General features: G+C 74.1%; 53 protein-coding genes (1 of these 53 running past the window's edge). 26 read left to right on the top strand and 27 right to left on the bottom strand.

Translation table 11 applies throughout. The features are described from left to right. The 3 genes from AB4039_RS01620 to AB4039_RS01610 all read left to right on the top strand — a co-directional run. Nucleotides 1-92 carry the 3' end of a DUF2306 domain-containing protein gene (locus AB4039_RS01620; protein WP_442269797.1) on the top strand. The gene continues 424 nt to the left of window position 1, outside the view, so 92 of the gene's 516 nt are visible here — the last part of the coding sequence; its start codon lies beyond the left edge, outside the window; the stop codon is at nt 90-92. Between the two features lie 110 nt (nt 93-202). Further along, complete coding sequence (locus AB4039_RS01615) at nt 203-514, top strand: MBL fold metallo-hydrolase (RefSeq protein WP_442269796.1); 312 nt, start codon at nt 203-205, stop codon at nt 512-514. Continuing rightward, on the top strand, nt 514-864 hold the full coding sequence (locus tag AB4039_RS01610; RefSeq protein WP_442269795.1) for a hypothetical protein: 351 nt from the start codon (nt 514-516) through the stop codon (nt 862-864). The genes AB4039_RS01615 and AB4039_RS01610 overlap by 1 nt, the downstream gene beginning before the upstream one ends. Before the next feature lie 304 nt (nt 865-1,168). Here AB4039_RS01610 and exaC read toward each other — a convergent pair whose 3' ends face one another. Both exaC and AB4039_RS01600 read right to left on the bottom strand, forming a co-directional pair. Further along, nucleotides 1,169-2,692 carry an acetaldehyde dehydrogenase ExaC gene (exaC, locus tag AB4039_RS01605; protein WP_266837287.1) on the bottom strand — a complete coding sequence of 508 codons (1,524 nt, stop codon included), beginning with the start codon at nt 2,690-2,692 and terminating at the stop codon, nt 1,169-1,171. Between the two features lie 56 nt (nt 2,693-2,748). Continuing rightward, complete coding sequence (locus AB4039_RS01600; RefSeq protein WP_266837285.1) at nt 2,749-4,059, bottom strand: GAF domain-containing protein; 1,311 nt, start codon at nt 4,057-4,059, stop codon at nt 2,749-2,751. Nucleotides 4,060-4,309: 250 nt separating this feature from the next. Between AB4039_RS01600 and AB4039_RS01595 the strand changes: the two genes are divergently transcribed. Further along, nucleotides 4,310-4,492, top strand: a complete 183-nt coding sequence (locus AB4039_RS01595; RefSeq protein ID WP_030232626.1) for a hypothetical protein — start codon at nt 4,310-4,312, stop codon at nt 4,490-4,492. 23 nt (nt 4,493-4,515) lie between these two features. Then, the gene (locus AB4039_RS01590; RefSeq protein ID WP_442269794.1) at nt 4,516-5,061 is read left to right on the top strand and encodes an MOSC domain-containing protein; all 546 of its coding nucleotides are present in this window, start codon (nt 4,516-4,518) and stop codon (nt 5,059-5,061) included. A gap of 151 nt (nt 5,062-5,212) precedes the next feature. Here the strand turns inward: AB4039_RS01590 and AB4039_RS01585 are convergent, their stop codons facing one another. After that, the gene (locus AB4039_RS01585) at nt 5,213-6,001 is read right to left on the bottom strand and encodes a hypothetical protein (protein ID WP_266837280.1); all 789 of its coding nucleotides are present in this window, start codon (nt 5,999-6,001) and stop codon (nt 5,213-5,215) included. Nucleotides 6,002-6,135: 134 nt separating this feature from the next. On the opposite strand from AB4039_RS01585, the gene AB4039_RS01580 reads away from it, so the two are divergent. Beyond that, entirely contained in the window at nt 6,136-7,050 is a 915-nt protein-coding gene (locus AB4039_RS01580) for an oxygenase MpaB family protein (RefSeq protein WP_442269793.1), read from the top strand. 54 nt (nt 7,051-7,104) lie between these two features. Here the strand turns inward: AB4039_RS01580 and AB4039_RS01575 are convergent, their stop codons facing one another. Further along, the gene (locus AB4039_RS01575) at nt 7,105-7,713 is read right to left on the bottom strand and encodes a class I SAM-dependent methyltransferase (protein WP_442269792.1); all 609 of its coding nucleotides are present in this window, start codon (nt 7,711-7,713) and stop codon (nt 7,105-7,107) included. A gap of 160 nt (nt 7,714-7,873) precedes the next feature. Here AB4039_RS01575 and AB4039_RS01570 point away from each other — a divergent pair, with 160 nt between their 5' ends. From AB4039_RS01570 to AB4039_RS01550, 5 genes are read left to right on the top strand one after another with little or no spacing between them, the layout of a single operon-like run. Then, nucleotides 7,874-8,695: an MHYT domain-containing protein gene (locus AB4039_RS01570; RefSeq protein ID WP_442269791.1), complete on the top strand. Its 822-nt coding sequence runs from the start codon at nt 7,874-7,876 to the stop codon at nt 8,693-8,695. 60 nt (nt 8,696-8,755) lie between these two features. Continuing rightward, nucleotides 8,756-11,419, top strand: a complete 2,664-nt coding sequence (locus AB4039_RS01565) for a sensor histidine kinase (RefSeq protein WP_442269790.1) — start codon at nt 8,756-8,758, stop codon at nt 11,417-11,419. Next, the gene (locus tag AB4039_RS01560; RefSeq protein WP_266837272.1) at nt 11,419-11,937 is read left to right on the top strand and encodes a roadblock/LC7 domain-containing protein; all 519 of its coding nucleotides are present in this window, start codon (nt 11,419-11,421) and stop codon (nt 11,935-11,937) included. Before AB4039_RS01565 ends, AB4039_RS01560 begins: the two co-directional genes overlap by 1 nt. 17 nt (nt 11,938-11,954) lie before the next feature. Continuing rightward, nucleotides 11,955-12,335: a DUF742 domain-containing protein gene (locus AB4039_RS01555; RefSeq protein ID WP_266837270.1), complete on the top strand. Its 381-nt coding sequence runs from the start codon at nt 11,955-11,957 to the stop codon at nt 12,333-12,335. After that, on the top strand, nt 12,335-12,979 hold the full coding sequence (locus AB4039_RS01550; RefSeq protein ID WP_371679955.1) for a GTP-binding protein: 645 nt from the start codon (nt 12,335-12,337) through the stop codon (nt 12,977-12,979). Before AB4039_RS01555 ends, AB4039_RS01550 begins: the two co-directional genes overlap by 1 nt. A gap of 2 nt (nt 12,980-12,981) precedes the next feature. On the opposite strand, the gene AB4039_RS01545 is transcribed toward AB4039_RS01550, so the two are convergent. Next, a complete protein-coding gene (locus tag AB4039_RS01545) occupies nt 12,982-13,410 on the bottom strand; it encodes a PPOX class F420-dependent oxidoreductase (protein WP_266837266.1) in 429 nt (142 codons plus the stop codon). 106 nt (nt 13,411-13,516) lie between these two features. Here AB4039_RS01545 and AB4039_RS01540 point away from each other — a divergent pair, with 106 nt between their 5' ends. Both AB4039_RS01540 and AB4039_RS01535 read left to right on the top strand, forming a co-directional pair. Continuing rightward, a complete protein-coding gene (locus tag AB4039_RS01540) occupies nt 13,517-13,915 on the top strand; it encodes a roadblock/LC7 domain-containing protein (protein WP_042809302.1) in 399 nt (132 codons plus the stop codon). 246 nt (nt 13,916-14,161) lie between these two features. Further along, nucleotides 14,162-15,172: a DUF6397 family protein gene (locus tag AB4039_RS01535; protein WP_442269789.1), complete on the top strand. Its 1,011-nt coding sequence runs from the start codon at nt 14,162-14,164 to the stop codon at nt 15,170-15,172. Here AB4039_RS01535 and AB4039_RS01530 read toward each other — a convergent pair. From AB4039_RS01530 to AB4039_RS01520, 3 genes are all read right to left on the bottom strand, one after another. After that, nucleotides 15,136-15,537: a YchJ family metal-binding protein gene (locus AB4039_RS01530; protein WP_266837261.1), complete on the bottom strand. Its 402-nt coding sequence runs from the start codon at nt 15,535-15,537 to the stop codon at nt 15,136-15,138. The genes AB4039_RS01535 and AB4039_RS01530 overlap by 37 nt on opposite strands. 94 nt (nt 15,538-15,631) lie before the next feature. Next, on the bottom strand, nt 15,632-16,534 hold the full coding sequence (locus tag AB4039_RS01525) for an acyl-CoA thioesterase (protein ID WP_266837259.1): 903 nt from the start codon (nt 16,532-16,534) through the stop codon (nt 15,632-15,634). 79 nt (nt 16,535-16,613) lie between these two features. Next, complete coding sequence (locus tag AB4039_RS01520) at nt 16,614-19,136, bottom strand: DEAD/DEAH box helicase (protein WP_442269788.1); 2,523 nt, start codon at nt 19,134-19,136, stop codon at nt 16,614-16,616. Nucleotides 19,137-19,281: 145 nt separating this feature from the next. Here AB4039_RS01520 and AB4039_RS01515 point away from each other — a divergent pair, with 145 nt between their 5' ends. Continuing rightward, a complete protein-coding gene (locus tag AB4039_RS01515) occupies nt 19,282-20,073 on the top strand; it encodes a metal-dependent hydrolase (RefSeq protein ID WP_442269787.1) in 792 nt (263 codons plus the stop codon). A gap of 182 nt (nt 20,074-20,255) precedes the next feature. Here AB4039_RS01515 and AB4039_RS01510 read toward each other — a convergent pair whose 3' ends face one another. From AB4039_RS01510 to AB4039_RS01495, 4 genes are all read right to left on the bottom strand, one after another. Beyond that, nucleotides 20,256-22,037: an ABC transporter ATP-binding protein gene (locus AB4039_RS01510; protein ID WP_442269786.1), complete on the bottom strand. Its 1,782-nt coding sequence runs from the start codon at nt 22,035-22,037 to the stop codon at nt 20,256-20,258. Continuing rightward, nucleotides 22,034-23,869: an ABC transporter transmembrane domain-containing protein gene (locus AB4039_RS01505; RefSeq protein ID WP_442269785.1), complete on the bottom strand. Its 1,836-nt coding sequence runs from the start codon at nt 23,867-23,869 to the stop codon at nt 22,034-22,036. Before AB4039_RS01505 ends, AB4039_RS01510 begins: the two co-directional genes overlap by 4 nt. A gap of 162 nt (nt 23,870-24,031) precedes the next feature. Continuing rightward, nucleotides 24,032-26,968 (bottom strand): FAD-binding and (Fe-S)-binding domain-containing protein, encoded by a 2,937-nt coding sequence (locus AB4039_RS01500; RefSeq protein WP_266837249.1) that lies wholly within the window; start codon nt 26,966-26,968, stop codon nt 24,032-24,034. Nucleotides 26,969-27,024: 56 nt separating this feature from the next. Further along, a complete protein-coding gene (locus tag AB4039_RS01495) occupies nt 27,025-27,531 on the bottom strand; it encodes a MarR family transcriptional regulator (protein WP_266837247.1) in 507 nt (168 codons plus the stop codon). 86 nt (nt 27,532-27,617) lie between these two features. Between AB4039_RS01495 and AB4039_RS01490 the strand changes: the two genes are divergently transcribed. Further along, on the top strand, nt 27,618-29,600 hold the full coding sequence (locus tag AB4039_RS01490) for an ABC transporter ATP-binding protein (RefSeq protein WP_266837245.1): 1,983 nt from the start codon (nt 27,618-27,620) through the stop codon (nt 29,598-29,600). A 63-nt stretch (nt 29,601-29,663) separates the two neighbouring features. After that, a complete protein-coding gene (mltG, locus tag AB4039_RS01485; RefSeq protein WP_266837243.1) occupies nt 29,664-30,515 on the top strand; it encodes an endolytic transglycosylase MltG in 852 nt (283 codons plus the stop codon). 70 nt (nt 30,516-30,585) lie between these two features. Here the strand turns inward: mltG and AB4039_RS01480 are convergent, their stop codons facing one another. The 9 genes from AB4039_RS01480 to AB4039_RS01440 all read right to left on the bottom strand — a co-directional run bounded on the left by AB4039_RS01480 (nt 30,586) and on the right by AB4039_RS01440 (nt 38,201). Next, nucleotides 30,586-31,689 (bottom strand): FAD-dependent oxidoreductase, encoded by a 1,104-nt coding sequence (locus AB4039_RS01480; RefSeq protein ID WP_266837241.1) that lies wholly within the window; start codon nt 31,687-31,689, stop codon nt 30,586-30,588. A gap of 235 nt (nt 31,690-31,924) precedes the next feature. Next, nucleotides 31,925-32,401, bottom strand: coding sequence for a hypothetical protein (locus AB4039_RS01475; RefSeq protein WP_266837239.1), 477 nt, complete (start codon nt 32,399-32,401; stop codon nt 31,925-31,927). A 17-nt stretch (nt 32,402-32,418) separates the two neighbouring features. Then, nucleotides 32,419-32,664 carry a hypothetical protein gene (locus tag AB4039_RS01470; RefSeq protein ID WP_266837237.1) on the bottom strand — a complete coding sequence of 82 codons (246 nt, stop codon included), beginning with the start codon at nt 32,662-32,664 and terminating at the stop codon, nt 32,419-32,421. 149 nt (nt 32,665-32,813) lie between these two features. Then, nucleotides 32,814-33,491: an HAD family hydrolase gene (locus AB4039_RS01465; protein ID WP_442269784.1), complete on the bottom strand. Its 678-nt coding sequence runs from the start codon at nt 33,489-33,491 to the stop codon at nt 32,814-32,816. 46 nt (nt 33,492-33,537) lie between these two features. Continuing rightward, nucleotides 33,538-34,032, bottom strand: coding sequence for an Lrp/AsnC family transcriptional regulator (locus AB4039_RS01460; RefSeq protein ID WP_442269783.1), 495 nt, complete (start codon nt 34,030-34,032; stop codon nt 33,538-33,540). 26 nt (nt 34,033-34,058) lie between these two features. Then, complete coding sequence (locus AB4039_RS01455; protein WP_266841459.1) at nt 34,059-34,883, bottom strand: DUF1295 domain-containing protein; 825 nt, start codon at nt 34,881-34,883, stop codon at nt 34,059-34,061. Nucleotides 34,884-34,939: 56 nt separating this feature from the next. Continuing rightward, a complete protein-coding gene (locus tag AB4039_RS01450; RefSeq protein ID WP_442269782.1) occupies nt 34,940-36,157 on the bottom strand; it encodes a class I SAM-dependent methyltransferase in 1,218 nt (405 codons plus the stop codon). Then, nucleotides 36,154-36,915, bottom strand: a complete 762-nt coding sequence (locus AB4039_RS01445) for a DUF1365 domain-containing protein (protein WP_266837231.1) — start codon at nt 36,913-36,915, stop codon at nt 36,154-36,156. Before AB4039_RS01445 ends, AB4039_RS01450 begins: the two co-directional genes overlap by 4 nt. Continuing rightward, on the bottom strand, nt 36,912-38,201 hold the full coding sequence (locus AB4039_RS01440) for an FAD-dependent oxidoreductase (protein ID WP_266837229.1): 1,290 nt from the start codon (nt 38,199-38,201) through the stop codon (nt 36,912-36,914). The genes AB4039_RS01445 and AB4039_RS01440 overlap by 4 nt, the downstream gene beginning before the upstream one ends. A gap of 277 nt (nt 38,202-38,478) precedes the next feature. On the opposite strand from AB4039_RS01440, the gene AB4039_RS01435 reads away from it, so the two are divergent. From AB4039_RS01435 to AB4039_RS01425, 3 genes are read left to right on the top strand one after another with little or no spacing between them, the layout of a single operon-like run. Continuing rightward, the gene (locus AB4039_RS01435) at nt 38,479-40,131 is read left to right on the top strand and encodes an SDR family oxidoreductase (RefSeq protein WP_442269781.1); all 1,653 of its coding nucleotides are present in this window, start codon (nt 38,479-38,481) and stop codon (nt 40,129-40,131) included. Beyond that, nucleotides 40,128-41,513, top strand: a complete 1,386-nt coding sequence (locus AB4039_RS01430; RefSeq protein ID WP_266837225.1) for a cryptochrome/photolyase family protein — start codon at nt 40,128-40,130, stop codon at nt 41,511-41,513. Before AB4039_RS01435 ends, AB4039_RS01430 begins: the two co-directional genes overlap by 4 nt. 5 nt (nt 41,514-41,518) lie before the next feature. After that, nucleotides 41,519-42,556, top strand: a complete 1,038-nt coding sequence (locus AB4039_RS01425) for a MerR family transcriptional regulator (protein ID WP_266837223.1) — start codon at nt 41,519-41,521, stop codon at nt 42,554-42,556. On the opposite strand, the gene AB4039_RS01420 is transcribed toward AB4039_RS01425, so the two are convergent. Further along, complete coding sequence (locus AB4039_RS01420) at nt 42,456-43,091, bottom strand: RNA polymerase sigma factor (protein ID WP_442269780.1); 636 nt, start codon at nt 43,089-43,091, stop codon at nt 42,456-42,458. The two genes, AB4039_RS01425 and AB4039_RS01420, sit on opposite strands and share 101 nt — an antisense overlap. 167 nt (nt 43,092-43,258) lie before the next feature. Between AB4039_RS01420 and AB4039_RS01415 the strand changes: the two genes are divergently transcribed. The 4 genes from AB4039_RS01415 (at nt 43,259) to AB4039_RS01400 (ending at nt 47,310) form a co-directional block, all read left to right on the top strand. Continuing rightward, a complete protein-coding gene (locus tag AB4039_RS01415; RefSeq protein ID WP_266837219.1) occupies nt 43,259-43,852 on the top strand; it encodes a histidine phosphatase family protein in 594 nt (197 codons plus the stop codon). A gap of 73 nt (nt 43,853-43,925) precedes the next feature. Then, nucleotides 43,926-45,437 carry an APC family permease gene (locus AB4039_RS01410; protein WP_442269779.1) on the top strand — a complete coding sequence of 504 codons (1,512 nt, stop codon included), beginning with the start codon at nt 43,926-43,928 and terminating at the stop codon, nt 45,435-45,437. Between the two features lie 9 nt (nt 45,438-45,446). Then, a complete protein-coding gene (locus tag AB4039_RS01405; RefSeq protein WP_266837215.1) occupies nt 45,447-45,869 on the top strand; it encodes a universal stress protein in 423 nt (140 codons plus the stop codon). 16 nt (nt 45,870-45,885) lie between these two features. Beyond that, nucleotides 45,886-47,310 carry an MFS transporter gene (locus tag AB4039_RS01400; RefSeq protein WP_266837213.1) on the top strand — a complete coding sequence of 475 codons (1,425 nt, stop codon included), beginning with the start codon at nt 45,886-45,888 and terminating at the stop codon, nt 47,308-47,310. A gap of 45 nt (nt 47,311-47,355) precedes the next feature. Here the strand turns inward: AB4039_RS01400 and AB4039_RS01395 are convergent, their stop codons facing one another. Further along, nucleotides 47,356-48,981, bottom strand: a complete 1,626-nt coding sequence (locus tag AB4039_RS01395) for an FAD-dependent monooxygenase (RefSeq protein WP_442269778.1) — start codon at nt 48,979-48,981, stop codon at nt 47,356-47,358. Between the two features lie 265 nt (nt 48,982-49,246). Between AB4039_RS01395 and AB4039_RS01390 the strand changes: the two genes are divergently transcribed. Further along, entirely contained in the window at nt 49,247-49,735 is a 489-nt protein-coding gene (locus AB4039_RS01390; RefSeq protein ID WP_442269777.1) for a flavin reductase family protein, read from the top strand. A 44-nt stretch (nt 49,736-49,779) separates the two neighbouring features. Continuing rightward, a complete protein-coding gene (locus AB4039_RS01385) occupies nt 49,780-52,221 on the top strand; it encodes a SpoIIE family protein phosphatase (RefSeq protein WP_266837207.1) in 2,442 nt (813 codons plus the stop codon). Between the two features lie 13 nt (nt 52,222-52,234). Here AB4039_RS01385 and AB4039_RS01380 read toward each other — a convergent pair whose 3' ends face one another. The 4 genes from AB4039_RS01380 to AB4039_RS01365 all read right to left on the bottom strand — a co-directional run bounded on the left by AB4039_RS01380 (nt 52,235) and on the right by AB4039_RS01365 (nt 54,544). Further along, nucleotides 52,235-52,795, bottom strand: a complete 561-nt coding sequence (locus AB4039_RS01380) for a hypothetical protein (protein ID WP_442269776.1) — start codon at nt 52,793-52,795, stop codon at nt 52,235-52,237. A 1-nt stretch (nt 52,796) separates the two neighbouring features. Continuing rightward, the gene (locus tag AB4039_RS01375; protein WP_266837203.1) at nt 52,797-53,339 is read right to left on the bottom strand and encodes a hypothetical protein; all 543 of its coding nucleotides are present in this window, start codon (nt 53,337-53,339) and stop codon (nt 52,797-52,799) included. Between the two features lie 246 nt (nt 53,340-53,585). Next, on the bottom strand, nt 53,586-53,810 hold the full coding sequence (locus AB4039_RS01370) for a hypothetical protein (RefSeq protein WP_266837201.1): 225 nt from the start codon (nt 53,808-53,810) through the stop codon (nt 53,586-53,588). Between the two features lie 194 nt (nt 53,811-54,004). After that, the gene (locus AB4039_RS01365) at nt 54,005-54,544 is read right to left on the bottom strand and encodes a DUF5133 domain-containing protein (RefSeq protein ID WP_442269775.1); all 540 of its coding nucleotides are present in this window, start codon (nt 54,542-54,544) and stop codon (nt 54,005-54,007) included. A 303-nt stretch (nt 54,545-54,847) separates the two neighbouring features. Here AB4039_RS01365 and AB4039_RS01360 point away from each other — a divergent pair, with 303 nt between their 5' ends. Next, a complete protein-coding gene (locus AB4039_RS01360) occupies nt 54,848-55,573 on the top strand; it encodes a VOC family protein (protein ID WP_442269831.1) in 726 nt (241 codons plus the stop codon). Nucleotides 55,574-55,812: the final 239 nt, after the last annotated feature.

The following is a 55,812-nucleotide window of genomic DNA, read 5'->3' as shown; positions in this document are numbered from 1 at the left end:
CGCTGCCCTTCCTGTGCTGGCTGCCCAACCTCGTCATCGCCGAGTGGATGATCCGCCGCCGGGGCCTGCCGGCACCGCACCTCGCTGGGTGAACCCGCTGCACGACCGAACGGGCCGAGGGCGCGGCGCCGTACCGCGCCGGATTCCGACCCGGCCCCACCTGCCGCCGTACGCCGACCACGTCACCTCTCCGGGAGAAGCCATGACCGTCTACACCGTCAAGAACCTCGCCTCGTCCGCCTTCCTCGTCACCGCCGGGAGCAGGGCGATGATCGTGGACACCGGCGTTGCCGGACGGGCCCCCGCGATGCTCCGGCAGATCGCCGACGCGGGCCTGCGCCCCACCGACGTCAGTCTCATCCTGCTCACCCACCACCACGCCGACCACAGCGGCTCGGCACTGACCCTGCGCGAGGCCACCGGCGCGCCCATCGCCATCCACCGGGACGACGCCGACCAGCTCCGCCGCGGCGGTCGCGTCGACTGCAGCCCACCAGCCTGGTGCCGCGCCTGATGAAGGTCATGCTCGCCAAGGCCGAGATCCCCGCCATCGAGCCCGACATCATCCTCGGAGACGAGGAAGACCTGGCCCGCCACGGCGGAATCGGCCGGTCCCTCTCGACCCCCGGCCCCACCCCCGGATCCGTCTGCGTCCTGCTCCCCGACAACAGCATCGTGGCCGGCGACGCCCTCTCCGCCGGCGTCATGCGGGCCCGGACCGCCCGCAAGCCGATGTTCGCCACCGATCCCGACGCCGCCGCCCACAGCATGCGCGTCATCGCGAGCCACGCTCCGACCACGGTGTACGTCGGCCACGGCGGCCACCTCACGGCACCATCCGTCGCCGCACTCCAGGCCCGCTGACCCCCGCTGCCCCGCCCGTACCTGTGAACCGGGCGGGGCACGCCGTCACCGTCCTGTGGCCGGCTGTCCCCAGCGTCCCGCCGCCCGGCCTCCTCCACGACAGCGACCGAGCGGCCGAATCGACCGATGGACTCGCGGCCACGTGCCGCCTTGCCTGCCTTCTGCCTTGCTCGGGTCACCGGCCAGGGCATCGTCCACTACGCCTCGCAGTCTGTGCGAGGCGCGGATCCGTCGTACGGAAACGGGTCGAGCGGAGGGTGCTGGTCGGGGCGGGCTGTTCCGTCACGGCCATCGCTGCGATTGTTCAGAACAGACCGAGCTTCTTCGGCGAGTAGCTGACCAGCAGGTTCTTGGTCGACTGGTAGTGGTCCAGCATCATCTTGTGCGTCTCTCGGCCGATGCCCGACTGCTTCACTCCTCCGAAAGCGGCGTGGGCCGGGTAGGCGTGGTAGCAGTTCGTCCAGACGCGGCCCGCCTGGATCGCGCGGCCGGCGCGGTAGGCCGTGTTGATGTCGCGGGTCCAGACGCCGGCCCCCAGGCCGTAGGACGTGTCGTTGGCGATGCGCACGGCGTCGTCGAAGTCCTGGAAGGACGTCACCGACACCACCGGGCCGAAGATCTCCTCCTGGAAGATCCGCATCCGGTTGTCCCCCTCGAAGATGGTCGGCTGGACGTAGAAGCCGCCCGCCAGGTCACCGCCGTGGTCGATGCGCCCGCCGCCCGTGAGGACCTTCGCGCCCTCCCGCTGGCCGATCTCCACGTACGACAGGACCTTCCTCAGCTGTTCCGCCGAGGCCTGCGCACCGATCATCGTGTCCGTGTCCAGGGGATGACCCGGCACGATCAGCTCCGTACGGGCGACCGCCGCGTCCAGGAAATCTCCGTACCGGCCGCGCTCGATCAGGGCGCGCGACGGGCTGGTGCAGACCTCGCCCTGGTTCAGCGCGAACATCGTGAAGCCCTCCAGGGCCTTGTCGCGCAGGTCGTCGTCCGTCGTCCAGATGTCGTCGAAGAACAGGTTCGGACTCTTGCCGCCGAGCTCCAGGGTGACCGGCTTCAGGTGCTCGGCCGCGTACTGCATGATCAGACGCCCGGTCGAGGTCTCCCCGGTGAAGGCCACCTTCGCCACGCGCGGGCTCGACGCGAGCGGCTTGCCCGCCTCCTCGCCGAAGCCGTTGACGACGTTCACCACGCCCGGCGGCAGCAGGTCGGACACCAGGCTCAGCCAGTAGTGCACCGAAGCCGGCGTCTGCTCGGCCGGCTTGAGCACCACCGTGTTGCCGGCCGCGAGCGCCGGGGCGATTTTCCACACGGCCATCAGGACGGGGAAGTTCCACGGGATGATCTGGGCGACCACGCCCAGCGGCTCGTGGAAGTGATAGGCCACCGTGTCGTCGTCGAGCTGGCTCAGCGCCCCCTCCTGGGCGCGCAGCGCGCCCGCGAAGTAGCGGAACTGGTCGATCGCGAGGGGTATGTCCGCGGCGAGGGTCTCGCGGACCGGCTTGCCGTTCTCCCACGTCTCCGCGACCGCGAGGGCCTCCAGGTTCTGCTCCATGCGGTCCGCGATGCGCAGCAGGACCGTGGACCGGTCGGCGACCGAGGTGCGGCCCCAGGCGGGGGCGGCCGCGTGCGCCGCGTCCAGGGCCCGCTCCACGTCCTCCGCCGTGCCGCGCGCGATCTCGGTGAAGGGCCGGCCGTTCACGGGGGAGGGGTTCTCGAAGTACCGGCCCCGGGCCGGTTCGACGTACTCGCCGCCGATGAAGTGGTCGTAGCGGGACGCGTACGTCATCAGCGCGCCCTCGGTACCGGGCGCAGCGTAACGGGCCATGGTGTTCCTCCCCTTGCCGGGCGCCGGCCACCGTCGGACGGCGCTCGGGGAGGAGGCTAGGAGCGGGCGGGTTGCGGATACGTTGCGTACCGCCGGGGCATCCGCTGCGGGCCGCCGCCCAACTCCGCGTCCAGGGCCCGTACGCGGGCCAGCGCGGCCGGCCGGCCCTCCGGCGGCAGGGCCGCCGCCAGCGCCCGCCACACCTCCGGGTCCTCCGCTCCCCACGCACTGCACACCCAGTCGGTCAGCAGCCCCGTGTCCGCGCGGGCGATCACCGCCGCCCGCGCCTGGTCCTCGATGCGCCGCCGCAGCCGTACGATGCCCGGCGCGCCGGAGGCCGGCAGCAGGGGGCCCGCGTACCGGGACAGGCCGGCCGACACCGCGCCGGCGGCCAGGTGCCGGGTGACCGCGGTGAAGTCGGCCTCCACGGGGGCGGCGGTCCGGTAGGGGCGGGAGAGCAGGTTCCCGGCGCCCAGCAGCGTGCGCAGCCGGGACACTTCCGCGCGCAGGGTCACCGCCGAGACCGACTCGTTCTCGTACAGCGCGTGGGCGAGTTCCTCCCCCGACAGGCCCTCGGGGTGCTGTGCGAGCAGCGCTACGATCTCGCTGTGCCGCCGGCCCAGTACGATCCGCCGGCCGCCGAGCACCAGCAGGGCCTCGTCGCGGCCGAGCGCCGCGAGGCTGTCCCGGGCGGCGTCGGCCGGCTGCGGCGCGAGCAGCGCCAGCTGGGCCTCGGCGGCCCGGGCCACCGCCTGTACGAAGGCGAGCGAGTGGGGATGGGCCAGTCCGTCGCCACCGGTGATGTCGACCGCCCCCAGCACCCGTCCGGTGGAGGGATCGCGCACCGGAGCCGCCGCGCAGGTCCAGGGGTGCACGAGGCGGCTGAAGTGTTCGGCCCCGAAAACCTGGACGGGCTCCCCGAGCGCGACCGCCGTGCCGGGTGCGTTGGTTCCCATCGCGGTCTCCGCCCAGCGGGCCCCCGGTACGAAGCCCAGCCGCTCGGCCCGCCGCAGGGTCGCCGGTTCCCCCTCGACCCACAGCAGCGCGCCCCGCGCGTCGCACACCGCGAGCAGATGGGCCCCGTGCGCGGCGAACGCCCCGACGAGGTCCCGGAACAGGGGCATCACCCGGGCCAGGGGGTGTGCCGCGCGGTAGTCCCGCAGGTCCGCCCCGGCCAGCTCCAGCCGGGGCGCGCACTCCGGGCTGACCCGCGCCCGCGCGCACCGCCGCCAGGACTTCGCGATCACCGCCCGGACCGGCGGCTCGACGTGCCCGTCCCGGGTGAAGGCCTCGTGGGCCCGCCGCAGGACGCGCGTGCGCTCGACGGGATCGGCCCCGCCCGGCAGCGCCAACGACGGACCGCCCATGTCACCCTCCCGAGGGGCCGTGGCGCCGCGGGTGCGCGGAGCGCCCMCATCGTCGTGCGGCTCCCGGTCCCCGGCAAGCACTACGTCGGCCACACCACGCCGAAACCGGGTGGCGCGGGGGATTCGAGGGGGCCGGAGCGATGCCGCGACCCGGGTCGCTTCGAAGACCGCCCGGGTGGCCGGGAACGCAYGGCCCCCGTGGCGCGTTGTGACAGGTAGTGGTCGACGTGGAAGAAGGAGGTGTCCGCAGATGTCGAAGGGCGCGAAGATCGCCGTTGGCGCGGTCGTGGCAGCCATCGTGCTGTATTCCCTGCTCGGGTTCTGGGCAGGACTGGCGGTCCTGATCGGGGTCCCGGTGGTGGCGTATCTCCTGCTGGACTCCTCCCAGAAGCGTCGTCTGCGGGGCATGTCCAGGAAGCAACTCGGCCGCTGAAGGCCGCAGGGGGGGAGTTTTCGATGAGCAAGGCACGGATCAGGGCGGTCAGCAGCAACGCCGAGTACTCGTTCACCAAGCCCAACCGGGAGAGCATCACGCTGCTCGCGGGCCTGGGGGTGGAGGGCGACGTGCACGCGGGGGTCACGGTCAAACACCGTTCACGGGTGGCCGCCGACCCGACCCAGCCGAATCTGCGCCAGGTGCACCTGATCCACCGGGAGCTGTTCGACGAGGTGGCCGCGGCCGGATTCAGAGTCGGACCGGGCCAGCTCGGGGAGAACGTCACCACCGAGGGCATAGACCTGCACGCGCTGCCGACGGGCACCCTCCTGCGCCTCGGCGAGGAGGCGGTGGTCGAAGTGACCGGGCTGCGCAATCCCTGCCCGCAGATCAACGCCTTCCAGGACGGGTTGCTCAAGCAGGTCGTCGGCCGGGACGAGGAGGGCCGGGTGGTGCGCAAGGCCGGGATCATGGGCGTGGTCCACCGGGGAGGCACGATCCGCCCCGGCGACGCCATCACGGTGACCCTGCCGGAACTCCCGCACGTTCCGCTCGAACGCGTCTGAGGCCCGGTCGGCCGGCCGCGCCGACGCAGGGCATCGGCGGGCCGCCGGTCCGCCGGCGGGCGGCCTTCGCCGCACGCGCCGACTCGCGGCCGGGCTCCGGGGCGACTGGAGGGCGTGCGCCCGCGTGCGCCCGCGGGCGCACGGCGGGGCGTCAGGACGGCCGGGTGGCCACCCGCTCCAGGGCCGCCAGCAGCTCCGGGAGTTCGGGCAGTTCCGCGTCGCCCGCGCGCGGGACGGTCAGGACCTCGCCCGGCTCCTCGTCCAGCAGGACGAAGGCCGCGTCGTCGGTCCGGGCCACCAGGGACCATCCGGGTCCGTCCGCCCGGATGGTCCGCACGCCCTCACCGGCGAAGGCGGACCTGACACGGCCCGGCGGTGGCGCCTGCAGGGCGTATCCCGTGGCCTCCCGCAGCGCCCGCGCCAGCCCGGGGTGCGCCGCGGCGGCGGCCCCGCCGTCCGTCGCGACCCGCTCGCGCCAGTCCGCCCACTCCCGGGCTATCTGGTCCGCGCCCATGCGCCGCTGCACCGGGCCCCACGACTCCGCTGACGGCGGGGCCAGCGGCACCCGCCCGGTGCCGTCCGCGCCCTGCTCGGGATCGTGCGGCTCCGGGATGCCCGGCGCCGCCACCGTCAGATCCAGCGGCCAGCCCGCCAGCGAGAGCACGATCGTGTTCTCGTCGGGCGACAGCTCGTACTCCATGCCGCAGTCCCAGGAGGCGATCGCGGTGGCCACGAGCGAAACGTCGTCGACGACGACCGTCCAGCGCGCGCCCTCCGCGTCCTGCCCGAGCACCAGCCCGTACCCGTCGGCGACCGGTGGCACGCCCAGAAGGGCGCAGGCTTGCGGAAAATCGTCGCCGAACGCCGTCGGGAACTGCGTGGGGGTCAGCAGTACGGCGGTCAGCACGAACAGCGAACCCCCATCCTCCTCAGCGGACACGTGGCCTCCCGATCGCTCTCTCGTCGGCGCACCTTAACCAGCGGGTAATAGGCGCGTCGAGAGCCCACGGGCGGCGATTTCCAAGCCCGCTACCTGCACGTAGAGTTGGGCACCCGCCACAGAAAGGGACACCGGTGCAGCGTTACGACCGGCTGAGGGAGATCCTCCGGCTCGACCCCGACAAGGACTTCCTGGCCATCTACCGGCTCACCGCCACCTATGAGTTCCCGTGGGACTTCGCCCGCGCCCTGGAACTCGCGCTCTTCCGCACCTACGCCGTCCCCTCCATCGGCAGCCTGCTCGCCGAGACGGCCGAATTCACCCGGCGCGCCCAGAAGCGCTACGACGACACCGCGCTGCTCCTCGACGCGGTCGTCGAGCACGGCTTCGACAGCGACACGGCGCGCACCGCGATCCGTCGCGTCAATCAGATGCACCGCAGCTACGACATCTCCGACGACGACATGCGCTACGTCCTGTGCACGTTCGTCGTGATCCCCGCCCGCTGGATCGACGCCTACGGCTGGCGCCCGCTGACCCACCACGAGCGGCGGGCCTGCGCCAACTACTACGCCACCCTCGGCCGCCATCTGGGCATCAAGGACGTTCCGGGCTCCTACGAGGAGTTCGAGACCACCCTGAACGCCTACGAACAGGCGCACTTCGGCTGGGACGAAGGGGGCCGGGAGGTCGCCGACTCCACCCTCGACCTCATGGCGTCCTGGTACCCGGCACCGCTCGCCCCCGCCGTGCGCCGCGCGAGCCTCACCCTCCTCGACGAGCCGCTGCTGAGCGCCTTCCGCTACGAGCCCCCGGGCCCCGGCCTCCGGCGCCTGGTCCGGGGCGCGCTGTGGCTTCGGGGCCGCGCGGTGCGGCTCCTGCCGCCCCGCCGGGCCCCTCACTACGCCCGCCAGAACCCGGAGATCAAGGGCTACCCCGACGGCTACGACGTCGGCGAGCTCGGTACGTTCCCCGTGCCCGGCGCGGGCGGCTGCCCCGTGCCGCATCCGCGCCGCCCGGCCGGAGCCGAAGCCCAGCCGCCCGCGTAGCCGCCGGGCGCCGGGGCGGCCCCGGCGCGCGGGGCGACGTAGGGTCCGAAGGGCTCAGGGGCGGCGGGCCGCCAGGACCAGAAAGCGGGCGTCCTCGTCGGCGTACGAGGTCATGTCCCAGCCCGAACCGGACAGCAGCGGGCGGAGGTTGTGCTCCGCCCGCAGGTCGTCCGGGGCCAGCTCGCGACCGTGGCGGGCGGCGAGCGCCGCTCGCCCGATCGGGTGAAACAGCGCGAGGCGGCCGCCGGGGCGGACCGCACGGGCGAGCTCGCGCAGGTTCGCCGCCGGGTCGGGCAGGTGCGCGATCAGCCCGGCCGCGAACACCGCGTCGAGGGATCCGTCGCGCAGCGGCAGCCGGGCCACGTCGGCGAGCAGCAGGGTGCCGTCGGCGTCCCGCCCGGCCTCCCGCGCGGCGGCCAGCATCCGCTCGGTGAGGTCCACGCCGAGCACGGTTCCGGAAGGGCCGACGGCCGCGCGCAGCGGGGTCAGGGCCCGGCCCGTCCCGCAGCCCGCGTCGAGCACCCGGTCGCCGGGGCCCAGGCCCAGCTCGCCCACGGCGGCCGTGAAGGCGGGCCCGTCCTCGGGGAACTTGCGGTCCCAGTCGGCGGCGCGTGCCCCGAAGAACTCCTGCACGTGTGTGTGGTCCTCGTTCGTACGGCTCATGCCCCCATGATCCCGTACCGCCGCCCGCCTGCGGGCCGTGTGCAAGCTGGCACGTGGTGTGATCGGAGATGAACGTATCTCTGTCATATTCCAGCAGTTCCAGCGGCTTTCGAAATGCTTCCCCTGTTCGTGCCCTCACCCGGACTAGCGTCCCGTGGCCATGGGACACCTGGACCACGCCGCCTATGGCTGGCTGACACCCGCACTGTCATATGTGATGGCATCGATCGGCGCCGCCCTCGGACTGCGCTGCACCGTCCGCGCGCTCGCCGCCACCGGGGCCTCCCGCCGCAACTGGCTCCTCACGGCGGCCTCGGCCATCGGCACCGGCATCTGGACGATGCACTTCGTCGCGATGCTCGGCTTCCACGTCACCGGCACCGAGATCCACTACAACGTGCCGCTGACCATCCTCAGCCTGCTCGTCGCGGTGCTCGTCGTCGGCGCCGGGGTCTTCGCCGTCGGCTACGGCAGGGCCCGCGGCCGGTCCCTCGTCCTCGGCGGTCTGACCACCGGACTCGGCGTCGCGAGCATGCACTACCTCGGCATGGCGGCCCTGCGCCTGCACGGCCGGGTCGCCTACGACCCGCTCACCGTCGGGCTCTCCGTCGTCATCGCCGTCGTCGCCGCCACCGCCGCCCTCTGGGCCGCCCTCGACATCAAGTCGCCGGCGGCCGTGGCCGTCGCCTCGCTGGTGATGGGCCTCGCGGTCAGCAGCATGCACTACACCGGGATGCTGGCCGTCTCCGTCCGCGTCACTCCCTCGGACCAGGCGCTGCCCGGAGCCACCGCCCTGCAGTTCATCTTCCCGCTCGCGGTCGGGCTCGGCTCCTACCTCTTCATCACCGCCGCGTTCGTGGCGCTGTCCCCGACCGCCGACGAACGCGCCGCGTCCGCCTCGGCTTCCGGTGCCGTCGCCGTCCCCTCACCCGGACCCGCGGTCCCCGGCCGACCGGGCGAGGGCGCCGTGGCCGCGCACTGAACGACCGCCCGTCCCGGCGCCGTCCCGGCCCCGCCCCGTACCGCCCCGAACGAGGAGCCCATGCGCACATCCCGCAGAAGACCGCAGGCAGCGGCTCCGCGGCCACCCGTGCCACCGGCGCGCGGCCGCCGGGCGCACGCCGGTCCCCCCGCCGAGGAACCACCGGTCCCGGTCCCGGTCCCGGCCCCGAGTTTCGACCGGGCCGGGAGCGCACCCGTCGCCGCGCGCCCCCGGATCCGCCTGCGCCCCGCCACCGTCCGGGCGAAGATCGTCTCGCTGCTGATGGTCCCGGTCGTCTCCCTGCTGGGCCTGTGGGCCTTCGCCACCGTCGCCGCCGCCCAGGACGTCGCCCGGCTCAGCCGGGTCCGGCAGGCCGACGCCGAGATCCGCACCCCAGTCGCGGCCGCCCTGACCGAGCTCCAGGCCGAACGCCGGGCCGCCGTCCGCTTCCTGGCCGATCCGGCCTCCGACCAGGCGGCGGCCCTGGAACAGCAGGCCCGGCGCACGGACGACGCCGTACGGCGGCTCCGCCTCGGGAACCGGCACACCGTCGCCGACTCCGGCGACTACCACGGCGACGTGGTCACCCGACTGGACACCTTCGTCTCCCGCGCGGAAGGGCTCGGCGCGGCCCGCAAGGACGTCACCGAGCGCCGCGCCACCCCGGACGGCGCGTATGCGGTCTACACCGAGGCCGCCGACTCCGCCCTCGCCGTCGAGGGCGCCCTCTCCGGCGGTCAGGACCCCGAACCCGGCCCCGACAGCCGCGTCCTGCTGGAGTTCGACCGAGCCGGCGAGATGCTCTCCCGCGAGGACGTCCTGCTCGCCGTGCCGGGACCCCGCACCCCCGACGCGCTCCGCCGCCTGACCGGTGTGATCGAGAACCGCCGCACACTGACCGCCGCCACCGCCCCGGATCTGCCGACGGCCCAGCGCGCCGCCTGGGAGTCCGTGGCGAAGAGCGCGTTCTACGCCGAGCTCACGGGTGCGGAGGACAAGGCCCTGGCCGCCGCCCCCGCCGGCGGGGCGACGGCGCAGCGGGAGGCCCCCCGCGAGGCGGCGCGCGCTGTGCCCGCGGGGTGGGAGGCCGCGTACACGAGCGTCAGCGGCTCCATGCGCGACATCCGGCTGGCCGCCGCCGCTGCCGGGTCCGCGGGCCGGGCCGACCCGCTCGCCGAGGGCCTGCTCGGCCCCGCCGGGGCGGCGGTACTGCTGGGGCTGGCCGCCGTCGCAGCCTCGCTGGTCATCTCCGTCCGCATCGGCCGCACCCTGGTCGTCGAACTGGTCTCGCTGCGCAACACCGCCCTGGAGATCGCCCACCGCAAGCTCCCGGACGCCATGGACCGGCTCCGCGCGGGCCGGGCCGTGGACATCGACACCGACGTCGAGGCCGGGCCCGTGCCCGCAGGGACCACCGAGGACGAGATCACCCAGGTCGGCACCGCGCTGTCCACGGTCCACCGGGCGGCTCTGAGCGCCGCCGTCGAACGGGCCGAATTCGCCAGCGGGGTGAGCGGGGTCTTCGTCAACCTCGCCCGCCGCAGCCAGGTCCTCGTGCACAAGCAGCTCAACCTGCTGGACTCCATGGAGCGGCGCGCCGACGACCCCGGCGAGCTCGACGACCTCTTCCGGCTCGACCACCTCACCACCCGGATGCGCCGCCACGCGGAAAGCCTGATCATCCTCTCGGGCGCCGCTCCCGGCCGGGCCTGGCGCGTGCCGGTCCCGCTCACGAACGTCGTGCGCGCCGCCGTCTCCGAGATCGAGGACTACCCGCGGGTCGAGGTCCGCGGCCTCGCGGAAGCCGCCGTCGTCGGCGCGTCGGTGGCCGACCTCACCCACCTCCTCGCCGAACTCGTCGAGAACGCCACCCAGTTCTCCCCGCCGCACACCAAGGTCCGGGTCAGCGGCGAGCCCGTCGGCGCCGGGTACGTCCTGGAGGTCGAGGACCGGGGGCTCGGCATGGGCCGCGAGGCGCTGGCCGACGCCAACCGCCGAATCGAGCACTCCGAGGACCTCGACCTCTTCGACAGCGACCGCCTCGGCCTGTTCGTGGTCAGCCGGCTCTCCTCCCGCCACGGGGTGCGGGTGCGCCTGCGGCCGTCGCCCTACGGAGGCACGACCGCGGTCGTGCTGCTGCCCAACTCCCTGCTGCAGGGCGCGATCGAGCCCGGCCCCGCCTCTGTCCCCACCACCCCCGACCCCGGCCCCGCGTCCCCGGCCGGTGCGGGGCAGCCGGAGCGGCCCGCGGCCGTGAGTGTCGTACGGGAGACCGTGCGCGGCGTCCCGGCGCCCGGCCGGCCGTCCGTCCCGGCGACAGCCTCCGTCCCGGCCCCCGCCTCCGCCGCGCCCGGCGCCCCCGGACCGCAGGGGTCGCGCCCCGCTCCGGTCGCCCCCCTCCGGCCGCGCGGCCCCGGTGGCACGGGCACCCGTACGCACCCGGTGTCCGCCCCCGCCCCGGGACCCGTGCCCGCCCCCGCTCTCACCGCCGCGCCGGTCACCGGACTGCCCCGCCGGGTAAGGCAGGCCAGCCTGGTCCCGCAGCTGCGCGAGGCGTCCGGCGCCCAGGCCCCTGGCGCCGGGACCGCCGAGGAGCCCCCGGAGCGCAGCCCCGAACAGGCCCGGGACCGGATGGCCGCCTTCCGGGCGGGCTGGGCGCGCGGCACCCGGGAGACCTCCAACCCGAACGGCGGCCCCCACGCGGGCAGCGAAGGAGAAGTGTGATGATCGAACACCACGGGACGGGCCACGGAACCGGCTACGGGACCGTCCGGGGAACGGCCGGCCGCGGGATCGGCCACGGGATCGGCCACGGCATCGACGCCGACCCGGTGAGCCGGTCCGGCGAGCTGGACTGGCTGCTGGACGACCTGGTGACGCGGGTCCGAGAGGTCCGGCACGCCGTCGTCCTGTCCAACGACGGCCTGGCCGTGGGCTCCTCCAGCGCGCTGAGCCGGGAGGACGCCGAGCACCTCGCCGCCGTGGCCTCCGGGTTCCACAGCCTGGCCAAGGGCGCGGGCCGGCACTTCCGCACCGGGGGCGTGCGCCAGACGATGGTGGAGATGGACGAGGGCTACCTCTTCGTCGCGGCCGCGGGCGACGGCTCCTGCCTGGCCGTCCTCAGCGCGGCCGGCGCCGACATCGGATTGATCGCCTACGAGATGGCCCGGCTGGTCAAGCGGGTCGGCGAGCACCTGTACGCCCCGCCCCGGTTCGCGGTCCGCCCGCCGGCCGCAGGGTGAGGGCGGCGGTCCGGCGCATGGACGACCAGTGGTACGACGCCGAGGCGGGCCCGCTCGTGCGCCCGTACGCCATGACCGGCGGGCGCACGAAGCCGGGGCCCCACGGCGTGCGTTTCGACCTCATCGCGCTGGTCGTGGTGGACCCGGCGGCCGAGGGAACGGGGGAGGAGGCGCTGCTCGGCCCGGAGCACCGGGCGTTGCTGGGGCGCTGCCGCGACGAGACCCAGTCGGTGGCCGAACTCGCCGCCGACGCGGACCTGCCCGTGGGGGTGGTGCGGGTACTGCTCGGTGACCTGTTGGAGGCGGGGCACGTCAAGGTCAGCCGTCCGGTGCCGCCCGCCCGGCTGCCGGAGATGCGGATTCTGCGGGAAGTCATCGAGGGATTGCGAGCGCTGTGATGGGACTGCACGACAACGGACCGGCGGGGCGGGGAGGTTCCGCGACGGACGAGGAACTGGCCGCGCTCGCCCTGAAGATCCTCGTGGCGGGGGGCTTCGGCGTCGGCAAGACCACGCTGGTGGGCGCGGTCAGCGAGATCAGGCCGCTGCGGACCGAAGAGCTGCTGAGCGAGGCCGGCGAGCGGGTCGACGACACCGGCGGGGTCGACCAGAAGACCACGACCACCGTGGCCATGGACTTCGGACGGATCACGATCCGGTCCGGCCTGTCCCTGTACCTGTTCGGGACGCCGGGGCAGGACCGGTTCTGGTTCCTGTGGGACGAGCTCGCGCTGGGCGCGCTGGGCGCGGTGGTCCTCGCCGACACCCGGCGGCTGGAGGACTGCTTCCCGGCCGTGGACTACTTCGAGCACCGGCGGATCCCGTTCGTGGTGGCCGTCAACTGCTTCACCGACGCACGGCGTTACGGGGCCAACGACGTGGCGCGGGCCCTCGACCTGGAGCAGGGGACACCGGTGGTGCTCTGCGACGCCCGCGACAAGGACTCGGGAAAGGAAGTGCTGATCAGGCTCGTCGAGTACGCCGGGCGGGTGCACACCGCCCGGCTGCTCGATTCGGTCGGGCCGCAGGCCGATCCCGTGTGACGTCAGTCGGCGATGCCGGCCGTCGCGATCACCTTGTCGATGGGTACGCGGACGAGGAGTTCGCCGGGGACGGCGTTGCGGCGGCCGAAGGCCTCGCCGCGGTCCTCGCCCATGTAGCGGGAGCCGATCCGCGTCGCCCAGGGGAGCATCTCCTCCAGGTTCTCGCTGATCTCGGCGCGCCCCTGGAGCACGACGTAGGAGAAGGGCGGCCGGTCGTCGTCCACACAGAGGGCGACCCGGCCGTCCCGGGCCAGATTCCGCCCCTTGACGGTGTTCTTGCCTGTGTTGAAGACGAAGGCGTCACCGTCGAGAACGAACCAGATGGGAGCGATGTGCGGGCTTCCGTCCTCGCGGACCGTGGACAGCTTTCCGGTGCGGGTGGAGTGCGAGACGAACGCACGCCATTCCTCTTGAGTCATCTTCTGTGCCATGGGTCCATCCTCCTTGCCGGAAAGGGGCTGGTGGGGAAGGCTTGCGGCACGACCAAGCGGGGTGGGGCGCGGCCACGTCGGCCGCGTCAACGGGGAGGGGCTGGAAATGGCACTGGACAAGCAGCTCGACTGGCTGCTCGACGATCTGACGCGCAGGGTCCCGCAGGTCCGCCACGCGGTGGTGCTGTCCAACGACGGACTGGTGACGGCCGCGAGCGCCGGGCTGGCCCGCGAGGACGCCGAGCACCTCGCGGCGGTCGCGGCGGGGCTGCAGAGCCTGGCGAAGGGGTCGGGGCGGCACTTCAGGGCGGGGGAGGTGCGCCAGACCATGGTCGAGTACGACGAGGGCTTCCTGTTCGTCGTCGCGGCGGGTTCGGGCAGTTCCCTGTGCGCGCTGAGCGCGGCCGAGGCGGACATCGTCCAGGTGGCTTATGAGATGACGCTGCTGGTCAACCGGGTCGGGGAGCACCTGGGGGTCGCGGAGCGGCGGATCACCGGGGGCTGACCGGCGGCCGCCTGGGGCGGAGTTATCCACAGGCCTCGCGCGGGTTCGTCGCACCGAGTTACGGTCTTCACACAGAGTGATCGGCACTCGTGGGGGAGGACCGTGATGAAGGTGCAAGCGCTGGAGCGTGCATCGGCCGACAGGGACGCAGACGGACGGGAGCGGTCCGGGCCGCCCGGGGGCGGGGACCCGCGCGGGCCGCGCCCGGACGTGAGCGGGAACGTGAGCGCGGGAGCGCCCGAGCCCGTGCCGACGGAGACGCCCGGGGACGGGGGTGCGGAGCCGGTTGTGAAGGCGGGTTCGGGGCCGGGCGAGGGGCCGCGCACCGAGGCGTTGGCCGGTCCGTACGGGGGCGGGGGCGGGGACGCCGGCCGAGACGGAGACATCGGCCGGGACGGGGACGCGGGCGGGGGCGCGGGCGGGGGCGCAGGCGGGGGCGCAGGCGGGCCGCGGGCCGATGCGCGGCCGCCGGAGCTGCTGAGCGCGGTCCGGGCCGCCGGGGAACTGGGGCTTCGCCGAAGCGAGTTCGCGCGTGCCGTCCAGCTGGGGCTGGTGCGTCCCGGCCCGCGGGCGGCCGGCGGAGCCGCTCGGTTCGCCCGCGCCGAACTGGACCGGGTCAGGGCGGGTGAGGGGTACCCGGGGACACTGCGGGAGCGGATCGAGACCGTGGCCGGCGCCGACGCCGGGGCACGGGCGCTGGGGACCGGCCCGAGCCGCTTCACCCGGCTCGCGCGCTGCGGGCACCTCACCCCCGTCGGCTACCGGATCAACCGATATCGGGCCGTCGTCTGGCTCTATCTGGCCGCCGAGCTGAGGGAGTTCGCCGCCCGGGAGCCGTGGTTGCTGAGCGGGGCCGCGCCCCCGGGGGACCGGGAGATGCTGGAGGCCAAAGCGGATCTGCGCCCGCGCCGGTGGCGCGGACGGCACGTGGGGCTGCTGTTGAGACGAACCGCCGATCCGTGGGAGCGGGCCGCCGTACTGGCCTCCGTACTGCCCGAACAACAGGTGCGTCAGGCCGTCCCCGACCCGGCGGAACGGATCGTCCTCGCCGCGCTCGCGCCGCCCCCGCCCTACGGCCACCCGCAGGTCCCGGCCGCGGCCGCCGTGGCCGGGCGGCTGCTGCTGGCGGAGCCGCCGGACGAGGTGCACTGGTACCGCACCAGCCTCGACTTCGCCCTGACCGGGGCGCGGGGGCGGCGGGACTCGACCGGGGAGCGGGGTCAGTCGAACTCGACGGGGGAGAGGGGGCCGACGTAGACCCAGGCGCCCGCCTCGCGGGAGAAGGCACTGTGCTCGCGCAGCGAGCCCGTGTGCCCGCCCTCCCGGTAGTGCGCCCGGAACTCCACCGACCCCTCCGTCTCGAACATCCCGCCGCGCTCGGTGGCCAGGATCTCCAGTCGCTCCCAGCGCTGCTCGGGATCCAGATCGAGCCGGTCCGGCCGGGTCGAGGAGTGCCAGGAGCGCATCAGGTAGGCGGTGTCGCCGACCGCGAACGCGCTGAACCGCGACCGCATCAGCAGCTCCGCGGTGGGTGCCTGCCGGGCGCCCGAGTGGAAGCGGCCGCAGCATTCCGGGTAGGCGGCGGGCAGCCCGCAGGGGCAGGGGAGGACCGGGGTGGGCATGTGCGCTCAGCTCTTCGGAGGGGAGGTGACGGGCGTACGGACGGAACCGCCGACGGAACCGCCGGCGGAGGGTTCGGCGGAGAGGCCGACGGGACTACTGCGGGGACACGGCCGGCTTGGCCGCCTCGGCCGGGTACGGGCGGAAGAGACCCTCCTGGACGACGGAGACCAGCAGCCTGCCCTCCACGTCGTAGATGCGGCCACGGGCCAGACCGCGCCCGCCGTGCGCGATGGGTGACTCCTGGTCGTACAGGAACCACTCGTCCGCGCGGAAGGGCCGGTGGAACCACATGGCGTGGTCCAGCGAGGCCATGTCGAAACCGCGCATGCCCCACAGCGGTTCCACGGGGATGCGCACGGCGTCGAGGAGGGTCATGTCACTGGCGTAGGTGAGGGCGCAGGTGTGCACGAGCGGGTCGTCGCCCAGCGGGCCGACCGCCCGCATCCACACCGCGCTGCGCGGATCGGCGTCCTTGAGCTCCTCCGGAGTCCAGCGGAGCCGGTCCACGTACCGGATGTCGAAGGGCTGACGGCGGGCCATCCGCTCCAGCGCCTCGGGCAGCGCGCCCAGGTGCTCGCGGATCTCGTCCACGACCTTCGGGAGCGCGTCCGGGTGGGGGAAGTCGAGGCGGGGAGGCAGCTGGTGCTCGATGCTGCCCTCCTCCGGGTGATGGAAGGAGGCGGTCAGATTGAAGATGGTCTTGCCCTGCTGGACCGCGGTGACCCGGCGCGTGGTGAAGGAGCGCCCGTCGCGCACCCGTTCCACCTGGTACACGATGGGCACCCCGGGGATGCCCGGGCGCAGGAAGTACGCGTGCAGAGAGTGGACCGGCCGGTCGCTCTCGGTGGTGCGGCCGGCCGCCACCAGCGCCTGCCCGGCGACCTGTCCGCCGAACACGCGCTGGAGGGACTCCTGGGGGCTCGCGCCCCGGAAGATGTTGACCTCGATCTGCTCCAGGTCGAGCAGATCGACCAGTCTCTCGGCGGGGTTCGTCATCAGCAGCTCTCCACTGTCGGGTGCGGTGGGTCCGGCCGGCGCGGTGCGCGGGCACCGGCCGGCGGCGTGCGGGGTTCGGTCAGAGCAGCCCGAGCTCGCCGACCGAGGTGACCCGGATGACGGCCCGGCCCTCCTCGTCGGACGCGGCGAGGTCGACCTCGGCGCTGATGCCCCAGCCATGGTCGCCGTTCGGGTCGGCGAACGTCTGGCGGACGCGCCACAGGCCGTGGGCGGGGTCCTCCTCGATCTGGAGGAGCTTGGGGCCGCGGGCGTCGGGGCCGGTGCCGAGGTCGTCGTACTCGTCCCAGTACCCGTCCATGGCCTCGCCCCAGGCGTCGGCGTCCCAGCCGGACTCGGCGTCCAGCTCGCCCAGCACGTTGACGTGGTCCAGGGCCGCCAGCTCGACCCGCCGGAACATCGCGTTGCGGACCAGGACACGGAAGGCGCGGGCGTTCGCCGTGACCGGCTTGACCTGGTCGGCCTTCTCCTGGGCCTGCTCCGCCGTCTCCACCTCCGGGTTCGCCAGCTGCTCCCACTCGTCGAGCAGGCTGGAGTCCACCTGGCGGACCAGCTCGCCCAGCCAGGCGATGAGGTCCTGGAGGTCCTCGGACTTCAGGTCGTCGGGGATGGTGTGGTCCAGCGCCTTGTACGCGCTCGCCAGGTAGCGCAGCACGATGCCCTCGGTGCGGGCCAGCTCGTAGAAGGAGGTGAACTCGGTGAAGGTCATCGCGCGCTCGTACATGTCGCGGATGATCGACTTAGGGGAGACCGGGTGGTCGCGGACCCACGGGTGGCTCTTGCTGTACACGTCGTAGGCGTGCAGCAGCAGCTCTTCCAGGGGCTTGGGATAGGTGACGTCCTGGAGGCGCTCCATGCGCTCCTCGTACTCGATCCCGTCGGCCTTCATCGCGCCGACCGCGATGCCGCGCTCCTTGTTCTGCTGGGCGGCCAGGATCTGGCGCGGGTCGTCCAGGGTGGACTCGACGACCGAGACCATGTCCAGTGCGTAGGACGGGGACTCCGGGTCCAGCAGGTCGAAGGAGGCCAGCGCGAAGGTGGACAGCGGCTGGTTGAGCGCGAAGTCCTGCTGGAGGTCGACGGTCAGGCGGATGGTGCGGCCCTCGGCGTCGGGGGCGTCGAGCTTTTCCACCACGCAGCCGTCCATCAGCGAACGGTAGATCGCGAAGGCCCGCCGGATGTGCCGCAACTGGGCCTTGCGCGGCTCGTGGTTGTCCTCCAGGAGGTGGCGCATCGCCTGGAAGGCATCGCCCGGCCGGGCGATGACCGACAGCAGCATGATGTTGGTGACCTTGAAGCGCGAGGTCAGCGGCTCCGGGTCGGCGGCGATCAGCTTCTCGAAGGTGGTGTCCGACCAGGCCACGAAGCCCTCGGGGGCCTTCTTGCGGACCACCTTGCGGCGCTTCTTCGGGTCGTCGCCCGCCTTCGCGAGGGCCTTCTCGTTCTCGATGACGTGCTCGGGCGCCTGCGCCACCACGAAGCCGGCCGTGTCGAAGCCGGCCCGGCCCGCGCGTCCGGCGATCTGGTGGAACTCGCGGGCGCGCAGAGTGCGGACGCGGCTGCCGTCGTACTTGGTGAGCGCGGTGAACAGCACCGTGCGGATCGGGACGTTGACGCCGACGCCGAGGGTGTCGGTCCCGCAGATGACCTTCAGCAGACCGGCCTGGGCCAGCTTCTCCACCAGCCGCCGGTACTTGGGCAGCATGCCCGCGTGGTGCACGCCGATGCCGTGGCGGACGTAACGGGAGAGGTTCTGGCCGAACTTCGTGGTGAAACGGAAGTTGCCGATCAGCTCCGCGATCTTGTCCTTCTCCTCGCGGGTGCACATGTTGATGCTCATCAGCGACTGCGCCCGCTCGACCGCCTGGGCCTGGGTGAAGTGCACGATGTAGACCGGGGCCTGCCGGGTCTCCAGCAGCTCCGTGATGGTGTCCGTGATCGGCGTGGTCACGTACTCGTAGGACAGCGGGACGGGCCGGCTCGCCGAGCGGACCACCGACGTCGGACGGCCGGTGCGCCGGGTCAGGTCCTCCTCGAAGCGCTTCACGTCGCCGAGGGTCGCCGACATCAGGACGAACTGCGCCTGGGGCAGTTCCAGCAGCGGGATCTGCCAGGCCCAGCCGCGGTCCGGCTCGGCGTAGAAGTGGAACTCGTCCATCACGACCTGGCCGATGTCGGCGTACTTGCCGTCGCGCAGGGCGATGGAGGCCAGCACTTCGGCCGTGCAGCAGATCACCGGGGCGTCGGCGTTGACGGAGGCGTCGCCGGTCAGCATGCCGACGTTCTCAGTGCCGAACAGCTTGCACAGGTCGAAGAACTTCTCCGACACCAGCGCCTTGATCGGGGCGGTGTAGAAGGTCACCTTGTCCTGGGCCAGCGCGGTGAAGTGGGCGCCCGCCGCCACGAGGCTCTTGCCCGAGCCGGTCGGGGTCGACAGGATCACGTTCGCACCGGAGACGACCTCGATCAGGGCCTCCTCCTGCGCCGGGTACAGGGTGATGCCCTGGTCCTCCGCCCACGAGGAGAAAGCCTCGAAGAGGGCGTCGGGGTCGGCGTTCGGCGGGAGCTGATCAATGAGGGTCACACCCCCCATCTTGCCTGGCTTCCGCCTAGAAGAGGGAACCGGCCACCGGGACGAAGATCGTCACGGGTACGCTGTGCCGTCGAGGCGGCCCGACCGAAACGCTCGACGGGGCCCGATCACACACGACCGGGGCGGGACACAGACCATGATGGGGCCGGCGCACTCACTCTCCGGGGCAGCGGCCTGGCTGGGGGTGGGCGCGGCGACGGCCGCAGCCGGCCACCCGATGCCGTGGCCCGTACTGGTCGTCGGCGCGCTCATATGCGCCGGTGCGGCCCTGGCCCCCGACCTCGACCACAAGTCGGCGACGATCTCCCGCGCCTTCGGCCCCCTCTCCCGGGGCCTGTGCGAGGTGGTCGACAAGATCTCCTACTCCGTCTACAAGGCCACCCGCGCCCCGCGCGACCCCCGCCGCAACGGGGGTCACCGCACCCTGACCCACACCTGGCTCTGGGCGGTCCTGATAGGCGCCGGCTCCTCCGCGCTCGCGGTCACCGCCGACCGCTGGGGCGTGCTCGTGCTGCTCTTCGTCCATCTGGTGCTGGCCGTCGAGGGGCTCCTCTGGCGGGCGGCCCGGATGTCCAGCGACATCCTGGTCTGGCTGCTCGGCRCCACGAGTGCCTGGATCCTGGCCGGAGTGCTCGACCAGCCGGGCAACGGCGCGGGCTGGCTCTTCACCGGCCCCGGCCAGGAGTACCTGTGGCTCGGCCTGCCGATCCTGCTCGGAGCCCTCGTCCACGACATCGGCGACGCGCTCACCGTCTCCGGCTGCCCGATCCTGTGGCCCCTCCCCATCGGGGGGAAGCGCTGGTACCCGATCGGCCCCCCGAAGGCGATGCGCTTCCGCGCCGGCAGCTGGGTGGAGCTCAAGGTCCTGATGCCGGTCTTCATGCTCCTCGGCGGCTTCGGCGGCGCCGCGGCCCTCGGCTTCATCTAGACCCGTACTCCGCCGGACCCGCACTCCGCCCGGTCCCGTACGCCCCCGGACCCGTACTCCGCGGGAAGCACACCGCCGGACGTCATGGACCCGAATCGGTGACCCGCGGAGGGCCGGTCCGGTGTCGGCAGGCGCTCCGGCCCCGGGTGCCCGGCTCTGGGAGCCGGGCACCGCGGGGCGGGTCAGCCGTGCCAGGAGCGCCAGAGGGCCGCGTACGCCCCGTCGGCCGCCACCAGCTCGTCGTGCGAGCCCAGCTCGCTGATCCGGCCGCCCTCGACCACCGCGATCACGTCCGCGTCGTGCGCCRTGTGGAGCCGGTGGGCGATCGCGATGACCGTACGGCCGTCCAGCACCCTCGCGAGCGAACGCTCCAGGTGCCGTGCGGCCCGGGGGTCCAGCAGCGAGGTCGCCTCGTCCAGCACCAGCGTGTGCGGGTCCGCCAGTACCAGCCGGGCCAGCGCGATCTGCTGGGCCTGAGCCGGAGTCAGCGCGCTCCCGCCGGACCCCACCTCGGTGTCCAGCCCCGTTTCCAGGGCCCGCACCCAGCCGTCCGCGTCCACCGCGTCCAGCGCCGCCCACAGTTCGGCGTCGGCCGCACCCGACCGGGCGAGACGCAGATTGTCCCGCAGCGATCCCACGAAGACGTGGTGCTCCTGGTTGACCAGCGCCACGTGCTCCCGCACCCGCTCCGCCGGCATCCGCGACAGCCTCGCGCCACCGAGCGTGACCTCACCGGTCCGGGGCGCGTAGATGCCCGCCAGCAGCCTGCCCAGGGTGGACTTGCCCGCGCCCGAGGGACCGACCAGCGCCATCCGGGTGCCCGGCGGCACCGACATCGACACCTGGTGCAGGACGTCCACGCCCTCCTTGTAACCGAACCGGACCTCCTGCGCCCGCACCTCCCGGCCCCCGGGGGCGACGGTGCCGTCCCCGGCGTCCGGCTCGATCTCGCGCACGCCCACCAGTCGGGCCAGCGAGACCTGGGCGACCTGGAGCTCGTCGTACCAGCGCAGGATCAGGCTGATCGGGTCGCCCATCATCTGCGCCAGCAGCGCCCCCGTGGTCAGCTGCCCGACCGTCATCCAGCCCCGCAGCACGCAGTACCCGCCGATCATCAGCACGGAGCCGAGGATCGTCACGTAGGTGATGTTGACGACGGGGAAGAGGACCGTCCGCAGGTACAGCGTGTACCGCTCCCAGGCCGTCCACTCCTTGATCCGCCGCTCCGACAGCGAGATCCGGCGCCGCCCCAGCCGGTGCGCCTCCACGGTCCGTCCCGCGTCCACCGTCTCGGTGAGCGCCGCCGCGACCGCCGCGTACCCGGCCGCCTCCGAGCGGTACGCCGAGGGCGCCCGCCGGAAGTACCAGCGGCAGCCGACGACCAGGACCGGCAGCGCCACCAGCGCGGCCAGCGCCAGCGGCGGAGCGGTGACCACCAGGGCCCCGTAGAGCAGCCCGGCCCAGACCACGCCGATGGTCAGCTGCGGCACGGCCTCGCGCATCGCGTTGGCCAGCCGGTCGACGTCGGTGGTGATCCGCGAGAGCAGGTCGCCGGTCCCCGCGCGCTCCAGGACGCCCGGGGGCAGACCGACCGACCGCACCAGGAAGTCCTCGCGCAGATCGGCCAGCATCTCCTCGCCGAGCATCGCCCCGCGCAACCGCACCATCCGTACGAAGAACGTCTGGACGGCCAGCGCCAGCGCGAACAGCAGCGCCACGCGCCCCAGATGGAGCTCACGCGCCCCCGACGAGAGCTCGTCGACGACCTGACCCAGCAGGGAAGGGCCCACCATCGAGGCGACCACCGCCACCGTGTTGACCCCCACCAGCACCACGAAGGCCCGCCGGTGACGGCGCAGCAGGCCGCGCACGTAGCCCCGTACGGTCGCCGACGTGCCCACGGGCAGCGTCGCGGCCGTCTCGGGGGCCGCCGGATCGTGCTCCGGGGGCGCCACGCCGATCATGCGGATTCCTCGATCCCTGTGAGTTCGTCTGCCGGCCCCGCCAGGCCGATCCCGGCGCGCCGCTGTTCCTCGTCCGTCTCGCGGGTGACGACCGCCCGGTAGCGCGGCTCGCCGAGCAGCAGCTCGCGGTGCGTGCCCGCGGGCAGGGCCCGGCCCTCGTGGACCAGGACGACCCGGTCGGCACGGTCCAGCAGCAGCGGCGAGGACGCCAGCACCACCGTCGTGCGCCCGGACCGCAGGGCCGCGATCCCGTCGGCGATCCGCGCCTCGGTGTGCGAGTCCACCGCCGAGGTCGGCTCGTCCAGCACCAGCACCTCCGGGTCGGTCACCAGCGACCTGGCCAGCGCCAGCCGCTGGCGCTGCCCGCCGGACAGCGAGCGGCCGCGTTCGGTGATGCGGGCGTCCATCGGGTCCCGCACCGTGTCGGGGGCCGACTGCAGCAGCGCGTCCAGGACGTCGTCGCACTGCGCGGCCTCCAGCGCCGCCGCCGGGGTCACGGACCCCGAGGCCGGCACGTCGAACAGCTCGCGCAGCGTCCCGGAGAGCAGTACCGGGTCCTTGTCCTGTACGAGGACCAGCTCGCGGGCCGTGTCCAGCGCGAGCTCGTCCAGCGCGACCCCGCCGAGCAGCGCGGAGCGCGCCCCGGCGACGGCGTCCGTCGGATGTCCCCCCAGCCGCTCCGCCAGCCGGCCCGCCAGGTCCGGGTCCCCGCACACCACCGCCGTGAAGGCGCCGGCCGGGGCCAGCACCCCCGTCTCGGCGTCGTACAGGTCCCCGCCCGGCGCCGGAGCCCGAAGGGCCCCCGCCGCGCCGGAGTCGGCCGGGCCCTCGTCCCCGGTGCGCGTCAGCGACAGCACCCGCGCCGCCCGTGCGGCGGAGGGCCGGGAGAAGGAGTAGGCCATCGCGATCTCCTGGAAGTGCCGCAGCGGGTACAGCATCGTGGCCACCGCACTGAAGGCCGCCACGAGTTCGCCCACCGCGAGCCGTTCGTCCGCCACGAGCCCGGCCCCGTACCAGACCACCGTGATCATCAGGGCGCCCGGGAGCAGCACCTGCACGGCCGCGATCAGCGCCCACATCCGGGCACTGCGCACGGCGGCCCTGCGGACCTCCTGCGAGGCTTCCCGGTAGCGCCCGAGGAACAGTTCCTCACCGCCGATGCCCCGCAGGACGCGCAGGCCGGCGACGGTGTCGGAGGCCAGCTCGGTGGCCTTGCCCGCCTTCTCGCGCTGGACGTCCGCGCGCCGGGTGGCGCGCGGCAGCAGCGGCAGGACGGACAGGGCGAGCACCGGGACGCCCACGGCGACGACCGCGCCGATCGCGGGCGCGTAGAAGAGCAGGCCGACGCAGATCGCGGCGACGGTCAGGGCTGCGGCGAGGAACCGGGAGACGGCCTCGACGAACCATCCGATCTTCTCGACGTCACCCGTTGACACGGACACCACTTCGCCCGCCGCGACCCGGCGGGTCAGGGCGGAGCCCAGTTCGGCGGTCTTGCGGGCCAGCAACTGCTGGACCCGCGCGGCCGCCGTGATCCAGTTGGTGACGGCGGTGCGGTGCAGCATCGCGTCGCCGAGCGAGATGGCGATACCGAGCAGCAGGAGCAGCACGCCGACGCGGAGCAGTCCGCCGCCGTCGCGGCGCACGACCGCCTCCACGCCGAGTCCCACGGTGTACGGCAGCCCGGCGACGCCGCCGAAGTGGAGGAGCCCCCAGGCCAGGCTGCGGGCCTGGCCGCCGAGTTGTCCCCGGCCCAGCCACAGCAGGAACCTCGGGCCGGTACGGGCGTCCGGTACTCCGGGATCCGGATACGGAAGATCGCTGATCTGCATGACGCCCCATGACTGGTCGAGTAGGCCGAACCCCGCAAGGTTCGTCTTCYCGGACCGGCCCCGGCAATCGATTTTCCGGTGGGTGGAAGTGCGCCCCGCGCGTGTTGCGGGGGAACGGGACGCCCGGCGTCCGGCGCGGCCCGCCGCCCGCGCCGGGCGCGTTCAGGGGCGCGTGGCACGCTCCAGCGCGAGCAGCGCCGAGGAGTAGCTCCGCCCCGTGGCCCGGTCCATGCCCACCTCGCACATGCGGTTCGCCGACAGGTGCGCGTCGAACTGCCGGGCCGTCACCTCCGCGGCCTCGCGGGCCGTCGCCGATTCCGTCAGCTCCGGGTGCAGCATCCCCCGGTCGCCGGCGAAGGCGCAGCAGCCGGCGTCGTCCGGGACGACCACCTCGTCGGCGCAGGCCTCGGCCACCGCGCGCAGTTCGGCCTCGTCACCCAGATGGCGCATCGAACAGGTGGGGTGGAGGACAGCGGACCCGACCGTGCGCAGTACCTCCAGCCGGGGCAGCAGTTCGTGGGCCGCCCAGACGACGGAGTCGACGATCCGCAGTTCCGCGTGCAGGGCCCGGTTGTCCTCCGTCAGGTACGGGACCACCTCGCGCGCGATGCCGAGGGTGCAGGAGGAGGCGTCGACCACCAGGGGCAGTCGGCCGCCGGCCGTCCAGCCCCAGGCGGCCTCCACGATCCGGTTGGCCATCACCCGGTTGCCGTCCTCGTACCCCTTGGAGTTCCAGATCGTCGCGCAGCAGGTGCCGGTGACGTCGCGGGGGATCCACACCGGCTTCCCGGCCCGCGCCGACACGGCCACCACCGCTTCCGGCAGGGAGGGCCCGGGATCGCCCGCGGGTCCGCCGAAGATGCGGTTGACGCAGGCCGGGTAGTAGACCGCGGCCGCGCCCACCCGCCGGGTCGTGGGCAGTGCGGGGGCGGCGGCACCGGGGACCTGCGGCAGCCAGAGCGGCACCAGGTCGGGGCGTACGGCCTTGCGCGCGGCCTCCGTCGCCACCGTCAGGGGGCGGTCCCCGACCGTGGAGGTGATCTTGTCGGCGGCGGCCACGGCCAGCCGCGCGGCCGCCTCGACGGTCCGGAACCGCCGGGCGGCCAGGGCGGCGGCGCGTTCCTCGCGCGGGCCGTGCCGCAGGTGGCGGAAGTCCTTCATCAGGGCGCCGGTGTCGATGCCGACGGGGCAGGCGAGGGCACAGGTGGAATCGCCCGCGCAGGTGTCGACGGCGTCGTGGCCGTAGGAGTCGAGCAGGCCTTCGAGGACGGGGGAGCCGGGCGGCTGGCGCATCATCTCGCGGCGCAGCACGATCCGCTGGCGCGGTGTGGTCGTCAGGTGCTCGCTGGGGCAGACCGGTTCGCAGAAGCCGCACTCGATGCAGGGGTCCGCCACGGCCTCGACCCGCGGGATCGTCTTCAGTCCGCGCAGATGGGCCCGGGGGTCACGGTCGAGGAGGATGCGCGGGGCGAGGACGAGGTCCGGGTCGACGAGCCGCTTGGTGCGCCACATCAGGTCGGTGGCCCGCGGGCCCCATTCGAGTTCGAGGAAGGGGGCCATGTTGCGGCCCGTGGAGTGCTCTGCCTTCAGCGAGCCGTCGAACCGTTCGACCGTGAGCCGGCAGAAGGCCTCCATGAAGGCGGCGTACCGGTCGACGTCGGCGGGCACGGAGGCGTCGAAGGCGAGCAGGAAGTGCAGGTTGCCGTGGGCGGCGTGGCCCGCGACGGCCGCGTCGAACCCGTGCTCCGCCTGGAGCACGAGGAGTGCCTCGCAGGCCTCGGCGAGCCGGGACGGGGGGACCGCGAAGTCCTCGGTGATCAGGGTGGTGCCGGGGGCGCGGGCCCCGCCGACGGCGGTGACGAAGGCCTTGCGGGCCTTCCAGTAGCCGGAGACGACCGCGGGATCGCCGGTGAAGGTGTTCGTGACGGAGGCGACGGGGGCCACCAGCTCCAGTCCGGCCAGCACCCCGGCCGCACGGCGCTCGTGCTCCGCGCGGCCCGCCGCGTCCGGGGCCCGGAACTCCACCAGCAGCGCTGCCGTGCCCCTGGGCAGCTCCGCCCAGTCGGCCGGCACGCCCACGACGCTGACGCAGGCGCGCAGGGTGTTGCCGTCCATCAGCTCCACGGCGAGGGCCCCGGCCGCGTTGAACAGCGGTACGGCCGCGGCCGCGGCGGGCAGGGAGGGGAAGAAGAGCAGGCCGGTGGTGAGCTCGCGGTCCAGGGGGAGGGTGTCGAACACGACCTCGGAGATGAAGCCGAGGGTGCCCTCGGAGCCGACCATCAGGCCGCGCAGGATCTCCACGGGGGTGGTGCCGTCCAGGTACGCGTCGAGCCGGTAGCCGGTGGTGTTCTTGATCTCGTACTTGGCGCGGATCCGGGCGACGAGGTCCGGGTCGGCCTCGATCTCCCGCTTGATCTCCATCAGCCCGTGACACAGGGCCGGCTCGGCGCGGGCCAGTTCCTCGTCCGCGAGCGGGTCGGCGGTGTCGACGACGGTTCCGGTCGGCAGCACGAGGGTGAGGGAGGAAAGGGTGCGGTACGAGTTCCTCGTGGTCCCCGCCGTCATGCCGGAGGCGTTGTTCGCGACCACTCCGCCGAGGGTGCAGGCGATGGCGCTGGCCGGGTCGGGCCCCAGGATCCGGCCGTGCCGGGCCAGGGCGGCGTTGGCCCGCAGGACGGTGGTGCCGGGCCCGATGCGGGCGCGCCTGCCGTCGTCCAGGACCTCGATCCCGGCCCAGTGGCGGCGGACGTCGACCAGGATGTCCTCGCCCTGGGCCTGGCCGTTGAGCGAGGTTCCGGCGGCGCGGAACACCACCTCGCGCTGTCTGCCGTGCGCGTAGGACAGGACGGCGGAGATGTCGTCGATGTCCTCGGCGATCACCACGACCTGCGGTACGAACCGGTACGGGGAGGCGTCCGTGGCGTAGCGGACCAGGTCGGAGACCTTCCAGAGCACCTTTTCGGCGCCGAGCAGTGCGGTCAGCTCGGTGCGCAGCACCGAGGGGGTGCCCGGGGCCATGTGGTCGGGGACACGGTCGGGGGCCGGGGCGCCGGGGCTGTGCGGGCGCAGCGCGCCCGGCTTCGGTTCCAGCAGCGGCATGTGGAGCCCCTCCGTGTCCTGGTCCGTCCGTCAGCCGGGCGCCGGCGGCTCCCGGCTCAGCAGCCGCCCTGGGCGGGGGCGTCGGCCAGCGCGTTCAGCAGGCCGCCGAGCACCTCGCGCTGTGGCGCGGTCAACGGAGCCAGGATCTCCTCTGCGGCGTCGGTCCGCGCGCTGCGCAGACGGCGCAGCGTGGCGCGACCGGTTTCGGTGAGCTCGATCCGGATGACGCGGCGGTTGGCCGGGTCGGGGGCGCGGCGCACGCAGTCGGCCGCCTCCAGGCCGTCCACGAGGGTGGTCACGGCCCGGGGCACGACCTCCAGGCGCGTGGCCAGATCGGCCATACGGGGCGGCCGGTCACCTCCGTAGTGCGCGACGAGCCGCAGCAGCCTGCCCTGGGCCGGGGTGATCCCGAGCGGCTCCATGTGGCGCTTCTGGATGCGGTGGAGCCGCCGCGTGAGGCGCAGCAGCTGCTCGGCGAGTACGCCGTCGGTGGAGTCCGGGGTGGGGTCGGCGGCGGACCCGGCGGCGGAGTCGCGGATGTCGGTCTCGGAACCGGTGCTCATACTGGGAAACAGTACCAGGACCGGATTCATTGTGAGCATAGGTAACAATGAGCTATGCTCATCGGAGTCTCGTCAGAAGGAGGCCCATGCGCCCCGAAGAACCGAAGTGGACCCCATCGAACGAATCCCTCGACCCCACCCGTCCGGGTCCGGCGGACCGGCCTCGCGAGCTGCGGCGGATCCTCGGCCTGTTCCGGCCCTACCGCGGGCGCCTGGCCGTGGTCGGCGCCCTGGTCGGCGCCTCCTCGCTGGTCGGCGTCGCCTCGCCGTTCCTGCTCAAGGCGATCCTGGACGTCGCGATACCCGAGGGGCGTACCGGCCTGTTGAGCCTGCTCGCGCTGGGCATGATCCTCACGGCCGTCGTCACCAGCGTGTTCGGTGTGCTCCAGACCCTGATCTCCACCACGGTCGGCCAGCGCGTCATGCACGACCTGCGCACCGCCGTCTACGCCCAGCTCCAGCGGATGCCGCTGGCCTTCTTCACCCGCACCCGCACCGGCGAGGTGCAGTCACGGATAGCCAACGACATCGGCGGCATGCAGGCGACGGTCACCTCGACGGCGACCTCGCTCGTGTCGAACCTGACCGCCGTCATCGCCTCGGTCGTCGCCATGCTCGCGCTCGACTGGCGGCTCACGCTGGTCTCCCTGCTCCTGCTGCCGCTCTTCGTGTGGATCAGCCGCCGCGTGGGCCGCGAGCGCAAGAAGATCACCACGCAGCGTCAGAAGCAGATGGCGGCCATGGCGGCCACCGTCACCGAATCCCTCTCGGTGAGCGGCATCCTCCTCGGCCGCACCATGGGCCGGTCCGATTCCCTGACCAAGGCCTTCTCCGAGGAGTCCGAGAAGCTCGTCGGGCTGGAGGTGCGCTCCAGCATGGCCGGGCGCTGGCGGATGTCGACCATCGGCATCGTCATGGCCGCCATGCCCGCGCTCATCTACTGGGCTGCGGGCATCGCTCTGCAGACCGGTGCCCCCTCGCTCTCCGTCGGCACCCTCGTCGCCTTCGTCACGCTCCAGCAGGGCCTGTTCCGGCCCGCCGTGAGCCTCCTTTCGACGGGTGTGCAGATCCAGACCTCGCTCGCCCTGTTCGCCCGGATCTTCGAGTACCTCGACCTGCCGGTGGACATCACCGAGCGCGAGGCTCCCGTGAAGCTGGACCGGGCGAAGGGTGAGATCCGCCTGGAGGACGTGCACTTCTCCTACGAGGCCAAGGACGGCCCGACCCTCACCGGCATCGACATCACCGTCCCGGCCGGCGGCTCCCTCGCCGTGGTGGGCCCGACCGGCTCGGGCAAGAGCACCCTCAGCTACCTGGTGCCCCGGCTCTACGACGTGACCGGCGGCCGGGTCGCCCTCGACGGGGTGGACGTGCGCGACCTCGACTTCGACTCGCTGGCCCGCTCCATAGGCGTGGTCTCCCAGGAGACCTACCTCTTCCACGCCTCAGTGGGGGACAACCTGCGCTTCGCCAAACCGGACGCCACCGACGAGGAGATCGCCGAGGCGGCGCGGGCGGCCCAGATCCACGACCACATCGAATCCCTGCCCGACGGGTACGACACCCTGGTCGGCGAGCGCGGCTACCGCTTCTCCGGAGGCGAGAAGCAGCGGCTTGCCATCGCCCGTACGATCCTGCGCGATCCGCCGGTGCTCATCCTCGACGAGGCGACCAGCGCCCTCGACACCCGCACCGAGCACGCCGTGCAGCGGGCCATCGACAACCTCTCCCGGGGTCGCACCACCATCACCATCGCGCACCGGCTCTCCACCGTCCGGGACGCCGACCAGATCGTGGTTCTGGACGCGGGCAGGATCGCCGAGCGCGGCACGCACGAGGAACTGCTGGGGGCCGGAGGCCGCTACGCCGCGCTGGTCCGCCGGGATCACGACGCAGCACAGGCGGCGCCGGGAGTGCGCGAGCCTGTCGCGGCCACAACCGCGGCCACAACCGCGGGCAGGTCCGAAGACGCGACTGAAAGAGTGACCGAAAGCGCGACCGCGGGCACGACCGAAGGCGCGGGCCGGGGTATGCCGGGGGAGCCGATGCCGACTCCGGTGAACGTGTGATCGTATGACTGGTTCGGGTGGGTAATGCCGTAAAGAGGGCGGTATACGCTCTAGCGTGCCCGTATGCATGATGAGTACCGGCCGCCACCACGCCGTTCCCGGCTCACCCGCCGGGGCCGCCTGGCGCTCTTCCTCGGCATGCTGCTCGGGCTCGGGGCTGCCGTCCTGATTCCGCTGCTGCCCCGCGAGGAACCGCCCGAGAAACCGCGCCAGTTGCTGATCCCCGAAGGCTGGCGGGCCCCGCAGGTCTACGCCGCCATCGACCACGAGCTCCGGCTCCCCGTCGGTGCCACGAAGAAGGCCGTCGCCACGGCCGCACTGGCCCTGCCGGCGGAGGCCAAGGGCAACCCGGAGGGCTACCTCTTCCCGGCCACGTACCCCGTGACCTCGAAGTCCACCCCGACCGCGCTGCTCGCGTACATGGTGGAGACGGCGAACCGGAACCTCGCCACCAAGGCCGTCGCCGACGGCGGCAAGGCGCACGGGATGACCCCGTACCAGACGGCCACCCTCGCCAGCATCATCGAGGCGGAGGCCCAGACACCGGCGGACATGGGCAAGGTCGCGCGCGTCGTGCACAACCGGCTGGCGAAGTCGATGCCGCTCCAGATGGACTCCACCCTCAACTACGCGCTCAACCGCAGCACCCTCGACACCAAGCTGAGCGACACCCGGATCGACCACCCGTTCAACACCTACGAACGCCAGGGCCTGCCCCCCACCCCGATCGACAGCCCCGGCCTGCGCGCCATGGCGGCGGCGGTCGCGCCGACCCCCGGCGACTGGCTGTTCTTCGTCACGGTGAAACCGGGCGACACCCGCTTCTCGACCACCTACGAGGAGCACAAGAAGCACGTGGCGGAGTTCAACCGTCTCCGGGCGGCGGCGGGAGCGCCCGCGCCCCGGGGGTCCTGAGCCCCCCGGCCCCGACCCCGGGGGCTCAGGACCCCGGCCCGGCGGACGTTCCGTGCATCCGCGCGGGTTCTCACCCGCCGCCGCCGACCCGTGGGGCGGCCGGCTCCCGGTCCAGCAGGCGACGGATCTCGCGGACGGCGGTGGCGCCCGCGCGGTTGGCACCGATCGTCGAGGCCGACGGGCCGTAGCCGATCAGGTGGACGCGCTCGTCCCGTACGGCCCTGGTGCCCTCGACCCGGATGCCGCCGCCCGGCTCGCGCAGCCGCAGCGGGGCCAGGTGGTCGACGGCGGCCCGGAAGCCGGTGGCCCAGAGGATCACGTCGGCCTCCACCCGGCTGCCGTCCGCCCAGGCGGCCCCGGAGGCGGTGAGGTGGTCGAAGACGGGCCGTCGCTCCAGGACCCCGGAGGCGAGCCCCGCCCGGACGGCCTCGTTGAGGGGCAGGCCGGTCACGCTGACCACGCTCTGCGGGGGCAGCCCGCGTCGGACCCGTTCCTCCACCAGTGCCACCGCCGCCCGGCCCTCGGCCTCCCCGAAGGTCCCCTCGCGGAACACGGGGGGCCTGCGCGTGACCCACGTGGTCTCCGCGGCCACCTCGGCAACCTCCAGCAGGTGCTGCACCGCCGAGGTGCCGCCGCCGACCACGATGACGCGGGCCCCGGCGAACTCCTGCGGTCCGGGGTAGTTCGCCGTGTGCAGCTGTCGGCCCCGGAACAGTTCCTGGCCCGGGTAGCGCGGCCAGAACGGCCGGTCCCAGGTGCCGGTGGCGTTGACCAGCGCCCGCGCCGACCAGGTGCCCGCCGTCGATTCGACGAGCAGCCGGCCGGCCGGGCCGTCGCCGGCGTCGCGCACCGCCTTCACGTCCACGGGCCGGCGGACGCGCAGGCCGAAGCGCTCCTCGTACGCCGCGAAGTACGCGCCGATCACCTCCGACGAGGGCCGCAGCGGATCGGCGTCGACCAGTTCCATGCCGGGCAGGGCGTGCATGCCGTGGACCTTGCCGTAGGTGAGCGAGGGCCAGCGGAACTGCCAGGCGCCGCCCGGCCGCGGGGCGTGGTCCAGGACCACGTGTTCGATCCCCGCCCTGGCCAGGTGGTACGCGCCGGACAGACCCGCCTGTCCGGCCCCGACGACCACCACGTCCACCTCTGCCGCGTCCCGCGCCATTTCGTTCACGGTTCTACTAACTCGGGGCGGCCCCCCGCTCTTCCCCTCCCGCCGGCAGGCCCCGCGCCGCCGGGGCTCCGGAGCGACTCGATGCGTCTCTCGCCCCATGGACGCCCCGTCTGCGATGCCGGACCGGGCGTGACGCGCGAAGCCCCCGTGCGGCGGCGGGGGAACGTCGCCGCACGGGGGCGTCACGTCAGGTCACGCGCGGTGCGCTGCCGTGCCGTTGCGGGTGCGCCGGAGGTCAGGCGGAATCCGCTATCCAGGCGGCCAGTTGCTCCGGTGTCGTGGACGGGTCCGCGACCAGGGTGGCGAGTTCGTCCTCCCGGAAGGTGGCCGTGGTGACGGCCGGGCAGCGCCGGCAGGCGGCCACCCCCGACTGCTGCCACCACTGGCACCGCGTACGCAGGTGGCACCGCGGGACCGCACGGGTGTCCGCCGTGGCCGAGGGCAGGGTCAGGACCCGCTCCACCAGGGAGCAGTCGTCGCCCCGCCGGTTGGCGCAGGCGGAGACGCAGTGCGAGGCGAAGCGCAGGACCCGGGTCGGCTCGATCCCCTCGGGGAGGGTGCCGAGCACCTCGGACGCCGGGACCGGATCGGCGAGGTAGACCACCTGGCCGTCGGCCGCCGAACGCACGCCGAGGACCACGGACTCCGGGGCCCGGGCCTCGCCGCTCGGGCACCAGGTCGCCGGTGCCGTCGCCGTCTGGTCGCTTCCCACGGTGCTCACCCGGCCCGTCAGCCGGCGACGGCGTCGCTCGACGCCAGGACCTCACGGCCGACGGGGTCGCCGAGGGTGCCCTGGAGTCCGAGGGCCTGCTCCCGCTCCACCGCCTGCGCGAGGTTCTGGTGCAGCTGCTCCACCGAGGTGATGCGGGCGCCGCCCGGGGCCGCGTTCGCCGTGCCGACCGCGGTCATCGCGATCCCCGCCGCCATCACGACCGCGGCGCCGCCGGCCGCCAGTTTGTTCCGGTTCATTTCCATCGAGCCCTCTCCTGGTCCGGGCGGCGTGCTCTCCCGCCGCCGAGGGCCCGAGCGTAGGAGCGGCGGGCGGGCCGAGGGGGCAGTTCTCTGGGGCAGTTCAAGCCGTTCTTCGACCCGGCGGCGGGGCCCGGGAGGGCGGGGGGAGGGGCTCAGGCGGACGTGCGGGAGAACAGCCATGCGCGGGCCCTCTCCGCGCTGAACTCCCGCTGCCCGCCCGCGAAGAGCAGACCCGCGCCGGCGAAGGCCGGATCGTCGGCGGTGTCCGGAACGTAGGGGACCGCCAGGCAGTCCATGCCGGCGGCGTGCGCGGCCCGGGCGCCCGGCGCCGCGTCCTCCACGACCACGCAGTCGGCCGGCGCGGCGCCGAGCCGGCGGGCCGCCTCCAGGAACACGTCCGGGGCGGGCTTGCCCCGCGCGACCTCCTCGGCCGAGACCGCCGTGGTCAGCAGTGCGTCCAGCCCGGTGCCCGCCAGTACCGCGTCGATCGCCTCGCGCGAGGAGCCGGAGGCCACCGCCATCGGTACGCCCCGCGCGTGCAGCAGCTCCACGAACCTCCGCATCTCCGGGAAGGCCTCGGTGCGGGCGCGGGCCAGCTCCAGGTAGGCGGCGTTCTGCTCCGCGAGCAGCTGCTCCACCGGGGCGTCGAGCCCGTGGCGTTCCTTGAGGATCTCCAGTGTCTCCAGGGTGCCGATGCCGATGAAGCGGGAGTGCTGCTCCCAGGTGAAATCGGGGACCCCGTGACGCTCCAGGGTGAGGCGGCCCGACTCGTAGTAGTTCGGCTCGCTGTCCACGAGGGTGCCATCGAGATCGAATATGACAGAAATCATCCGTTCTGCCTGTCCTGTCCGTCGTGTACCTGTCCACGACATCCTGTCAGGGTTTGCGGACCGCTCGTCCCGCCGCTTCCCGGCCCACGGACTCGACCAGCGGCAGTAGTCGGTGGGCCACCCGCTCGCGCAGGGCCACCTCGGTACGGGTGCGGACCACCCCCGGCAGCCGGATCAGCTGCTGGATCACGTCCTCCAGATGGGCGTTGTCCCGGGCCGCCACGCGGGTCAGCAGGTCCCCGCCACCGGTGATCGAGAAGGCCTCGATGATCTCCGGGACGGCGGCGAGCGCGTCGCCGACCTCGTCCAGGTGCCCCTGGGTGACCTCGATGTGCACGAAGGCCAGGACGGGGTGGCCCAGTGCGGCGGGCGAGAGGGCGGGCCCGGTCCCGGTGATCACCCCGGTCCGCTCCAGCCGGTCCAGCCGGGCCTGGAGGGTGCCGCGGGCCACGCCGAGGATCCGGGCGTACTCGCGGACGCTGGTGCGCGGCTGCTCGATCAGCAGGCGCAGGATCAGGGTGTCGAGTTCGTCCACCGCCATGCCAGGACTGTACCAATGGCCCGGGATCACCCCTTTCCGGCGCGACCGTGAGCCCGGATGTCGCCCCGCTTCGGCGGCCACGGCAGGAACCCGCTGGTCCGGGCCCGGTACGCGGCGTAGCCCGGCCGGCCGGCCATGTGCCGCTCCAGCAGCCGCTTACCGCTTCCCGCGATCAGCAGGCAGGACATCACCAGCGGGGACACGAGGGACACCGCGGCCGCCTGCGCCGACCCGCACGCGATCAGGAAGAGCCCCCACCAGACGCAGAAGTCGCCGAAGTAGTTCGGATGCCGGGTCCACGACCACAGCCCCCGGTCCATGATCCTGCCCCGGTTCGCGGGATCCGCGGTGAACCGGGCCAGCTGGTGGTCGCCCACCGCCTCGAAGACGATCCCGCAGAGCCACAGCACGCTCCCCGCCACCGCGAGGCCGGCCGGGCCACCCGGGCCGCCGGTCCCACCCGGGCCGCCGTACCCACCCGGCCCGCCGGCCCCGCCCCACCCGTGGTCGACGTACGCACCCGCCTGCACCGGCAGCGACACCAGCCACACCAGCGCCGCCTGAAGCAGGTACACCATCCGCAGCGCGTACAGGTTCCGGTTCCCCGGGGCCCGTGCCAGCATCCGCTCGTACCGGGGGTCCTCCCCGCGCCCCCGTCCCCGCCACGCGATGTGCCCGGCCAGCCGCAGCCCCCACACCACCGTGAGCACGGTCAGCAGCAGTCCCCGCCCGCCGCCCCCGCCCGACATCCCGTACGTGGCCACCGCGACGGCGGCGAAGCCCAGGCCCCAGGCCACGTCCACCACCCGGTGGGTGCCCCTGCGCACCCCCACCGCGAAGGCGAGCAGCATGACGCCCAGGGCCGCGCCGGCCGCCACGGCCAGGTTGACCCCGAAAGGACCCCAGTTCACCGTCCGCCGCCTTCGCCGCCCATCAGCAGGAACTGGTGGACGTCCAGGTACCCGGAGGCGAACCCGGCCTCGCAGTAGGCGAGGTAGAAGGTCCACATCCGCCGGAACCGCTCGTCGAAGCCGAGCTCCGCCACCCGCTCGGACCGCTCCGCGAACCGTTCCCGCCACAGCCGCAGGGTCTGCGCGTAGTGGGCCCCGTAGCCCTCGCACCGTACGACCCGCAGCCCGGTGTGCGCCCGTGCCATCTCCTCCACCGCCCGCACCGAGGGCAGCATCCCGCCGGGGAAGATGTACTTCTGGATCCAGGTGTACGTGTCCTTCGTGGCCAGCATCCGTTCGTGCGGCATGGTGATCGCCTGGAGCGCCACCCGTCCGCCCGGCTCCAGCAGCCGGTCCAGCGCGCGGAAGTACACCGGCCAGTACTCGACGCCGACCGCCTCGATCATCTCCACGCTGACGATCGCGTCGTACCAGCCGAGCGCGTCCCGGTAGTCGCACAGCCGCACGTCCACCCGGTCCGCCACACCCGCCGCCGCGATGCGCCGCAGCGCCAGCTCCCGCTGCTCCCGCGAGAGCGTCAGGGTCACCACGCGGGCACCGCGCCGGGCCGCCCGGACCGCGAGTTCGCCCCAGCCCGTGCCGATCTCCAGCAGCCGGGTGTCGGGGCCCACCCCGGCCAGGTCCAGCAGCATGTCGATCTTCCGGTGCTGGGCGGCGGGGAGCTCGGCCTCCGTGGCGGGCAGGGCGCGGAACACTGCCGAGGAGTACGTCATCGTCGGGTCGAGGAACTGGGCGAACAGTTCGTTGGACAGGTCGTAGTGCCACTCGACGTTGGTACGGGAGCCGGCCCGGGTGTTGCGCCGCTCCACCGGCTGCCGGGCCGCCCACAGCCCCCGCAGCCGCTGGAGCGGAGCCGGGACCAGCGCGGAGACGTGCCCGGCCAGGACGGTCAGCACCGCCACCGGATCGCGGGCGTCCCACTCCCCGGCGACGTACGACTCGCCGAACCCGATCAGTCCCTCTGCGGCGATCCGGCGCTCGAAGGCGGCCGGGTCGTGGACCGCCATCGCCGGGCCACCCTGCCCCAGGAGGCCCTCGGGTCCCATGTTCACCTGGAGCGGGAGCCGGTCCAGCGCCCGGCGGATGATCAGCCGGCCCACGGCCGCCCTCGTCCGGGAACAGGGCGGCACGGCCGGAAGCGTCGTCAGTGTCACTTCACACCCTCCTGGGGTACGTGGCGGGGCCGCGGCAGCACGGGCAGCCCGCGCAGCCACAGCCGGACGCCGTGGAAACGGATGCCCACCGCCACCGCGGCCGTGGGCCAGGGGTGGCGCACCAGGGCGCACAGCAGGCCGCGCGCCCCCGCTCGGCGGCGCCGGCCGCGCACGGTCGCCGTCAGCCGGGCGCCGTCGGCCCCGCCCGCCAGCCGGACCGTCAGATCGAGGAGTCCGCCCGGCTCGGGCAGCCGCATCCGGTAGTCCCCGTCCACCTCCAGGAAGGGGGAGACGTGGAACTCCTTGGGGACGCGGGCCTCCCGGGCGGCCTCCGGGCCGAGGAGGTAGCAGTGCCGCTCCCCGTACGTGTTGTGCACCTCGGCGACGATCTGCCGCAGCGCCCCGTCCGGGCCGTGGCACCAGTACACCGAGAGCGGGTTGAAGACGTACCCGAACACCCGGGCGTGCGCCAGCATCAGCACCCTCGACCCCGGTGGCAGAGCGGCCCCGCGCGCCGCGAGGAAGCCGTCCAGGCCGGCCCGGATCGAGGGGAGGCCGCCGCCGAAGTGGTCCCGCGCGTCGAACCGGGCCAGCGCCCGCAGCGGCGGGGGCAGCACGGGCAGCGCGTCCAGGTCCACGAGCCACAGGAAGGTGCGGTGGCGCAGGGCGTAGCGGTGCCCGCCGGTGCGCACGTGCCGGACGTCGGCCTCGTACAGCGCGGCGCCCGCCGCCCGGGGCGCGCGCGGCCCGCCCGTCACCAGTCCACCCCCAGCGCGGCGGCCGCCGCCACGCCCGAACGGCAGCCGTCCTCGTGGAAGCCCCAGCCGTGGTACGCCCCCGCGAAGGCCGTCACCGGCCCCGACAGCTCGGGCAGCCGCCGCTGCGCCGCCACCGAATCCGGCGTGTACAGCGGGTGTTCGTAGTCCATCTCCGCCACCACCCGGTCCGGCCGCACCCGCCCGGTCCCGGCGTTCAGCGTGACCACGTACGGTTCCGGAGAGGCCAGCCCCTGGAGCCGGTCCATGTCGTAGCTGACCTGCACCGGTACCTCTCCGGCCGGCCGGCACCCGGACAGCCGGTAGTTCCAGCAGCCCCGCGCCCCCGCGGCACCCGGCAGCACGGAGTCGTCGGTGTGCAGCACCGTGCGGTTGCGGGAGTAGCGGAAGGCCCCGAGCACCGCCAGCTCGGCGTCGGTGGGATCGGCCAGCATGCGCAGCGCCTGGTCGGCGTGGACGGCGACCACCACCGAGTCGTACGCGGCCGACGCCCCGTCGGCGGTGGTGAGCCAGACCCCGCCCGGGGTGCGGGCCAGTGACCGCACCCGGACGCCGGAACGGACGGCGCCCGGACCCAGCGCCTCGCGGACCCGCTCCACGTACCGCGCCGAACCGCCCTCGACCGTACGCCAGCTCGGGGAGCCGCCGACCGACAGCATGCCGTGGTGGGAGAGGAACCGGAACAGGTAGCGGGCCGGATGCGCGAGCGCCCCGCCCGGCGGGCAGGACCACACCGAGGCCACCAGCGGGATCGCGAAGTGCCCGGTGAAGTACGGTCCGAAGCCGCCCCGCTCCAGGAACTCGCCCAGGGTCGGCTCCGGTCCGGCCCCGGGCGCAGTGGCCAGCAGCCGCCGGGCCCGCCGGTGGAAGACCGGCACCTGGGCGAGCATCCGCAGGTAGGCGGGCCGCAGCGCGCTCCCGGGCCGGGCGAACAACCCCCTCGGCCCGCGCGCCCCCGCGTACTCCAGCCCGCAGCCCTCGCAGTGCACCGACAGGCTCATGGTCGTGGGACGGGTGGCCACCCCCAGCTCACCGAAGAGCCGCAGCAGGTGCGGGTAGGTGCGGTCGTTGTGGACGATGAAACCGGAATCGACACCCCGGACCAGGCCGTCGGGGCCCTTGACCGGATGGGTGTGGGCGTGCCCGCCCAGCCGGTCGTCGGCCTCGTACAGGGTCACCGCATGGCTCCTGGCCAGCACGTACGCCGCCGTCAGCCCGGACACGCCCCCGCCGATCACGGCCGTGCGCGGTCGTCCTCGCTCGGTCATCTCGCTCCCTCCTTCACGCTCACTTCGGAGCCGGAGGGGGTGTCGGATGTGTCGTGGGGCGAAACCGTACGGAGGAAGGCAGGCTGGGTCCCGTACACGCCGCCCCCGGGGCGCCGGAGCGTCACCGAAGCCTCACCGTGAGGCGTCACCGTCCGGGAGGGCCGCGCCGGGTCCGGTCCCGCCGCATCCGAAAGCGCCGCCCAACCCGAATCCCCTACGGGCCCGTGAGGGGCCCGGGGGCGGCCGACGGCGGGGGAACGACGAGCGGAGACAGCCCATGACAGGCCCGCACTGCCTGGTCACCGGGGCCACCGGCTACATCGGCGGCCGCCTGGTGCCCGAACTCCTCGACACCGGACACCGCGTCCGCTGCCTGGCCCGCTCCCCGGAGCGGCTGCGCGACCACCCCTGGGCGGGCCGCGCCGAAGTGGTGCGCGGGGACGTCACCGACCCCGCGTCGCTGGCGGCGGCCCTGCGCGGCATCGACGTCGCCTACTACCTCGTCCACGCCCTCGGCACCGGCCACGGCTTCGAGGACCGCGACCGCGCCGCCGCCCGGACCTTCGCCGAAGAGGCCCGCGCGGCCGGAGTCCGGCGGATCGTCTACCTCGGCGGCCTCCTCCCCGCGGACGTACCCCGCGACGCGCTCTCCCCACACCTGCGCTCGCGCGCCGAGGTCGGTGAGATCCTCCTCGCCTCCGGGGTGCCCACCACCGTCCTGCGCGCCGCCGTCATCATCGGCTCCGGCTCCGCCTCCTTCGAGATGCTGCGCTATCTCACCGAACGGCTGCCCGTCATGGTCACCCCCAGCTGGGTCGGCACCCGCATCCAGCCCATCGCCGTCCGCGACGTCCTGCGCTACCTCGTCGGCAGCGCCGCCATGCCCCCCGAGGTCAGCCGCTCCTTCGACATCGGCGGACCGGACGTGGTCACGTACGAGGAGATGATGCGCCGCTACGCCGCCGTGGCGCGGCTGCCCAGACGGCTCATCGTGCGCGTCCCCATGCTGACGCCGCGGCTCTCCAGCCACTGGATCGGACTCGTCACCCCCGTCCCGCGCTCGCTCGCCCGGCCGCTCGCCGAATCCCTGCGCCACGAGGTGGTCTGCGACGAGCACGACATCGCCGCGTACGTCCCCGACCCGCCCGGCTCCCCGATCGGCTTCGACCGGGCCCTCGCGCTGGCCCTCCAACGGGTGCGCGAGGCCAAGGTCACCACCCGCTGGTCCTCCGCCTCCCTGCCCGGCGCGCCCAGCGACCCGCTGCCCACCGACCCCGACTGGGCGGGCGGCAGCCTCTACACCGACGAGCGGGAACTGCCCGTCGACGCCCCGCCGGACGCGCTGTGGCGGGTGGTGGAGGGCATCGGCGGGGAGAACGGCTGGTACTCCTTCCCCCTGGCCTGGGCCGTACGGGGCTGGCTGGACCGGCTCGTCGGAGGGGCCGGCATCCGGCGCGGCCGCCGCGACGCCGCCCGGCTGCGGGTGGGCGACTCCCTCGACTTCTGGCGGGTCGAGGAGATCGAAGCGGGCCGTCTGCTGCGCCTGCGCGCCGAGATGCGGCTGCCGGGGCTGGCCTGGCTGGAGCTGTACGCCGACCCGCGCGCGCCCGGCTCCGCCGCGGCCCCGGGCCCTTCCGCGCATCCCGCCCCTCCGCGCGCCCTGTACCGGCAGCGGGCCCTGTTCCACCCGCACGGGCTGCTCGGACACCTGTACTGGTGGAGCGTGTCCCCCTTCCACGCCGTCGTCTTCGGCGGCATGGCCCGCAACATCGTCGGCGCCGCCGAACGGGCCGCATCGGGGTCCGGGCCCGCACCCTCCCGCGCCCCCGGGTCCGCTTCACCCCCCGGCGCCGCATCCGGAACGGCCCCCCGCGCCGAAGAACCCCCGACAACCGATGCCCACAGCCCTGACGCGGAGCCGAGAGCATGAACACCGCCGTGGTCCTCTACACCTCCGACCTGCGCCTGCACGACCATCCACCCCTGCGGGCGGCCCTCTCCTGCGGCGACCGGGTCGCCCCGCTCTTCGTCCGCGACCGCGTCATCGAGGACTCCGCCTTCGCCGCACCCAACCGGCTGGCCTTCCTCGCCGACTGCCTCGCCGACCTCGACGCCGCCCTGCGCGAGCGCGGAGGCCGCCTCCTGCTGCGCTCCGGGGACGTCGTCGCCGAGGTCTGCGCCCTGGTCCAGGAGGCCGACGCCGACGAGGTGCACATGGCCGCCGGGGTCAGCGGCTACGCCCACGCCCGCGAGGAACGCCTGCGCGAGGCTCTCGAAGCCCAGGGCCGGCGGCTCTACGTCCACGACACCGTGGTCACGGCGGTGGCCCCGGGGACGGTGCTGCCCTCCGGCTCCGGAGCCGACCACTTCGCCGTCTTCACGCCCTACCTGCGCCGCTGGACGGAACTGCCCCTCAGGCCGGCCGAGCCCGCGCCCCGCACCGTACGGGTTCCCGAGGCCCTCGGCTCCGAGCCGCTGCCCCGCCGCTCCGCCGTCACCGGGACCTCCCCGGGGCTCGCCCGCGGCGGCGAGACCGAGGCCCGCCGGCTGCTGACCAACTGGCTGCGCTCGGGCATCACCCGCTACGAGGACACCCACGACGACCTCGCCGGCGACGCCACCTCGAAGCTCTCCCCGCACCTGCACTTCGGAACCCTCTCGCCCACCGAGGCCGTCCACCGCGCCCGCGGCGCCGGCGGCGCCGGCGCCGAGGCCTTCGTCCGCCAGCTGTGCTGGCGCGACTTCCACCACCAGGTCCTCGCCGCCCGCCCCGAGACCGCGGCCGAGGACTACCGGGCCCGCCACGACCGCTGGCGCACCGGTCCCGAAGCCGAGGAGGAGCTCCAGGCCTGGAAGGACGGCCGCACCGGCTACCCGGTCGTCGACGCGGCCATGCGCCAGCTGCGCCACGAGGGCTGGATGCACAACCGGGGCCGCCTGCTGGCCGCCAGCTTCCTCGCCAAGACCCTCTACCTGGACTGGCGCACCGGCGCCCGCCACTTCCTGGACCTTCTCGTCGACGGGGACGTGGCCAACAACCAGCTCAACTGGCAGTGGGTCGCCGGCACCGGCACCGACACCCGCCCCAACCGGGTCCTCAACCCCGTCCGGCAGGGCCTGCGCTACGACCCCGAGGGCCGCTACGTCCACCGCTGGGTGCCCGAACTCGCCGACCTGCCCGCGCCCCGCGTCCACGAGCCCTGGCGGCTGCCCGGCCTGGAACGGGCCCGCTTCGGCTACCCGGACCCCGTCGTGGACCTCGCCGACGGCCTCGGCCGCTTCCGCCAGGGGCGGCCCGGCACCGTATCGTGAGCCGGGTGGACCCCGTGCCGGCCCCCGTGCCGCCGCCCCCCGAACCCGCCCTGAGCACGGGCGCCGTCGCCCGCCGCCTGGGGGTTTCGCCGACCACCCTGCGCTCCTGGGAACGCCGCTACGCCATCGGCCCGGCCCGCCGCGAGGACGGCCGCCACCGCCGCTGGACCCCCGAGGACGTCGCCCGCCTCGACGAGATGTGCCGGCTCACCGCGCGGGGCGTGCCCCCGTCCGAGGCGGCGCGGGCCGCGCTCGGCGAAGCACCCGCCGCCCGCGCGGGGGAGAGGGCGGCGGCCGTGACGCCGGGCGGGCCCGGGGCCCTCCCCCTCGGGGAGGTGCGGCCGGAGGCCAGGGGGCTCGCGCGGGCCGCCGTACGCCTGGACGCGCCGGCGGTGGCGGACCTGCTGGACGCCGCCGTCGCGGAACACGGCCCGGTCACCGCCTGGGAGGAGATCATCGCGCCGACCCTGCACGCCGTGGGCCGCAAATGGGCCTCGGCGGGGGAGCGGTACGTCGAGGTGGAGCACCTGCTGTCCTGGCACGTCTCCGCCGCCCTGCACCGGGTGCGCCCCGCCCCCGAGCGGGCGCACACACCCCCGGTGCTCCTCGCCTGCGTGCCCGGGGAGCTGCACAGCCTGCCGATCGAGGCACTGGCCGCCGCGCTCGCGGAACTGGGCGTGCCGGTACGGATGTTCGGCGCCGCCCTGCCCGCCGAGGCGCTGCGGGACGCGGTACGGCGGACCGGGCCCTGCGCGGCCGTGCTCTGGTCGCAGTCCCGTACGACGGCGGACCGGGCCCTGGCCCGTTCGGTGGCCGGCATCGCGTGGGGGCCGCCCGGGGCGCGAGGCCGCCCGGCGCTGCTGCTGGCCGGACCCGGCTGGGACGGCCCGCACCCGCTGCCGCGCGCCGAGCGGCTGTTCGGGCTGCGGTCGGGCGCCGCCGTCATCGCGGCGCTGGCAGCCCGGCCGGGACCGGGGCAGGGGGCCGGTCGGGGTCCAGGGCCTGCCGCAGGACGCGCAGCGCCCGCCGCATGTGGCTCTTGACGGTGCCCAGCGGGAGGCCGGTGCGGGCGGCGATCTGGCTCTGGCTGAGGTCGGCGTAGAACGCCAGCCACAGCACGTGCCGCTGCGCCGACGGCAGCCGGGCCAGCTCCCCGGCCACCAGCAGCCGGTCCAGGGCCTGTTCCGGGCCGGGCCATCCGGCCGAGCCGGGCGTGCCGGGGTGCGGGCCGAGCGGATGCGGGTCGCCGGCGAGGGCGACGGCCGCGGCCGCCACCGCACGGGCCCGCCGGGCGCGGGCCTCCAGGGCGTCGGCCACCTTGTGCCGGGTGATCCCGGTGAGCCAGGCGCCGAGCCCGCCCGGACCGGGCCGGTAGCCGTCGCGGCCCCGCCAGGCTGCCAGGAACACCTGCTGGGTCACGTCCTCGGCCTCGCGGTCGTCGCCCAGGGAACGCCGGGCGAGCGAGTGCACCAGGGGCCGCCAGCGCCGGTAGACCGCCTCCACGACGCACTCGTCCCCCGCCGCGAACCCGGCGGAGAGGGCGGTGTCCCGTTCGGTGGTGCGGGAAGGGTCGTCCATGCCACGAGCCTCGCCACCACCGGGGACGGAGGAAAGTTGCAGCGATTTCGCAGCGAATCAGTCTCGGCGTACGGCCCCAGGCACTTCAAGCGCCGGCCCCGGCCCCGCCCTCCGCGGCCGGGCCGTGAGCCTGTGACGGAACCGAAGATCGAGCTAGGGTCCGGAGCATGAGTGATCTTCTGCTGGTGCGTCACGGGGAGACGGCCTGGAGCGCCAACGGGCGGCACACGGGCCTCACCGACGTGCCGCTGACCGCGCGCGGAGTCGAGGAGGCCATCTCGCTGGCCCCCTTCTTCCGCGACCGGCAACCCGCCCTGGTGCTGACCAGCCCGCTGAGCCGAGCCGTGGCCACCGCCCGGCTCGCCGGGCTCCGCGACGGGGTCCCCGACCCCGACCTCCACGAATGGGACTACGGCGGCTACGAGGGCGTCACCACCGCCGAGATCCAACGGACCGTGCCCCACTGGTCGCTGTGGACGGACGGGGTCCCGCAGGGCGACGCCCACCACCCCGGGGAGAGCGCCGCCCAGGTCGGCGCCCGCGCGGACCGGGTGCTGGCGCGGGCCGGCGCGGTGCTGCGCGAGGACCGGGGCAACGTGGTGCTCGTCGCCCACGGACACTTCCTGCGCGTCCTGACCGCCCGCTACCTCGGTCTGTCCCCGCAGGACGGCCGGCTCTTCCTGCTGCGCACCGGCACGGTCAGCGTGCTGTCCACGGAACACGGACTTCCGGTCGTGGCCGGGTGGAACACCCGCCCCTGAACCGCGGCACCGCGCGTCCCCGGCCGGGCCCGTCCGCCTCGCGCGGCCGGGCCCGGTGCATGACGATGCGTACATGGACGACGGCGACCACGGCGCACCGGGCAGCACCCTCCCCGACGCCGACGCGAGCCTGAAGGCCAACGCCATCGGCTTCCTCGACGCCCTCGTCATCGGTCTGAACTCCACCTCCCCGGCCTACTCCCTGGCCGCCGTCATCGGACCGATCGTGGCCCTGGTAGGGGTCTACGCGCCGGGCGTGATGCTCGCGTCCTTCGTCCCGATGCTGCTGATCGCCGCCGCCTTCTACTACCTCAACAAGGTCGACCAGGACTGCGGCACCACCTTCTCCTGGGTGACCCGCGCGATGGGCCCCTGGGCCGGCTGGCTCGGCGGCTGGGCCATCACCATGACCGGCGTACTCGTCATCGGCTCCCTCGCGGACGTCGCCGTCCACTTCGGCCTGCTCGCCGCCGGGCTCGACGGCCTGGCCGCGAACCAGCTGGTCCGGCAGGGCCTGAGCGTCCTGGTGATCCTCGCGATGACCGCCATCTGTGTCATCGGCACCGAGATGTCCGCCCGGCTCCAGGACGTCCTGATCCTCGCCCAGGTCTTCTTCCTGCTCGCGTTCGCCGTGGTCGCCCTCTACCGCGTCTACGCCGGCACCAGCACCCTCGACGGCACCCCGCCCTCCCTGAGCTGGCTCAACCCCTTCGGCGCCGGCGGCACCGCGCTCACCGGGGGACTGCTGCTCGGCGTCTTCATCTACTGGGGCTGGGAGTCGGCCGTGAACCTCACGGAGGAGGTCGAGGACTCCGCCACCGCGCCCGGCAAGGCGGGCATCTGGTCCACCATCGTCCTCCTGGTGACCTACCTGTCCGTCGGCTACGCCGTCGTCGCCTACGCCGGTACCGAGTTCCTCGCCCAGAACGCCGGCGAGGAGGAGGCCGTCTTCGCCGTCCTCGCGCACGAGGTGATGGGCGGCTGGGACTGGATGGTGCTCCTCGCCGTCTGCACCTCCGCCCTCGCCTCCACCCAGACGACGATCATCCCCGCTTCCCGGACGGCCCTGTCGATGGCCCGCCGGCACGCCCTCCCGCCACACCTCGCGCACATCCACCCCCGCTTCCGCACCCCCGACGTGAGCACCTGGTGGGTGGCCGCCATCGCCATCGTCTGGTACCTCGCCGTCAACCAGATCAGCGAGAACGCCCTCCTCGACTCCCTCACCGCGCTCTCCCTGCTCATCGCCTTCTACTACGGCCTCACCGGTGTGGCCTGCGCCGTCTACTACCGCCGCCACCTGCTGGAGAACGCGCACAACTTCCTCCTCATCGGCCTCGGCCCGCTGGTCGGCGCGGGCCYGCTGACCTGGCTGCTGGTGGAGTCCGTGGGCGACATGTCGAACCCGGCGAACTCCGCGGGCGGGGTCTCCTGGTTCGGCCTCGGCCCGCCCCTCGTCATCGGCATCGGGATCGCCGTCGCCGGCTTCCTCCTCATGTGCTTCTGGCGGATCCGCGACGGCCGGTTCTGGCAGGAGCGCCGGGGCGTGGTCGACCCGGCCCTCGTACGCGCCGGGAAGTCCTGAGGAGGCCGGATGTCCGTGGTCCTGGGTTACGACGAGTCCCCCGGCGCCGAACGTGCCCTGCGCGTCGCGCTGGAGGTCGCCACCGCCTTCGGGGAACCGCTGGTCCTCGTCTACGGAGCCGCCGCGCCCGGAGCCACCGGCGAGGAGTACCGGGCCCACCGCGAGGCCGTCCTCCAGGCCGGCCGCAGCGCCCTGGCGCGGGCCGTCGAGGCCGCCGACGAGGCCGGGGTCCCCTCCACCGTCGAGGTGGTCGACGACAAGCCCGCCCAGGCGCTGCTGGACGCCGCCGAACGCCACGACGCCCGGGTGATCATCGTCGGCACCTGGGGCGACAGCCCGATCCGCGGCGCCCTCCTCGGCTCCACCCCGCACAAGCTGCTGCACCTCTCGCCCGTCCCGGTGCTCTGCGTGCCGACGGCGGACGAAGCGTAGGCCGGGGCAGGACGGAATGACGAAGCCGGCGGCGGCGAACGGGAGGCGCGGGCTGTTCCACGGCCGGGACCGGGCGGTGATCGCGGCCGCCGCGATCTCGATGCTGCTGGTCCAGATGGACTGGTTCGCCCTCAACCTGATGCTGCCCGTCATCGGGCGCGAGTTCGACACCCCCACCACCAACCTCCAATGGCTGGTCAGCGGTTACATGCTGACCCTCGGCGCCCTGATGGTCACCGGCGGCCGGTCCGCCGACCTCTTCGGCAGGCGGCGGGTGCTCGTCTGCGGGCTCACCGGCTTCGCCCTCGTCTCGGTGGTGTGCGCCGCCGCGCGGAACACCGCCTGGCTCACCGCCGGACGCTTCGTGCAGGGGTGCACCGCCGCACTGATCCTTCCCGTGTCCGTAGCCGTGGTCACCGCGTACTTCCGCGACGAACGGCAGGGCCGTGCCGTCGGCACCGTCCTCGCCTTCAGCGCCGTCGGCACCGCCCTGGGACCCTTCGTCGGCGGGGCCTTCGCCGAGCACGTCAGCTGGCGCGCCGTGTTCCTGCTCAACGTGCCCTTCGCCCTCGCCGCGGCCCTGCTCCTGCTGCGCTTCGTTCCCGAGACGCGGGACGAGGAGGCCGGGCGCGGCCTGGACCCGCCCGGCGTGGTGACGCTCGCGGGCGGCCTGACGGCCCTGATGACCGGCGTGGACCAGGGCGCGCACTGGGGGTGGGGCTCCCCGGCGACCCTGTGCTGCCTCGTCGGCGGTGCGGCCCTGCTGGCCGTGTTCGTCCTGATCGAGCGGCGCAGCCCGCAGCCCCTGCTGGACCTGGAACTCCTGCACAACGGCCCCTTCGTCGCCGTCACCCTCGCCGGATCCCTGTCCAACGTCGTGTACTGCCTCGTCGCCGTGTTCTCGGCCCTCTACCTCCAGCAGGCGCGCGGGCTCTCGCCCCTGGACTCCGGACTGATCTTCCTGGCCCTGTCCGTCGGTGCCGGCGCCGCCAGTTACTGGTCCGGCCACCTCGCCCTGCGCGTGCGCCCCGAGCGGCTGATGGCCGCCGGGATGCTGCTGAGCGGAGTCAGCCTGTTCGTCCTGACGCTGGTGACCTCGCTCGTCGTCTACACCGCCGTGTTCGCGGTGGTCGGCGTCGGCGTCGGGCTCGCCTGGGCACTGACCAACGTCGCCACCCAGTCCTACGTCCCGCCCGGTCGCCTCGCGGCCGCCTCCGGGCTCGTCCTGACCTCCCTCGTCCTGCTGGGGGCCGTCGCGGTGGCCGTCGCCTCCACCGTCCTGGAGGTGATCAGCGGTTCCGTCGCGGGGGCCGCCTCGGACGGCCCCGCCATCGAGACCGTCCTGCGCGCGGCCGCCCTGCTGGCCGTGCTGGGCGCCGCCGGCATGGCCGCCGTCGTCCGCCGGGTTCCGGCCCCGGCCGTGGTCCCGGAGAGTTCCTAGGACCGCGACCCGGTGGCCCGGCGCCGGTGGCCCGGCGCCGGTGGCTCAGCTGCCGAACACCCCCGACAGGTACGCCGACAGCTCCCCGGCCGTCGGCGGGCACAGCCGGGCCCCGAGGTGGCCGTCCGGCCGGACCACGAAGGCGGTCGGCTCCCGGACCCCGTAGACCCGGTGGAACTCGCCGAGTCCGTCGAGGTACACCGGCATCGGGGCCCAGGCGGACGCGGTCCCGCCCTCGGTGAGGACCGCGTACGCCGTGAGCCGTCCCGCGGGCAACCCGCCGGTCAGTGCGGCGAGTTCGGGGACGCAGGGGGCCTGCGGGCCGTCGGCGCAGACCAGCAGCACGTGTTCGCTGCCGCGCAACAGCTCGTGCAGGCGCAGGGGCCCGCTCTCGATGCGCCCGATCAGCCCGGCGCAGTCGGGGGCGCGATCGCCGGGGCGCGGTCCGGGGCCGGCGCCGTCCGGATCCGGCGGGCGCACGAGCGGGCTGTCCGGGTAGGTGACGAGCAGCTGCGCCTCGCGCATCAGTACGGTGGTCAGGTCCTCGCCACCGGCGCGCATGCCCTGGTTCGCGTGTCGCACGGTCCGCCCGACGACCTCTTCGCCGACCGGCCGGCGCTCGGCGTCGTAACTGGCCGTCAGTTGCGGGTGCGCGGTCCCGTCGACGGCCAGGGCCAGCTTCCAGGCCAGGTTCCAGGCGTCCTGGATACCGGTGTTCATGCCCTGCGCGCCGGTCGGGGGATGGATGTGCGCCGCGTCCCCGGCGACGAAGACCCGCCCGTCCCCGTACCGGTCGACGATCCGGTGGCTGATCCGGAAGACCGAGGACCAGCGCAGGCCGGAGGCGGTCACCGGCTGCGGCGACAGACGGTCCAGGACCGCCTGCACGTGGGACAGCCCGGGAGCCCGGCCACCCTCCAGACCGTGTGCCACCCCGTCCTCGCCGACCGACGGGGAGGACAGCTCCGGCGGCACCAGCATCGACGCCCGGTACCGGCCCGGACCCGGAAGCGCAATGCACACCAGCAGGTCGTCCACGGCGCCGGTGGCATCGTGGTGCAGGGACCGGACCCCGTACGCGTGGGGCAGGTCCCAGTCCACCACCACGTCGGCCAGCATGTACTCCTCGGGGAACGCCGCGCCCTCGAAGGTGAGGCCGAGCCCCTTGCGGACCGTGCTGTGGGCCCCGTCGCACCCCACCAGGAACCGGGTGCGCACCTCCTCCTCGCCGTCCGGTCCGACGAGCCGGCAGGTCACCCCGTCGGCGTCCTGCGCGAAGGAGACCAGTTCGGTGCGCCGCTCGATCCGGGTGTCGAAACGGGCGAGGAACTCCTCCAGGAGCCGCTCGGTCTCGTTCTGCGGCAGCGCGGCGAAACCGTAGGGGACGCCCGCCGGCAGCGCCATCTCCAACCGGTCCTGCTCCCGGCCGTCGACGTACGTCAGCTGCCCGCGCATCGGGATCGCGGCGTCCAGCACGGCCCGCACCAGCCCCATCCGGTCCCACAGTTCCAGCGTGCGCGGCTGGATGCCCACCGCCTTCGCGTACGGCATCCGCTCCGGCAGCCGCTCCACGAGCCGGCAGCCGACCCCGCGCCGGCGCAACTCGATCGCCGCGGTCAGGCCCACCGGGCCCGCGCCCGCGACCAGAACGTCCACCGATGCGCCGTGCACCTTCTCATCGTCGCCGCCGCTCCGCCCCCCGGCGAGCGGAGTGCCGTCCGGCCACCGGGGCCGGTGTCCCGTTCAGGCCTCGTCCCGTGCGCGAACGGTCTCCCGGAGCCTGCGGGCCGCCCGCCCCGGCTCGCCGCACTGCTGCTCGGAGGCGGCCCAGAGGACCGCGAGCAGGACCGCGAGCGCATCCGGCCCGATTGCCGGGAGCCGCGCCGGGTAGCCGCGGACCAGGGGCCTGAAACCGCCGGCCCAGGGAGGTGGCGCCGTGGCGGGGCTGGATGCCTTCACCGAGGTGCTGGACGGCCCGGTGTACGTGGTCACGGCCGCGGCCGACGGGGCGCGGGCGGGCTGCCTGGTCGGCTTCGCCTCCCAGTGCTCCATCGACCCGCCGCGCTTCGTCGTCTGGCTGTCCACGGCGAACCACACGTACCGGGTCGCGCGCGGGGCGGCGTACCTGACCGTGCACCTGCTGTCGCGGGACCAACGGGCGCTGGCGGAGCTCTTCGGCGGGCGGACGGGGGACCGGGAGGACAAGTTCGCCCGGACCGGCTGGCGGCCCGGACGGGAGGGCAGTCCGGTGCTGAACGAGGTGCGCACGTGGTTCACCGGCCGTGTCGAGCGGTGCGTCGGGGGCGGGGACCACGTGGGCTTCGTCCTGTCGCCCGTCGAGGAGTGCCCGCCCGGGAAGGGCCCGCCGTCCCCGGTGCTGCGCTACCAGGACGTCCGTGACCTGCGGCCCGGGCACCCCGCCTGACCGGCGGGCCACCACCGGGGCGCCACACGTGCCATGCTCGTCGCATGGACAGCGATGCTGCGTCCGTCGGCAACGGCACGGCACCCGAGGTCCTCGCACTGGCCAGGACCGTCGCCAGGCTGCGCTCGGAGGTCGTGGACCTGAAGGGCGCCATCGCGACCGCGGTGGTCGTGGAGCGGGCCGAAGGCGTGCTCATGGGCCGGCTGGGGATCTCCGCCGAGGCCGCCCACGAGCGGCTCGTCGAGCACGCCGCGCGGCGTGGCCGGAGCGTCCTGGAAGAGTGCTGGATCACCCTGGGCCGGGCGGGCGCGGACTCCCCGCCGCCGTCCCCGCCGGATCCGCCGGTGCCGGTGCCGGTGCCCGTGCCGACGCCGACCAGGTCGTCCCCCCGTACCCGCGCAACCCCCGGCCCGACGGCCGCCGCCACGCTCCTGGCCCGGCTGGCCGAAGGGCTGGTGTGCGCGCGCACCGGCGACGACGTCGCCGAGCTGCTCCGCGGGGAGCTGGCCCAGGCGCAGGTCCCCGACCTGGACGCCGTGATGATCTACGTGACCACCCCGGGCGGCACCCTGGAGCTGGTGGGTCACGCCGGCGTGGGCGACGTGGTGGCCGGTCAATGGCGCCACCTCCCGCCGCTCGTCGGGCTCGCGGTTCTCCAGGCCCTCACCGGCGGCGAGCCGGTGTGGCTGCAGGATCCGGTCCGCGACGCCCGGCACCACCTGCTGATAGGCCCACCGGACCGCTGGCCCGCGCGCGCCTGGCTGCCCCTGTCCCGAGACGGGCTGCCCGGGGCCGTCATCGGCTTCCTGCGGACCGGACCGGGGCCCTTCGACCCGCCCACCAGGGACCTGCTGCGGCGCGCCGTACGGCTCTGCGGCGGCCCGCTCCGCGCTTTCGAACACTCCGGCCCCACCGCGACCGGCAACACGGCGGAGCCCGGTGGGGCCCCCGTCGACGCGGACGCCGTCCAGCGGGTCCTCGACGCCCTGTCCGCGCCCACCGTCCTGCTCACCCCCCTGCGCGGGGCCTCCGGCGAAGTGGAGGACTACCGGATCGACGCGGCCGCCCCGGACTCGGTCGACGTGGCCGGACGCCGGGGCCGGGAACTCGTGGGCCTGCGCGTCCTGGAGACGTATCCCACCGTGGCGGGCACCGCCGTGTGGGACGGCTACCTGGACGCGCTGACGACGGGAAGGCCTTACGAAAGCGAACCGTTCATCTACGAGGAGGTGCTCGCCGGGGTACCGAAGCGGTCCGTGTACACGGTCCGGGCGACCGTGCTGGGGGAGCACCTGGTCGTGTCCTGGGTCCGGCACGACGGCGACGAGCGGGAAGCCCGGCGCCTGGCGGACATGCAGCGGCTGGGCAACCTCGGCTGGGCGGGCTGGAACCCGGTGGCGCGGACCGCCGTCTGGTCCGAGCAGGTCTACGCGATCTTCGACCGCGACCCCGTCCTGGGCCCCGTGGGGCTGGAGGACCTGCCCCGGCACCTGCCGACCGCGGACCGGCCGGCGGTGAGCGCGGCCCTCGCCCGGCTGCTGGACCGGGCGGAGCCCGTGGACGAGGTCTTCCGCATCACCACCGCCCACGGCGTGCGCCACGTCCGGATGGTCGCCGAGGCGCAGCCCGACGCCGACGGCCGCGCGGTCGAGGTCCACGGGCTCCTCCAGGACGTCACCGCCCGGCAGGACGCCGAACGCGCCCTGCTGGAGAGCGAACGCGACGTCCTCGTCCAACGCGGCAGGTTCGAAGCGGAGCGCGCGCTCGCCGCCCGCCTCCAGAACACCCTGCTGCCGATCCCCGAACAGTCCCTGGAACTCGCCGGCCTCTGTGTCGACGTCGCCTACGCGCCCGCCGACAGCGGGATCAACGTCGGCGGGGACTGGTACAGCGCCATAGAACTCCCCGACCGCAGCGCCCTGTTCGTCGTCGGGGACGTCGCCGGCCACGGGCTGCCCGCCGTCGGCACCATGGCCCAGCTGCGGTTCACCACCAAGGGAATGACCGTCACGGGGTCGGCGCTGCCCGACGTCCTGGCCAGGCTCAACCGGCTGCTGCTCCACACCGCCGCCGACCCGTCGTCCGGGGGCGCCACCGCCACCATGGTGATGGGCCGCTACCGGCCCTCGGACCGGCGCCTGACCTGGGTACGGGCCGGGCATCTGCCGCCCCTGCTGATCCGCGGCGACGAGGCGGGCTTCCTCCCGCAGCCGAAGGGCGTCCTCCTCGGCGCCGCCTTCGGGTCCGAGTACGGACAGTCCGTGACCGATCTGCTGCCCGGGGACCACCTGCTGCTGTACACCGACGGCCTCGTGGAGGAGCCGGGGGAGGACATCGGAACCGGCCTCGCCCGGCTCGCCGATACCGCCCTGCGCCTCGTGCGCGAGGGCCGGGGCGAAACCCTCGCCCGGACCCTCGCCGCCCTGCGGCCGCGCCACCGCGACGACATCTGCGTACTGCACCTCCGCGTCCCCGACGACGCCTGAACGGGCTTCGGGGTCAGGTCTTGAGCAGGCGGTTGAAGAAGGAGCGGTAGCGCTGGAGCGCCAGACGCAGGTCCTCGGTCGGGACCTGTTCGCCGCGGTCCCACTGTCCCTCCAACTCCTGCTTGTGCGTGGAGAAGCTGCTCGCCAGGGTCCGCATGACCTCCGCCACCAGGTTGTCCGCCGATTCGACGGCCTCCTTCGGGTCGTCGACGAAGCGGCCCTGGATCTCGCTCCACGACGTGCGGTAGGCGTCCGCGTCCGCGGGGGAGAGCAGCGGCTCGTCCGCGGTGCCGGGCCCGTCGGCCTCCTGGGCAGCGGTCCCTTCCGCCGCGTCACCCGCCTCGGCCTCAGCAGTACCCTCTGTCCCCGCGGGAGCAGTACGCTCTGTCCCCGCGGGCCCGTCCGCCCTGTCGTTCATGTCCGCCTCGTCCGGTCCGACCGACGTGGCCTCGCCCGGATAGACGGCCGCCTTCCGCTCCTCCGCTTCCCCGCCCGTCTCCGGACGGGCCAGGTCCTCGGTCGTCAGCGCTCCCGGTTCGGGAGCCCGGATCTGCTTGCCTTCGTTCGTGTGCATGTCATCGACTCCTCTGGTCCGTCAGGAGGTCGTCGAACAGGGCGCGGTAGTGCACCATCGCCCCGCGCAGCTCCTCCGTCGTCGCCCCGTTCGTCCCGCTGCGTACCTTGACGTCGTGCGCGGCGCGGTAGTGGTCGAGGGTGCGTCCGTGCTCCACCGACAGGTCGCGCAGCTGTCCGTCGTACCCCTCCGTGGGGTAGCCGCGCTCGCGCATCAGCCGGGAGACCAGCTCGTCGGCCTCGGCGACCGAACCCTCGGGGCGGTCCACGAAGTGCTCCTGGACACTGCCCCACGAGTCGGCGTACTCACGGCGCCGCTCGGGGGGAAGTTCCCTGATGTCGAGCCGGTCGTGGCGTTCCTCGCGGGCGTGCAGGTCGCGTTCGGCGGCCAGCGCGCCGCCCTTCTCCTCAACGGTGCGTTGGTACTCCGGCCCGAACCGGTCGCGCAGGTGCCGCCGTCGTGCCAGCATCCACATCGTCGCGGTCAGCGCGACCACCAGGACCGCCGCGACGACGATCACCGCTATCAACGTGCTCGTGGACATCTCCGGCCTCCGATCCGGGGCCCCCGCGCAGGGTGCGTACCCCACGTGCGTGTGCTGGTGCGGCTGCCCGCGTTGCCGCCCGGCAAACCCGGGACGGGCCGGAAGACGGAGGGAAGCTGCCGTCGGGAGCCCCGCCGGGCGTCTCCCCGGGGGCGACGGCGCACGCAGGGGGCCCGGACACCGGGGACCTCCGGTGTCCGGGCCCGCGGGGGCTCGACGGGTGCGGGGGGCGCGCCGGGCGGCCGGCTACGCGGCTTCGGGGCTCAGGGCCTTGTCGGCATGGGCCTGCACCGCGGAGCGGAAGGCCGCCATGCAGGGTGCGCAGTAGCGTTCGCCGGTCGTCTCGGCGGATATGGCGGGGACGGCGGGCGGTGGCGGGGCGTGCCGGCCGCAAAGGGTGCCGGAGGAAGGTTCCTTCGCGAGGACGTGCCACAGGAGCTCACCCCGGCCGTCCGGGGATTCAGCGCGCATTTCGTACATGAGGACGCCTTTCCGCGCTTGCGTGGGTGGGGCGGAAAACCGCCCGCTGTCCCATGAGAGCCCCCGATCGGCCGAGCGGCCACCGGACTTCGGCCGACCGGGGGAATCCGTCGCGCGGGAGGTTTGACGCCGGGCCGGGGCGTCCCGGAAGGGGGCCCCCGGTCAGGAGCCCCCGGACCGGGGGGTCAGACGGCGAGGCCGGTCTCGTCCATTCCCCGCGGAGCGTGGTGGGCGCCGTCCGCGAGGCGCAGTTCCGCGGCGCGGAGCGCCTCGTGCGCCGTGGGGCGGCCCATCAGCACGCACAGCGTGTACGTGGCGTCGTCCATCGCCCGGCGGGCGGCCGCGTCCGCCGGGTCGGCCCACAGCCACGCCCGGCAGCCCCGGAAGCGGCCGAGGGCCTCCTGCGTCCGCTCCCGGCTCGGCACCAGCGGCCGGGCCGGAGAGGTTCCCGCCCCGTCGGCCCCGGCCGTACGGGCCGCCTCGACGGCCCGTCGCAGGGCCCGCTCCACTCTCTTGGGCGCCTTCACGCCCCATGCCGCGGCGGCCATCGCCGCCGCCAGCCCCTCGACGCCGATGTGCGCCGCCGCGGCCGCGGCGGCCAGTACGCGGTGCGCCTCCCGTGCCGGACAAGGAGTCACCACCATCACCACGCCCACCGCCCACGCGGTCGCGCACGGGGCGGAGGCTTCGCGTCCGCCGATCTGAGGAATGTGAGGAAACGCCACCGGATGATCCCTTCAACCCAAGGCCGAGCGCGCATATGTCCGCACGTATGAAAGGTATGCCCGCCTTGAAACCGGTCGGCACCCGCACGCCGCCCCGACTCCCGCCGGGGCGGCGCTCCCCGCCGCCCCGGCCGTCGCCCGCCGCGCTGCGTCCGATCGGGCAGGTGCTGCCGAGCCTCACCGTCCGTACGGCCCGCCGGGGCTACGGTGGGCCGGTTCCGTACGCCGCGCGGCAGAGGAGACGTGGGACCGGTGTCGACATCCAGCCATGAGCTCGCGGGCGCGCCCTGCTGGGTCAGCCTGATGACCCGGGACCTCCCGGCGGCCCAGGAGTTCTACGCCGCCGTGATGGAGTGGGAGTTCCGCGGCACCGGGGACGGCCTCTCGATCGCCTTCCGGGACGGGACGCCCGTCGCGGGCATCGGCGCACCGGCCCCCTCGCCCGGTCTCCCCGTGGGCTGGACCCCGTACTTCGCCGTCGACGACGCCGATGTGACCGCCGCGCGCGTGCGCGAGCGCGGTGCGACCGTGGCCGTCGGCCCGCTCCCCTTCGGTACGGGCCGCGCCGCCCTGGCGGCCGACCCCGACGGTGCCGTCTTCGGTTTCTGGCAGGGCGGGGTCATCCCCGACTGGAGCGTCGGACGGGGCTCCGCCCCCGCCTGGCTCGAACTGCGCACCCGCGACGCCTTCGCCGCCGCGATCTTCTACGGCCAGGTGCTCGACTGGGCCGACGACAGTGCCGGCTGCTGCACCGTCTCCTACGAGCACGACCGCGTGGTCCTGCGGCACGGCCGGGACACCGTCGCCCGGATCACCGGCGGCGCCGTCGAGGCGGACCCCGATCCGCACGTCCGCCCCCGCTGGCACACCCACTTCCAGGTCCCCGACCTCGAAGCCGCCGTCGAGCGGGCGACGGCCCTCGGGGGGACCGTCGCCTCCCCGGTCCAGACCACGAGCACCAGCCGCTCCGTCACCCTGCGCGACCCCGACGGAGCCCTCTTCACCGCGGTGGCCCCCAACACCGGCTGACGCCCCCGCGCGGCCCGCCGGGGTACGGCCCCCGTCGCAGCCTCTGTGGCCAGAGCCGCACCCCGTACGGCCGAACGTACCCGCCCTCGGGCCGTTCTGGTCCGCCGGCCGGATCCCGGTCGATTTCCGGCCGCTCCGGCTGTGCCAATGGCCCAGTGGCAGGGGGCCCGCTTGAGCCAGTGGGCCTCCGGATGGTTATCTGTGGCGTATCCATGTACTTACGGCGCCACGCAGCGCCG

Source organism: Streptomyces sp. M-16 (assembly GCF_052114405.1).
GTDB lineage: Bacteria > Actinomycetota > Actinomycetes > Streptomycetales > Streptomycetaceae > Streptomyces.
This window is presented reverse-complemented; position numbering and strand designations above follow the sequence as displayed.

Coding starts and splice junctions, on each gene's coding strand:
- AB4039_RS01615 (WP_442269796.1), top strand. CDS start 203: ATGACCGTCTACACCGTCAAGAACCTCGCCTCGTCCGCCTTCCTCGTC.
- AB4039_RS01610 (WP_442269795.1), top strand. CDS start 514: ATGAAGGTCATGCTCGCCAAGGCCGAGATCCCCGCCATCGAGCCCGAC.
- exaC (WP_266837287.1), bottom strand. CDS start 2,692: ATGGCCCGTTACGCTGCGCCCGGTACCGAGGGCGCGCTGATGACGTAC.
- AB4039_RS01600 (WP_266837285.1), bottom strand. CDS start 4,059: ATGGGCGGTCCGTCGTTGGCGCTGCCGGGCGGGGCCGATCCCGTCGAG.
- AB4039_RS01595 (WP_030232626.1), top strand. CDS start 4,310: ATGTCGAAGGGCGCGAAGATCGCCGTTGGCGCGGTCGTGGCAGCCATC.
- AB4039_RS01590 (WP_442269794.1), top strand. CDS start 4,516: ATGAGCAAGGCACGGATCAGGGCGGTCAGCAGCAACGCCGAGTACTCG.
- AB4039_RS01575 (WP_442269792.1), bottom strand. CDS start 7,713: ATGAGCCGTACGAACGAGGACCACACACACGTGCAGGAGTTCTTCGGG.
- AB4039_RS01570 (WP_442269791.1), top strand. CDS start 7,874: ATGGGACACCTGGACCACGCCGCCTATGGCTGGCTGACACCCGCACTG.
- AB4039_RS01565 (WP_442269790.1), top strand. CDS start 8,756: ATGCGCACATCCCGCAGAAGACCGCAGGCAGCGGCTCCGCGGCCACCC.
- AB4039_RS01560 (WP_266837272.1), top strand. CDS start 11,419: ATGATCGAACACCACGGGACGGGCCACGGAACCGGCTACGGGACCGTC.
- AB4039_RS01555 (WP_266837270.1), top strand. CDS start 11,955: ATGGACGACCAGTGGTACGACGCCGAGGCGGGCCCGCTCGTGCGCCCG.
- AB4039_RS01550 (WP_371679955.1), top strand. CDS start 12,335: ATGGGACTGCACGACAACGGACCGGCGGGGCGGGGAGGTTCCGCGACG.
- AB4039_RS01545 (WP_266837266.1), bottom strand. CDS start 13,410: ATGGCACAGAAGATGACTCAAGAGGAATGGCGTGCGTTCGTCTCGCAC.
- AB4039_RS01540 (WP_042809302.1), top strand. CDS start 13,517: ATGGCACTGGACAAGCAGCTCGACTGGCTGCTCGACGATCTGACGCGC.
- AB4039_RS01530 (WP_266837261.1), bottom strand. CDS start 15,537: ATGCCCACCCCGGTCCTCCCCTGCCCCTGCGGGCTGCCCGCCGCCTAC.
- AB4039_RS01525 (WP_266837259.1), bottom strand. CDS start 16,534: ATGACGAACCCCGCCGAGAGACTGGTCGATCTGCTCGACCTGGAGCAG.
- AB4039_RS01505 (WP_442269785.1), bottom strand. CDS start 23,869: ATGCAGATCAGCGATCTTCCGTATCCGGATCCCGGAGTACCGGACGCC.
- AB4039_RS01500 (WP_266837249.1), bottom strand. CDS start 26,968: ATGCCGCTGCTGGAACCGAAGCCGGGCGCGCTGCGCCCGCACAGCCCC.
- AB4039_RS01495 (WP_266837247.1), bottom strand. CDS start 27,531: ATGAGCACCGGTTCCGAGACCGACATCCGCGACTCCGCCGCCGGGTCC.
- AB4039_RS01490 (WP_266837245.1), top strand. CDS start 27,618: ATGCGCCCCGAAGAACCGAAGTGGACCCCATCGAACGAATCCCTCGAC.
- mltG (WP_266837243.1), top strand. CDS start 29,664: ATGCATGATGAGTACCGGCCGCCACCACGCCGTTCCCGGCTCACCCGC.
- AB4039_RS01470 (WP_266837237.1), bottom strand. CDS start 32,664: ATGGAAATGAACCGGAACAAACTGGCGGCCGGCGGCGCCGCGGTCGTG.
- AB4039_RS01465 (WP_442269784.1), bottom strand. CDS start 33,491: ATGATTTCTGTCATATTCGATCTCGATGGCACCCTCGTGGACAGCGAG.
- AB4039_RS01460 (WP_442269783.1), bottom strand. CDS start 34,032: ATGGCGGTGGACGAACTCGACACCCTGATCCTGCGCCTGCTGATCGAG.
- AB4039_RS01455 (WP_266841459.1), bottom strand. CDS start 34,883: ATGCTGCTCGCCTTCGCGGTGGGGGTGCGCAGGGGCACCCACCGGGTG.
- AB4039_RS01440 (WP_266837229.1), bottom strand. CDS start 38,201: ATGACCGAGCGAGGACGACCGCGCACGGCCGTGATCGGCGGGGGCGTG.
- AB4039_RS01435 (WP_442269781.1), top strand. CDS start 38,479: ATGACAGGCCCGCACTGCCTGGTCACCGGGGCCACCGGCTACATCGGC.
- AB4039_RS01430 (WP_266837225.1), top strand. CDS start 40,128: ATGAACACCGCCGTGGTCCTCTACACCTCCGACCTGCGCCTGCACGAC.
- AB4039_RS01420 (WP_442269780.1), bottom strand. CDS start 43,091: ATGGACGACCCTTCCCGCACCACCGAACGGGACACCGCCCTCTCCGCC.
- AB4039_RS01415 (WP_266837219.1), top strand. CDS start 43,259: ATGAGTGATCTTCTGCTGGTGCGTCACGGGGAGACGGCCTGGAGCGCC.
- AB4039_RS01405 (WP_266837215.1), top strand. CDS start 45,447: ATGTCCGTGGTCCTGGGTTACGACGAGTCCCCCGGCGCCGAACGTGCC.
- AB4039_RS01400 (WP_266837213.1), top strand. CDS start 45,886: ATGACGAAGCCGGCGGCGGCGAACGGGAGGCGCGGGCTGTTCCACGGC.
- AB4039_RS01385 (WP_266837207.1), top strand. CDS start 49,780: ATGGACAGCGATGCTGCGTCCGTCGGCAACGGCACGGCACCCGAGGTC.
- AB4039_RS01380 (WP_442269776.1), bottom strand. CDS start 52,795: ATGCACACGAACGAAGGCAAGCAGATCCGGGCTCCCGAACCGGGAGCG.
- AB4039_RS01375 (WP_266837203.1), bottom strand. CDS start 53,339: ATGTCCACGAGCACGTTGATAGCGGTGATCGTCGTCGCGGCGGTCCTG.
- AB4039_RS01370 (WP_266837201.1), bottom strand. CDS start 53,810: ATGCGCGCTGAATCCCCGGACGGCCGGGGTGAGCTCCTGTGGCACGTC.
- AB4039_RS01360 (WP_442269831.1), top strand. CDS start 54,848: ATGACCCGGGACCTCCCGGCGGCCCAGGAGTTCTACGCCGCCGTGATG.